We start from the raw sequence: 55469 nt of genomic DNA on the forward strand, positions 1-55469 counted from the left end.
TGTCGTGCGTCTCGGTGGCCGCCGCCTCGGTGATCGCCAAGGTCCGTCGCGACGCCCTCATGGCCTCGCTCGGCTTCGATGACTACGGCTTCGCGGACAACGCGGGCTATCCCTCCCCGGTCCACCAGAAGGCTCTGTCGTCCCTCGGCCCGACGCCGCATCACCGGTTGTCCTGGTCGTACATGGACGATCTGCCTGAATGGCGGCATCTCAAGAAGCACCGCAACATCCTGGCCGGCGAGGGCCAGTTGTCACTGTTCGGGTAAACCCGGGCGGCGCTTCGGGGCGTGCCGGTCGGAGTCCGGTCGAGCGTCAGGCGGTGGCCGAGGCGATACCGAGCCGGTCGAAGGCCGCGGCCACGCGCTCCGCCCGAGCGCGTCGCGTGACCGCATCCATGATCGCGCGTTCGCCACGACCGCCCGGGTGTGGGAAGACCTCACTCGGGCGGGGTCTGCCGAGGCGACTCAATGCGTTCCGGGGCAGGTGGTGCCGTTGGCGGGCACGGCTCCGTTCAGGAGGTAGCCGTCGACGGCCCGCTGGATGCAGGCATCCCCGGTGGGGTAGGCGCCGTGGCCCTCGCCCTTGAGCGTGAGCAGCACTCCGGAGCCGAGTTGCTTGGCCAGCGCGGGTGCCCAGGAGTAGGGCGTGGCGGGGTCGCCGGTGTTGCCGATCACGACGATCGGCGGCGCGCCGGGGGCGTCGACCCTGTGCGCGTTCTCATCGCCCTCGACCGGCCACCCCGTGCATGACATGGGACGCCAGGCCAGGGTCGGCCCGAAGACCGGGGAGGCTTTCTTGAACGCGGGCAGCGCCTTGGCGATGTCTCTCTCGGTGTAGCGCTGGGGGGTGCTGGCGCAGTAGATGGCACCGGAGACGTCGAGGTAGTTGGTGTAGTGCCCGTCGGGGCTCCGCTGGAAGAGGGCGTCAGCCAGGGCCAGCAGGATCGTGCCGTCACCGGCGGTCGCGCGCTCGATGGCCTGCGCGAGCAGGGGCCACGCCGCCTTGGAGTAGAGCGCCGCGAGGACTCCGGCTTCGCCGAGCCTCTGGGTCAGCTCGCGCCCGCTGTCGGTGGCGAGCGGCTTGCCGTCCAGACCGTCCAGCAACGCGGCGATCTTCGCGGTTACCGCATCCTTCGTCGTCTTGGCTCCCTGCTGCTGGGCGGCCCACCGGCTGTAATCGCCGAGCGCCCGCTGGAAGCCCGCCGCCTGCCCGAGGAAGAACGGCACCGGGTCCAGCTTCGTGTCGACGGCGCCGTCCAGGACGACGCGGCCGACATTGGCGGGGAAGAGGTGGGCGTAGCCGGCGCCCAGCCAGGTCCCGTACGAGAAACCGAAGTAGTTGAGCTTCCGCTCCCCGAGCGCGGCCCGCAGCACGTCCAGATCCCGCGCGGCGCTGACCGTCCCGACGTACGGCAGGACCTTGCCGGACCGTTTCTCACACCCCTCGATGAAAGCCTTGCTCGCGGCGCGGAAGGCCGCCCTTTCGCCGGCGTCGTCCGGGCTGGCGTCCATCGCTGTCAAGGCGTCCTTCGAGTTGTCGTCCACGCAGGTCACCGGGCTGCTCCGGCCGACGCCACGGGGGTCGAAGCTGACCAGGTCGTAGCGAGTGCCGAGCTTGGCGAACTGGGCCGCGGCGCCGCCGGTGAACGCGTCGACCCCGGATGCGCCGGGGCCGCCGAAGTTGAACACCAGCGACCCGAGGCGGTGGGGCTGGTCGGTGGCCCTGACCCGGACCAGGGCGACCTGGATGGTCTCGCCGTGGGGTTTGGCGTAGTCGAGCGGCACCATCAGCTTCGCGCACTCGAGACGTTGAGGCTGCGGTTCGCCCGGCCGGGCGACCGGCGGAGTGGGGCACGCGGCCCAGGTCAGCGGCACCGGGTGGTACGGCTCCGCCGTACCGGCGGCCGCCGCTCCGCCCTGCCCGGAGCCGGTGATCGCGCCGACCATGAGGACTATCGCTCCCGTCGTCACGATGGACGCGCTCACACGATTGATGATCGATTTGCCAGTGAACAGCACGAGCTGTTCTCCTTTCCGTTGGAGGCATGTGCGCGTAAGGACACGCCCGCGGGCGTGGTGTGCGGCTTCCATCTCGTGGGCTGCCGAGTTGCCGCTCGGCGGCCCACATCACGATGATCTTGGAGTGCGTTTCGGTGCTCCCCGCGTCTGAACGCGACGGCCTGTCTCAGGCCTATTCTTGGAGTTCCGGGAGTTCCGGGAGTTCCCGCAGGGATTTCTCCGAGAAGTTCCGCAAGCGTTCCAGCTGTTCCCAGTGATGAGCGATGCGCTCCTTGCCGATCGCTGTCAGTGTGACATTCGTGTTGGGCTTCCTGTTCACGAATCTCTTCTCGATCGTCACCAGGCCCGCCTCTTCGAGCTTGGTGAGGTGGCTGGAGAGATTTCCCTTGGTCAGCCTGGTGGCGCGCTGCAGGAAGACGAAGTCGGCGTCTTTCACCGAGGACAGCACCGTCAGGATCGCCAACCGGCCCGGCTCATGGATCAGCCGATCGAGGATCGGTTCCTCGTCGCTATTGCCCGGCATCGCTGTTCCCGTGGTCCAGATCGCCGGGGGCCCCGAAGGTGCGCCGGAGGGCGCCGTGGTCGAAGATCCCCGTCGCGATGGTGGCGATCCCCGCGAGGATGAGACCCACGTTGATCTTGGCGTCGGCTCCCACGGAACCCCAGATCGGCAGCAGGCCGGCCACTAACAGAGAACCCCAGATGATCACGTGGTGCGCTCTCAGCCGCACACTGACGGCGTAGGCAAACAGCATGATCAGGGCGAACGCGGCCGTGGTCCCGCTGACCGGCAGATCTGACGTCCAGTCCAACCGCACCCCGCCGACGACCACCGCCGCGCTGACGAGGGTGACGACGACGGCCCTCACCTGTGCCGTCGTTGACGGAGTGACGCGCCCGTAATTCTCGCTGTAGTAGCGCGTGATGAGCAGATATGTCGCCCCTGCCAGCACCATCGCGCCCACGAACACCCAGACGTGACGTAGCGGGCCCCATTGCAAATTGCTCAGCCCGGCGAGGACTAACAAGATCCCCGCCGGAACGGAGAGAAGACCTCGCATATAGGAGTAGATCGCCGCCGCGGACTCCAGGCTCTTGCGTTCCATGCTTTCCATCCTCCCCAAACTGGTTGGTGATGCCAACCACCATACCTCTAGGCGACATATCTGCCAACTGGTTTGCGCCACAAACATCGAAGCCCATCGAAGACATGGCCGCGGCTGCCCACGAACCACCGCCACCGGGCGCACCGCGCGACAGGCCGTACGGCCGGGGCATGGCCCGCCTCATGCCGCCCGGGTGTGAAGGATGCGGCATGATCGTCGGCATGCGTGATGACCTTGTGCTGGCCCAGCGAGCCGCTGTCGCCGGTGCGGCGGTGGGGCTGCGGTATTTCGCACGCGTTCAGGAGCTTGCCCGGCAGCACAAGGCCGATGGTTCGGTGGTGACCGAGGCGGACCTGGCCGTGGAGGAGGAGGTCCGCCGTGTGTTGCGTGCCGATCGACCGGCTGACGCCTTCATCGGGGAGGAGACCGGTGAGCTCGGCCAAGGGCGGCGCCGCTGGATCCTCGACGGCATCGACGGAACGCTCGTCTTCGTCCAGGCCGACGATCGCTGGCAGACGTTGATCGCCCTGGAGGAGGACGGGGAGGTGGTCATCGGGATCGCGGTCGTTCCGGCCCAGCGGAGGCTCTGGTACGCCGCGCGCGGCCAGGGCGCTTTCGTCGCCGACCTCATTGATGGACGGGTGAGCGGCGAACGGCGTCTACGGGTGGGGAAGCCGCCCGCAGCGCTGAGCTCGTGCCGGGTGGCGGTCCTCCCGCCGATCGACATGATCCCGGCACGGCATCGGCCCGAAGTGGACAGGCTGGCGGACGCCACCGTGGTGACGGGCTGGTCCGTGCACGGCGCGCTGCTGGTGGCTTCGGGGGAGCTGGACATGGCGGTGCAGGTGGGCGGCGAGCTCTGGGACTATGCCCCGCTGTCGCTGATCGTGACCGAGGCCGGAGGCCGGTTCAGCGGCGATCGCGGGCAGGCGCATCCCTTCACCGGCACAGCGGTCTTCTCCTGCGGTGACGCGGTTCACGAGGCCGCCTGTGCCCTCCTGGCCGGCGCCACAGGCGGAAAGTGATCACGCGTCCCGGGACCCGACCCGGCCCCCGCTGCCCCGGACCGGACGGGTCAGCGGGCGAGCAGAGTCGAGACCACTGCCACGACCATGAAGAGGGCGAGCAGGATGCCCAGCCCGATGAGAAGACCCGACCGGCCTGAAGGGCTCCTATGGGGATCCCGCAGGTCGATCACGACGGTCTTCGCGATCACATCGTGGAGGCAGCGCCTGTCGGAGTCCGCGAAGATCCACAGCGCGTCGGCGAGATAGAGAACCGGCCCGAGATACGGGATCGCCGTCAGCAAGGGGTGAACGAGGGCGCGGAGCCCGGAATCGCGGATGCCGGGCGCTTCCCCGGTCGCGCTGGACACGACTTTCAGGCGGCAGAGCCGCTTTCCGAGCGTCTGGCCCCACCGGGCATGCAGTAGCCAGAAATAGATGGTGAAAAGGATGGTCCCGGCGACCTCGACGGGCCACCTGGGGTTTCCTGTGTAGGGGTCCAGGAAAGTGGTCAGAACAGATCTTCCAGCGGCTGACGTCTCCCTGTGAAGGTGCAATGTCAATGGCGCGGTGGCGAGACCGTAAATCACTCCGTCAATGAAGTGAGCGGCGAAACGATGACGCCTGGCGGCGAGAGGCTTTGCCGCAAGAGGGAGGGAGGTGATCGTCACCCGGGCCAGTGTGCCGGAAGAGATCTGACACTGGAAGTGGCGCAGCGCCTTATCGGGCCGGCTTGGTGTCGTAGTCGTGCCGGGCCCGGTCGACTTTGCCGAGGTTCGTGGTGGCCCATTCCGCGAGATGGGCGAACAAAGGGGCGAGGCTGCGGCCCAACTCGCTGATCTCGTACTCCACCCGAGGGGGGATCTCTGGATGGTACGTGCGCACGATCAGGCCGTCGCGTTCCAGTTGGCGAAGCCTCTGGGTCAACACCTTCGGCGTGATCGTGGTGATCCGTCGTTCCAGCTCAACGAACCGCTGCCGGCCGTGCGCGTTGAGGGTCCACAGGATCGGCGTGGTCCACCGGCTGAACACGATGTCCACGACCGGGCTGATCGGACAGGCAAGCTCGGGATCGGTCGTCGCGGTCGTCGTCCAGGGTGCGCTGCCGTCCACGTGGGATCCCTCCGACATAGTCACTTTCCTCTAGGTACCTACGATATCGGTGGTGTTAGCGTCACGGGGTCGCGGCGAGGCCACCCCCGCCTCGCGACGTTCGCGCCCCACTCGGGGCGTGGACCACCACGATGAACGACCTGGGAGCTTTGCATGATCGTAGTGACGGGAGCGACCGGCAACGTAGGCCGATCGCTCGTGCGGGCCCTGGCGGCAGCCGGTGAAAACGTGACGGCGGTGTCCCGCCAGGTCTCCGGCGCGGACGTGCCGGAAGGCGTCCGGCACCGGCAGGCCGACCTGACCGCCCCCGAGAGCCTCCGGCCCGTCTTCGACGGCGCTGACGCGCTGTTCCTGCAGAACGGCGGCGCCACTGCGCATCTGCTGAGCCCGCCGGACATCCTCGACGCCGCCAAAGCCGGCGGAATCGGACGGGTCGTGTTGCTGTCCTCCCAGGGAGTCGCGACCCGGCCGCAGTCGGCCTCCCACGGGGACGTGGGACGGTCCATCGAGGACGCCGTCCGCCAGTCGGGCTTGGACTGGACGATCCTGCGGCCTGGCGGCTTCAACTCCAACACCTACGCCTGGGCCGAGTCGGTCCGTGCCCAACGGACCATCGCCGCGCCGTTCGGTGACGTCGGCCTGCCGACCATCGACCCGGCCGACATCGCGGAAGTCGCCGCCACCACCCTGCGCGAGGACGGCCACGCCGGGCGGATCTACGAGCTGACCGGGCCCGCCCTCACGACACCCCGGCAACAAGCCGAGGCGCTCGGCGACGCGCTCGGCGAGCCGATTCGGTTCGCCCAGCTGACCCGCGACGAGGCCCGCGCGCAGATGCTGCGGTTCATGCCGGAGCCCGTGGTAGAGACCACCCTCGCCATCCTCGGCGAGCCCACTCCCGCCGAGCAGCGTGTCAGCCCCGACGTCGAGCGGGTCCTCGGCCGCGCGCCCAGCACCTTCGCCGACTGGGCCCGGCGCAACATCGCCGCCTTCCGGTAGGACCTGAGCTGCCGGCCCGGGCCTGACCGCCGGAGAACACGCGAACGGAACCGGCGCCAAGGGCGCTCGATGACGGCGGCGCCACCCGTCGCCGCCGCCATCCGTCGTGTAGCCGTCCGTGACGGTCGCTACGCAAGAGGGTTTCCGGAGGGCAGGCTTGATCCATCAACGGTGGACCAGCGTTGCGACGTCGGCGAACAGCCGGTCATGGGCGGCGGCGGCCTCATGAGAGGTCAGGTCCATGTTCTGGATGAACCCGTGCACCAGTCCGGCCTCCTGCCGGTGCACCACGCGCGCACCTGCCTGGGTCAGCCGCCGGGCGTAGGCGTCGCCTTCGTCCCGCAGTGCGTCATGCTCGGCGGTCACGATGACCGCGTCCGGCATGCCGTACAGATCGGATGCCAGCAGAGGGCTCGCCTGAGCGCGCGCGGCGGGATCAGGTGTCCACTGCGCGACGGCCCAGGCGAGGAAGTCGGCGTCGAGCCCGTGGCCGGAGCCCTTCTCCTCGACACTGGGCTGCGACAACGTCAGGTCCGTGTTGGGACAAATAAGGATTTGTACGGCAGGCAGCGGCTCCCCGGCATCCCGCAGCCGCAAGCAGGCCATGGTCACCAGATAGCCGCCCGCGCTGTCGCCCGCGACCGCCGCCGGCCGAGCCCAGCACACCACCTCGGCCACGTCGTCGATGGCCGCGGGGTACGGATGCTCAGGCGCCAGCCGATAGTCCACCGCCAGGACCTCCATGTCGCAGGCGTCGGCGATGCGCCGGCAGGTCCTGTCATGGGTGTCCAGATCACCGATCACCCAGGCGCCGCCATGCGCGAACACCATCAGCGGCCGCTTCTCGCCCGAGGGCCGGTAGTGGCGCAACGGCAAGCCGTTCGGGCCCTCGATGTCGTCCACATGGGCCAGAGCGGGGCCGGGGGGACGGGCCCCGGCCCGCCGGCGTATTCCCTCGCGCAGCTCACCCAGGTTCGGAACGGTCATGGCGAGCGATCCTAGACCTGTCGCTTCTCGTGGCCTCGGCCGGTCATTCGAGTGATCGCTTCAGACGGCGAAGAGCAGGGCGGCGTTGATGAGCACCACCACGGCGGTGGCGAAGTGGATGCCGAACGCGGCGGCCTTGGTGCCGCCGTGGCGCAGCACGATGACGGTGTCGCCGAGCGGCAGGAGGGCGACCACCAGCATGAACCAGGCTTCGGCGCGGGCACCGGCGAAGGCGAGCAGGGCCAGGCCGAGGATGCCGTAAGTGGTGTCGCGCAGGCCCTTGACGGTCAGGTAGGCCGCGTCGCCGTCCTGCTTCGCGGGGACGCCGTAGCCGGCCGCCGCGGCCTGTGGCGTCAGGAGGAACCGGAGGCCGATGAAGACGACGAACAGGTTCAGCACGATGGCCAGGCCGTACGCGAGGGGGGTAAGCATGGTCTTCTCCGAGTGCTAGCAGTGCTAGGAACACGAGCGACACTAGCAGAGCGGTGACAGGAACGCTAGCAGTGCTAGAATCGGCTCATGTCGATACAGGCGCGCCGGGAGCGCGAGCGGGCGGAGCGGGAGCGCTTGATCATCGCGGCGGCCCGGGAGCTGGCCGAGGCCGAAGGATGGGAGGCGGTGACGACCCGCCGCCTCGCCGAACGGGTCGAGTACAGCCAGCCCGTCCTCTACAGCCATTTCAACGGCAAGGACGCCATCATGGCGGCGGTGGCGGTGGAGGGCTTCGCCGACCTCGCCGCCGAGCTGCGCGCGGCCCGCATGTCGGCGTCCGGCCCCCGGCAGTCCCTCGCCGACGTCAGCGCCGCCTACGCCGCGTTCGCCGAGCGGCGGCCCGCGCTGTACGACGCCATGTTCAACCAGACGGTGGACCTGCCGTTCGCCACCCCCGAAGCGCCGGCCGCCCTGCACGCGGCCTTCGACGAGCTGCGCGAAGCCGTACGGCCACTGGCCGCAGAGGACGACCTCGGCCTGCTCACCGAGACGTTCTGGGGCGGCCTGCACGGATTGATGACGCTCATGCGCGGCGGCAGGCTGCCTCGCGAGCACCACGAGCGGCGGCTGGCGCTGCTGCTCAGCCGCTTCTCACACTGACCCGCCGATCACACATGCCTTCCAAGGTCGCTGGGCGGCGGCGAGCCATAGGAGCCCCCGGCCGTATAGCGCAATCCGGACATCTTGACCATTCTCCTTGGAAGTTTTATACAAGTTTCAGGGGAGGTTTGACCGTACTCACAGGTCACAGCGCTGCCGCTGATGACGGTCCGCAGGAGGTGAGCGCGGTGGCCGCGCTCTATCCGGCGCCACGGGCGGCCCGCGAGGGAGACGGTCAGAGGGGAGTGACGAAGGAGGCCTGAGATGGCACGAGCGGTCGGTATCGATCTCGGCACGACGAACTCGGTGGTGTGCGTGCTGGAAGGCGGTGAGCCCACCGTGATCACCAACACCGAGGGATCGCGGACGACTCCTTCCGTAGTGGCGTTCGCGAAGAGCGGTGAGGTGCTGGTCGGCGAGGTCGCCAAGCGTCAGGCGGTGACCAACGTGGAGCGCACCGCGCGGTCGGTGAAGCGCCACATGGGGGAGACGACCTGGCGGTTCCCGGAGACCGGGACCGTGGACGGCAAGCGGTACACGGCGCAGGAGATCTCCGCCCGAGTGCTGCAGAAGCTGAAGCGTGAGGCCGAGGCCTACCTCGGAGAAGGCGTCCACGACGCCGTCATCACGGTTCCGGCGTACTTCGACGACGCGCAGCGCACCGCGACCAAGGAGGCGGGCGAGATCGCCGGCCTGAAGGTGTTGCGGATCATCAACGAGCCGACGGCCGCGGCCCTGGCGTACGGCCTGGACAAGGAGAACGACCAGACCATCCTGGTCTTCGACCTCGGCGGCGGAACGTTCGACGTGTCGCTGCTGGAGATCGGCCAGGGCGTTGTCGAGGTGAAGGCGACCGCCGGTGACACCCACCTCGGTGGGGACGACTGGGACCAGCGGATCGTCGATCAACTGGTCAAGCAGTTCAGGAACGGCTACAGCGTCGATCTGTCGAAGGACAAGATGGCGGTCCAGCGGCTGCGCGAAGCCGCCGAGCGGGCCAAGATCGAGCTGTCGGCCGCCACGGAGACCACGATCAACCTTCCCTACATCACGGCCTCCGCCGAGGGCCCGCTGCACATGGACGAGAAACTGACGCGCGCGCAGTTCCAGCAGCTCACCCACGACCTGCTGGACCGCTGCAAGGGTCCCTTCCACCAGACGGTGAAGGACGCCGGGATCACGGTCTCCGACATCGACCACGTCATCCTGGTCGGCGGCTCGACCCGGATGCCGGCCGTAGTGGACCTGGTCCGGGAGCTGACCGGCGGCAAGGAGCCGCACAAGGGCGTCAACCCCGATGAAGTGGTCGCGGTCGGCGCCGCGTTGCAGGCCGGGGTGCTCAAGGGCGAGGTCAAGGACGTTCTGCTGCTGGACGTCACCCCGCTGTCCCTCGGCATCGAGACCAAGGGCGGCATCATGACCCGGCTCATCGAGCGCAACACCACGATCCCGACCAAGCGCTCGGAGGTGTTCACCACGGCGGACGACAACCAGCCGTCCGTGGCCATCCAGGTCTACCAGGGCGAGCGCGAGATCGCGGCGTACAACAAGAAGCTCGGCATGTTCGAGCTGACCGGCCTGCCGCCCGCCCCGCGCGGAATCCCGCAGATCGACGTCACCTTCGACATCGACGCCAACGGCATCATGCACGTGTCCGCCAAGGATCTCGGCACCGGCAGGGAGCAGTCGATAGCCATCACCGCCGGCTCGGCGCTGCCGAAGGAGGACATCGAGCGGATGGTGCGCGATGCCGAGCAGCACGCCGACGAGGACCGCCGCAGGCGCGAGGCGGCCGAGACGCGAAACACCGCCGAGACGCTCGTCTACACCACCGAAAAGCTGTTGCGGGACAACCCGGAGAAGGTGCCGGCCGAGGTGAAGTCCGAAGTGGAGGCCGCGGTCGCCGACCTCAAGGAGAAGCTGAAGGGCGAGGACGTCATCGCCATCCGCGAAGCCACCGAGAAGGCCACCGCGGCCGCCCAGAAGGTGGGCCAGGCGATGTACGCGCAGGCGCGGGGAGCCGCCGCGGGCGAGGCGCGTGCGGATGAAGGTGCGCAGCAGGGGACCGGCGAACAGGACGTCGTGGACGCGGAGATCGTCGATGAGGACAAACGGCAGGGAGGCGCCGAATGAGCCGCCCGTCTGATTCCCGGCGCAAGGGCCGGCCACGTACCGACCTGCCCCGGCTCCCTGAGGGGATCCAGGGGTGCAAGGCCATCCTGGCCGGTGCGCCGGCGCGGACCGGCGGAGTGCCCGCCCCGGCGCCGCGGACCGCGACGGGCGACCCGCCCGCGCGGTCGCGGACAGCGAAGTTGCAGGCGGAACTCGCCGAGCGCACAGCGGACCTGCAGCGGGTCAAAGCGGAGTACGACAACTATCGCAAGCGGGTCCAGCGCGACCGTCTGGCGGTCCGCGAGATCGCGGTGGCGAACGTGCTCCGCGGCCTGCTGCCCGTGCTCGACGCCATCGCCCGGGCCCGCGAGCTCGGCCAGGTCCACGACGGCTTCCGGCAGGTCGCCGAGGTGCTGGAAGCCGAACTCGCGGCTCTCGGCCTGCAGTCCTTCGGCGAGCCCGGCGAGCTCTTCGACCCCGAACGCCACGAGGCGATCTTCCACGCGTACTCCACCGGGGTCGGCCAGGCGATATGCGGCGAGACCCTGGCCCGCGGCTACCGGGTCGGCGACCACCTTCTGCGCGCCGCCCAGGTGACGGTCATCGAGCCGCCCGCTCCCGCCGCCGGCGGCGGATGACACGTGGCCTCGCTTCCCGGCTTGCCGGACACGCTGTGGTGGGCGTCGGCGAGCCGGGTGCCCTCCTCGGCCAGCGCCAGTGCGGCCCGCTCGGCCTCGGTGAACACGGTGGACACGCGCCAGGCGGCGACCAGACCAGGTGGAGCCGGACCGAGGTCTCCCCGGCGGCCGAGGCCTCCTTGGTGTGGTGGTCGACGCAGAAACCGCAGCCGTTGATCTGGCTGGCGCGCAGCATCACCAGCTCCTGGGTGGCCCGGGACAATGTCACAAAGCGGCGGGAACGGGCGTCTTGTGCGTGTGGCACGGTTGAGAGCGAACAGGCAGGAGCCAGCTATGAGCGAGCGCAGTGAGCGACCAATGCCCGAGCCTCTGCGCCGTTGAGTCCGGGGCCCACCGAGAACGGCGTGAGACTCCCGAAGCGGATCCCAGGCGGGGGAGCCGGCCCCGACGAAAACAGGGATGATCGCTGACCTCGCCCGCTTCGCTGGTGCACGTGCAAGTGTGGGCGCGCCGGGGGCAGGACGGCTACCGCCAAGCCGCCGGAGCCGCCATCGAAATCCGCCAGCTCCGCCACGCCCACGCCACCGAACTCATTCGTCCGGCCTGCGTGACCGGGTGATCCTGACCGTTCAATCCTGGCCGGATCCCCCTCGCCCCCGATACCCACCAAGCCCCACCGCAGGCCCGAGGACCGGGTCGCCGTAGTCGGCCCCCCACTCGGGTGCGCGTCACCAGGGGCAAGTAGCTCTGTGGAACGGTGTGACCCCGCTTGACCTTGACACAGTGACAAGGTCTTCACTGTAGCCAAGGAGGTGGTCCCAATGACCATGCCGAAACAGGACACGGATACGATTCGAGCTTTCCAGGGCCTGGAGGACAGCCGCTCGTCAGTGCGGCTGCGGGCAGCGCTAGCGGTCGGCACGACCCCTGACCCGCGGTTCATCGACAAGCTCATCGAACGATGCGCGATCGAACCCGAATTCTTCGTGCGCGACATGCTTACGTGGGCACTCACCCGCCACTCATCATCAATGACGGTCCCAGAGCTTCTCAATGAAGTCCGCTCGGAGCGTGCGCAGGCACGAAGCCAGGCGTTGCACACGCTGTCCAAGATCGGGGATCGGCAAGCGTGGCCGGCGATCACACGGGCGCTTCTGTCCGACGCCGACGATGAGGTGGCGCGGAGCGCTTGGCGGGCAGCGGTCGTGCTCGTGCCCGAAGGTGAAGAGCCCGAGTTGGCCGCAGTGTTGTCGACACAGCTCGGGCGCGGTGAACGTGAGATGCAGCTGAGCCTCAGCCGGGCGCTGATCGCGCTCGGTGAGGTGATTTTGCCGACTCTGCGGGCTGCGATGACGGATCTCGACCCTCGCGTGCGTGCGCACGCGATCGCCACGGAACGGCTGTTGCGTAACCCGGATGCCGGATTCGAGTTCGCGATCGAGGAGGCGAAGCGCGTCGTAGCCCTCGGCAGGACCAGCCAGGAGGGGTGATAGGCAATGTTGATCGGTGATGTGGCACGACGGTCCGGGGTCAGCGCCCGCATGCTCAGGCATTACGACTCGCTCGGCCTGGTGCGGCCAACGGGTCGTACCGACGCCGGCTATCGAGAGTACTCCAGCGAGGACATCCGGCGGATCTTCCATATCGAGAGCCTGCGGTCATTGGGGCTGTCGCTGCGTGAAGTCAGGCGCGCGCTCGATGATCCCGGCTTCACGCCCTCAGAGCTCGTCGACGACCTCATCCGTCAGACGCGAGAACGCATTGCAGGTGAGACGGAGCTGCTCACGCGACTCCGTCGGATCGGTGCCGCGGAACCCGCCGGCTGGGAGGACGTCCTCCAGATCGTCGCACTCCTCCAGGCGTTAGGGTCAAAGAGCGCTGGGGAGCGCCAGCGCGCGGCCTTGTCCTCAGTTGAAGAGGTTCCGGTGCCGGTGGAAGCACTGGTCGAGGCAGCGCTGAGCGAGACGGACCCGAACGTCGCCGGAGCCCTTCGATGGGCTTTGGCGCAATCAGGCGATGGCGGATTGGCGCTGCTGGCGGAGGGCCTCCGCTCACCAGTAGCCGAGGTGCGGAAACGTGCCGTCCAGTCCATCGCTGAGATTCCGAGCGGTGAGGCGACCGCACTGCTGCAGGACGCCCTCGCGAACCCCGACATCGTGGTCCGCAGGTATGCGGCTCTGGCGCTCGGGGTACGTGGAGTAGCCGACGCGGTCCCGACCCTCATCGATATGGTCCTCGAGGGGACGAATGACGTCGATGCAGCCGATGCGCTGAGCGCGCTGGCGGGTCGTCCCGCGTTGGCGGATCAGATCGCTACCAGGCTCGTTGACTGCCTCGCCCACGGCACCGTTGAATCGTCTGCACGTCGACGGCTGGCACAGGCGCTTGCGGACATACCGGGAATCACAGCGTCACGTGCCCTCGCAGATCTGTCACATGACGAAGACCGTGCCGTTGCGCTTACTGCGGCGTACATTCTCGGGATACGCAACGCACGATAACGGATCTTTCCTGCGGTGCTGTGTGCGTGGGGCCCAGCTGTTGCTGGTCACCGCATGCCGCGGCCACGATCCTGTTCACAGCACGGCGCCGCAGACGCGATCGCCGCAGGCGAGCAACCACAGCGGTGGCGGGCGGCCGTACGCGACCTCACCCGCCACTGTCTCGCGGTCAAACGTCCCACGTGACCGGGAGGCTCTTCACCCCGTAGATGTCCGCGGTCTCCGGGCGCAGGTCAACCTCTTCAGCCGGTACGGCCAGCCGTAGCGTGGGGAAGCGGTTGACCAGCGCGGGGAGCGCGACGCGCATCTCGACGCGGGCCAGCTGCTGACCCAGGCACTGGTGGATGCCGTGGCCGAAGGCCAGGTGCCCGCCCTCCTGCCTCCGGAGGTCGAGCACGTGGGGATCGGTGAAGCGCTCGGGGTCGCGGTTGGCGGTGGCGTAAGACAGGATGACCGTCGAGCCGGCCTTGACGGTCTGGCCGCCCAGCTCGACGTCCTCCAGCGCGACCCTCGCGAACTGCTTGGCGACGCTCAGATACCGCAGCAGCTCCTCCACGGCCCCGTCGGTGAGCGCGGGATCGGCGCGCAGCGCGGCCAGCTGCGCCGGGTTCTGCAGCAGCGCGAAGGTGCCCAGCGCCAGCATGTTCGCGGTGGTGTCGAACCCGGCCGCCAGCAGGATCAGGGCGATCCCCCGCAGCTCCTCATCGGTCAGATCGCTGCCGGTCAGGTCGCTGAGCACGTCGTCGGTGGGGTTGGCGCGCTTGGCGGCCACCAGCTCCGCGAGGTACTGCTGGGTCGCGGTGTAGGCCGCGATCAGTTCCTCGTCGCTGACCTCCCCGCCGAGGAACTTGTCGATGTGCTCTTGGAAGGAGCCCCGGTCTTCGTACGGCACGCCCAGCAGCTCACAGATGATGATGGAGGGGATGGGCTTGGCGAACGCGGTCACCAGGTCCGCCGACGGCCCGGCCTTCTCCATCGCGTCCAGGTGCTCGGCGGTGATCTGCTCGACGCGCTCGGTGAGCTGTCGCATCCGCCGGACGGTGAACTTGCCCACCAGCGGTTTGCGGTAGCGGCTGTGCTGCGGCTCGTCCATGAGGAGGAACTCGCCGGGCGGCGCCGGGGGGACCTCGATCTCGCCGAGGTCGACCAACGGGTGGTGGCGCATGAGCTCCTTGCGTGAGCTGAACCGGGAGTCGGCCAGGACCGCCCGGACCAGGTCGTAGCCGGTGACCAGCCAGCCCTCGTGTCCGTCGGGGAAGGTGTAGCGGTTGATGGGGCCGTGCCGGCGGGCGTCGATCAGCTCTGCCGGCGGGTCGAAGGGGCAGCCGGGCTGACGCGCCGTCGGCAGCGTCGTGACGGTGTGGAGGGATTCACTCATGGCCATTCCTCATCTCACGATAGTACGTGTTTGGCGCTGCTCGAAAGCTACGTTGCATTCAGATGTATGTCAATCGACTGAAAGGTGTTTTCCCAGGTGTATGGCGACAAATTGAGGCAATGACGCTGGGGTCGAATGCAATGCTGCGTTGCAATGAATGGCGGCGAAGGCAATACTGGCGGCATGCCAGGAGGACGGTTGACCCAGCAGGACCGCCAGCGCATCGCGGCCGGACTCGCCGACGGGCTCTCCTACGCTGAGATCGCCAGGCGGCTCGACCGGCCGACCTCGACGATCAGCCGGGAGGTCGGACGCAACGGCGGCCCCGGCGGCTACCGGCCCCAGCAGGCGCACCAGGCGACGGTCCAGCGGGCGCGGCGTGGCACACCGGCACCCCCGCGCGCGGCCAGAGCGCCGGGCGGCACGATGGAAGAGGAGATCATCGAGATGGCGGTCAGGACGGGGCTGCCGAGGATGACAGCGCGCGTGCACCTCGACCTGTTGCTGTCCGAGGACGGCAGGCGCACCGCGGCCGAGCTGACCCGCAGGCTGAAGGTCAGCCCGGCCTCCGTCTCCGTGGCCGTGAACTACCTGGTCCAGCAGGGGTATGTCCGGCGCGAGCGCGATCCGCAGCGGCGTCGCGACATCTACGTGGTCGACGACGACGCCTGGTACCACTCGATCGTGATCAGCTCGCGGCAGACGCTCGAGGCGGCGCAGGCCGCGATGACGGCGGCGGAGACGTTCGGGCTCGACGGGCCCGTAGGGCAGCGGCTGGCCAGGGGAGGGGCGTTCCTGGAGCGGGTCAGCCTGGACATGATGGAGTCGGCCGACCGCTGTCGCGCCCTCCTGGCGTGATGGGTCTCAGCCGAACCACCTGGGGAGCCGGCGGTCCTGGCCTGAGCCGTCCCCCCGATCAGCGCCCCAGGACGGCTGACGGCGGGCGTCACACTAGTCGGCCGGGGCGGGGGCGGTGCTTTCGCGGATGACCAGTTTGGTGGCGAGTTCCACCCGGGTGGTGTCGAGGTCGTCGCCGTCGAGGAGCTGGAGCACCATGTGGGCGGCCAGCGCCGTCATCTCCGAGAGGGGCTGGCGGACCGTGGTCAGGCGAGGGGTGACCCAGTCGGCGAAGGGCAGGTCATCGAAGCCGACCACGCTCACGTCCTCCGGCACCCGCAGCCCCCGGTCGCGCAGAGCGCGGTAGGCGCCGAGGGACTGGTGGTCGCTCCCGGCGAAGATGGCGGTCGGCCGTTCGGGGAGGGCCAGCAGGTCCAGCGCGTGGCGGTGGGCCAGTTCATGCCCGAAGTCGCCGTGCCGTACCAGAGAGGGGTCGAAGGCGATCCCCGCCTCCTCCAGCGCGGCGCGGTAGCCGTCGAGCCGGGCGCGCGACGACAGGCGGCCGGGCGGGCCGCCGATCATGGCGATGCGGCGATGCCCCAGCTCGATGAGGTGCCGGGTCGCGGTGAAGCCGCCCGGCCAGTTGGTCGCCCCCACCGAGGGCACGTCGGGACTGGGGTCGGCGGCGGGATGCACGACGGCGAACGGGATGCCGAACCGCCTCAGCTCGCGTTCCTGTGACGGCGAGAGCTCGGAGATGACCAGGATCGCGCCGAGCGAACCCCGGGTGGCCAGCGCGTCCAGCCACTGCCTGGCCAGCCGCGAGCGGCCGTGCACGGCGGAGACCACCAGGCCCATCCCGGCCTTCTGCACGACCTCCTCCGCACCCCTGATCAGCTCGACCGCCCACGGGCTGTCCAGCTCGTTGACCACGAACTCGATCAGCCCCCCCGCCCGCTCCTGGCGGCCCGGCGCGGTGTAGCCGTGCTGGCCGAGCAGGCGCTGCACCTTCGCCCGCGTCTGCGCCGAGACATCGGATCTCCCGTTGAGCACCTTCGACACGGTCGAGATCGAGACCCCGGCCTGCGAAGCGATGTCCGCCATTGTGCTGCGGCGCGTCATGTCCGCGAAACCTCCCGAAAACCCCTGCAGGTCAGCGTGGCACGGGGCAACCTCCCAGCGCAACCGGGCCTTGACGGACATCCGATGTTTCGCCTACGTTACCGGCAACACTCAGAAGTTGCGAAAACTATCGCAACTCACCCCCCGCTCTGAGGTGTTCGATGAGACGTGTCATGGCCGGGATCGTCCTGCTGAGCCTGCTGATGAGCCTGGCGGCATGCGGCGGGACGCGGAAGGGTTCCGGAGAGCTCCTGGTCTGGGTGGACAACACCCGGACGGCGGCGGCCAAGCAGTACGCGGCCGCGCACAAGGACCTGAACATCAGGGTTGTCACGATGCCGCCCGACGCCGGATATGCCGCGACGAAGGTGTCGCTGGCCAACAAGACCGGTAAGGGCTGGCCGGATGTGGTGTTCCTCACGAACCCGGCCGAGGTGTCGACGTTGGCGGCGGCGCCCTTCGACTACGCCGCGGCGCTGGAGGTGCCGTCGAGCGTGCGCGACTCGTTCACGCCGGGCGCGCTCGACCCCTGCGTCCTCGGCGGCAGGCTCTACTGCCTGCGCAACGACCTGGCGCCGACCGTGCTGTGGTACGACGCCAAGCTCATGAAGGACTTCGGCTACGAGGTGCCGACGACGTGGGCGCAGTACAAGCGGATCGGCGAGAGGGTCGCCAAGGAACACCCCGGCTACCTCATCGGCACCATGAACGGCAAGTACGGCGCGGGCGTCTACTTCGCCAGCAGCGGCTGCCCGACCAGGCAGGCCGTCAGCCTGACCGAGGTGCACATCGACGCCGCCGACCAGGCCTGCACCCGCATGGCGGACCTGCTGCAGCCGCTGGCCGCCGACAAGACCGTCAGCACGGTGTCGCCCACCGACCCGGCGTTCGCCAAGCTCGGGCAGGACGGCAAGATACTCATGCTGCCGGGACCCGCCTGGTTCGGCGACTTCATCTTCAAGCCGTCGTTCAAGCTGCCGCCGGGACGGCTGGCCGCCGCGCCGATGCCCGCCTGGGACGGCGAGGACAAGCCCTACAGCGGGCAGGTCGGCGGGGGCGTGTTCGTGGTCTCCAAGCACGCGGGCCAGCGGACCAAGGCCGCGCTCGACATGATCACCTGGATGACGACCGACGTGGCGCTGCAGGCCAAGCAGCCGACCTTCCCCGCGCACCAGGCCTCGGCCGAGGCGTGGGGCAAGGCGAAAGCGTCCGACAGCTTCTACGCGGCCGACCCGGTGCCCGCGCTGAAGCAGGCGGCGGCGTCGCTGCGGCCCGGGTTCGGGTTCGTCCGTTATGAGGCGGTCTGGCAGAGCAGCTTCAATGAGACCGTGATCGCCGCCGTGACCGCGGGCAAGCCGATCGCGGGAGCCCTGCCGGACTGGCAGAGCCGGCTGACGCAGGCGGCCACCTCGGCGGGATACACGGTCAAGTGAGGAGAAGTCGGGGTAATGCGGCCAGGCCGCTCGCGGTCTGGGTCCTGGTCGGCCCGTATGTGGTCTTCCTGGTGGCGTTCGGGCTGGCCCCGGCCGCGTTCGGGCTGTGGTCCTCGCTGGGCTCCTGGGGGGAGGTGTTCAACGACTACCGGCTCGGCCCCGCCGTACGGAACGTCGGGCTCTATCTGGTGCTGTGGCTGCCCGTCCTGGTGCTGCTCGTGCTGTCGCTGGCGCTGACCCTGCACGCCCGGCCCGGCAGGTTCGCCGGGGTCATGCGTTTCGTGTACTACCTGCCGGGGGCGGTCACCGGCTCGGCCGCGGCCCTGCTGTGGCTGTTCATGGTGAGCCCGGACGTCAGCCCGTTCGGCCCGCTGCTCAGCGCCCTGGGCGTCGGCAGCGCGAGCCAGACGCTGCAGGGCGACGGGCTGATCGGGGTGCTGGTGGTGATGGGGCTCGCGATCCACGCCGGGGGCTGGATCGTGGTCCTGTACGGCGCGCTCACCGCCCTGCCGCGCGACGTGCTCGAGGCGGCGGCGGTGGACGGTGCGACGCCGTGGCACATCACCTGGCACGTCAAGCTCCCGCTGGTGCGGCGCTATGTCGCGTTCGTCGTGATCAGCAGCTTCGCCAGCGGGAGCCAGGTGTTCGTGGAGCCGACCGTGCTGGCGACCGGCGTGCCAGGGCAGATCAGCCCGACCTGGTCGGTCAACCAGCTCGCCTACTTCTACGCCGCGCAGGAGGGCGACTTCGGCAGGGCGGCGGCGCTGTCGCTGGCGATGCTCGCGGTGGGGCTCGTCGCGGCGCTGCTGGTGATCTACAAGACCCGCTTCTACCAGACGGACGCCGCATGACCCGGCGCGCCTTCCTTGCCCTGGCCGGGCTCTTCTTCGTGCTGCCGCTGGTCTGGATGGTGCTGGCGCCGACCAGGACGGCCGACTCGCTGATCGGCGGGCCGCCGCTGTCGTTCGGCTCGATCGCGAACGTCGTCTCCGCCTGGGGCAACCTCATGGCCTACAACGACGGCGAGCTGGTCGGCTGGATCGGCAACTCGGTCGGCTACGCCGCCGCCAGCGTCGCGCTGACGCTGCTGCTGTCGATCCCGGCCGGATACGCACTGGCCAAGCACGACTTCCCGGGCCGCAGGGCGGTGCTCACGCTCACGCTGATCGGCATGATCCTTCCGCAGACGGCGCTTGTGCTGCCGCTCTACCTGGAGATGACCGCGGCCGGGCTGACCGGCACGCCGTGGTCGGTGATCCTGCCCCTGGCGTTCTACCCGTTCGGCGTCTACCTGGCCTACCTGCACTTCGCGAGCGCGCTGCCCGGCGCCGTCCTGGACGCGGGCCGCGTCGACGGCGCGGGGGAGCTGCGCCTGTTCCTGACCATCGGCCTGCCGCTGGCCAGGCCCGCGATCGGGCTGATCGCCTTCTTCGGCTTCGTCAACGTGTGGACGAGCTTCTTCCTGCCGTTCGTGATGCTCGACGACGACCGCATGTTCACGCTGCAACTCGGGCTGATGAGCCTGCTGCAGTCGACCGGCGCGGTCAACGCCTCCAGCGGCTTCTCCAGCCTGAACATCCACCAGCCGGAGGCGGCGCTGGCCGGGCTCGTCGCGTGCGCGCCCATGCTCGCCGCCTTCCTCGTCGCGCAACGCGCCCTGCGCACGGGCATGCTCGCGGGCGCGGAGAAGGGGTGACCATGCGCGAGTGGCTTGCCGGGTGGGTCCGGGAGCTGGTCGATCCGCTGATCCCGCATTACTCACCGGGCGGCGCCCGGGTGCGGCTCGGCGCGAACGTGGCGCTGCACGACGACGCCGCGGCCGAGCTGGAGGCGTTCGCCCGGCCGCTGTGGGGCCTGGCGCCGCTCGCCGCCGGTGGCTCCTCGTTCGACCACTGGGACCTCGTACGGCGGGGCCTCGCGTCGGGCACCGATCCAGGGCACCCCGAATACTGGGGCGAACCGGGCGACGGAGACCAGCGCATCGTCGAGATGGCGGCCCTCGGCTTCGCCCTGGCCCTGGCGCCAGAGCGGCTGTGGGATCCGCTGACGGGCAAGGAACGCGACCGGCTCGCCGCCTGGCTGGCCACCGCACTGGAGCGGGAGACCACTGACAACAACTGGCGCTTCTTCGGTGTGCTCGTCTCGCTGGGCTTGGACAGGGTCGGGATAATTCATGACAAAGCGGGCGTCGAGGCTCGGCTGGATCGCCTGGAGACCTACGCGCTCGGCGACGGCTGGTACGCCGACGGCCCGACCGAGCGGCGCGACTACTACGTGCCGTGGGCGATGCACTTCTATGGCCTTATCTACGCGGCGCTTTCGGGCGACGGGCCGCGCTCGGCGAGGTTCACGGACCGGGCCGCGCGGTTCGCCACCGACTTCCAGCACTGGTTCGCCGGCACCGGGGCGGCCGTGCCCTATGGCCGCAGCCTCACCTACCGCTTCGCGCAGGCGGCCTTCTGGGGCGCGCTCGCCTTCGCCGGGGTCGACGCGCTGCCGTGGGGGGTGATCAAGGGACAGCTGCTGCGCAACCTGCGCTGGTGGCGCGACCGGCCGATCCTCGACAACGGGCTGCTCAGCATCGGGTACGCCTACGCGCAACCCACGCTGGCCGAGCAGTACAACGCGCCCGGCTCGCCGTACTGGGCGATGAAGGCGTTCCTGCCTCTCGCGCTGCCCGAGACCCACCCCTTCTGGACCGCCGCGGAGGCCCCCGCGCCCGCGCTGGCCGAGGTCTCGACGCAGCCGCACGCGGGGGCGGTGTTGATGAGGGCGGAGCGCGGGCGGCACGTGGTGGCGCTGGCCTCCCGGCAGCACCACTCCTGGGTACGGCACGGCGGGCAGAAGTACGCGAAGTTCGCCTACTCCTCCCACTTCGGCTTCAGCGTGCCCGCCGGGGGATCGGGGCTGGAGCACGGCGCGCACGACAGCATGCTGGCCCTGAGCGACGACGGCATCCACTACCGGGCGCGCGAGGCGCCGCTCGACCACTTCCTGACAGGCGGGCGGCTGTACTCCCGCTGGCAGGCCGCGCCCGACGTCGAGGTGGAGACCTGGCTGATCGCCCGGCCGCCGTGGCACGTCCGCGTCCACCGGCTGCGCACCGGGCGGCGCCTGCACTCCGCGGAGGGCGGCTTCGCCATCGACCGCGACCTGCCGCTTGACCGGCGCGCCGAGCTCGGGATGGCCGGCGCCAGGGGAGCGGCGGGTCTGTCGGCCGTCCACGACCTGGGCGCCGCACGCCCAGGGAACCTGGTCGAGGCCCTTCCCGGGACCAACGTGATGGCCCGGAGGACGTTCATCCCGACGCTCGTCGCCGAGCACCCGCCCGGGGAGCACCTGCTCCTCACCGCCGTGCTCGGGCTCGTCGACGACCCCTCGGGCGGGTGGCCGGATCCGCCCGCCGTGCCGGATCTGACAGGAGGTCTCCCATGAGACGGTTACTGCTCGCCGCGGCCCTGCTGCTGGCGGCGTTACCCGCGACCACACCCGCGACCACCGCACACGCAGACGCCCGGACGCACCTCTACGTCGCCCCCTACGGCAGCGACGAGGGCCGGGGGACGGCCGCCCGGCCGTTCAAGACCCTGCAGCGAGCCCGCGACGCCGTCCGCGCCGTCACCGCCGACACCGACGTGGTCGTGCACGTCAGGCGGGGCGACTACCACGTCGACGCGCCGATCGAGTTCACCGCGCAGGACTCGGGGCGCGCCGGGCACCAGGTCACCTACCGCGTGTGGGGGGGACCGCCCGGATCCGCCCGGTTCATCGGCGGGCAGCGGGTGACCGGCTGGACCCGGTACAAGGGCGACATCTGGCAGGCCAAGGTCGGCCACCACTTCGACACGCTCTATGAGGACGGCGTCCGCTCGATCAAGGCCCGCACCCCCAACCTCGACCCCGGCGACCTGGTCACCGCCCGCGCCCACTGGTGGGTGGGCGAGACCGGCGACCCGTCGTTCACCGTGCTGCACTACAAGCCCGGCGACTTCGACCCGACCGGCTGGGACCTGCGCGACGCGCAGCTGCGGATCTGGCCGCGCGCCAACTGGTTCGAGGAGCACCAGCCTATCGCCTCCGTCGACCCCGCCGCGCACACGATCACGCTGAAGAATGAGACGCGGCACCCCATCGGGCAGCCCAACTACCCCTCCCGCTTCTACGTGCAGGGCATGCTGAGTGCACTCGACCAGCCGGGCGAGTTCCACTACGACAGCACGGCCGGCGTCCTGTACTACTGGCCGCGCCACGGCCTCGGCGACGTGATCGCGCCGCGGACCAGGACGATCCTGAGCCTCAACGGCGTGCATGACGTGACCTTCGACGGGCTCGGGTTCGAGGACACCGACTTCACCGACTTCTACCGCCACGGCTACCCGGTCGAGAACGGCTCGGGGGAGAACCACCGGTACGCCATCTACGACCGGCAGATCGAGATGGCGCCCAACCGTACCGGCATGATCTTCATGACCGACACCGCCAACGTCACGATCACCCGCTCCCACCTGCGCAACTCCGGCCACTCGGCGATCTACGCGCTGTTCGCCAACCACGACGACAGGATCGAGTCCAACCTCATCGAGCACACCGGCTATGCGGGCGTGTTCTTCGAGGGCCGCTATCCGGGCGAGGGCGACGTGCTCACCCGCAACGTGCTCGCCAACAACCTGATCCACGACGTGGGCGAGCTGATCGGGCACGGCGCCGGATACATCCTCATGCAGTCTTCGCACAACGAGATCTCCAGCAGCGAGATCTACAACTCGCCACGCTTCGGCACCTATCTGGCCGGATATCGCGACATCCCCAACCAGGACTTGTACACCCGCGACAACACGGTCAGGAACCTCAACATCCACGACGTGATGCAGGACAGCCGCGACGGCGCCGCCGTCTACACCTTCGGCACCAGCACCTCCTCGACAGAGCCGTTTCAGGTCAACACCTACGACCAGATCGCGGTCAACTACGCCTACAGCCACCCCGAGGCCAGCAACTCCCAGGCCCAGGCCAGCTCCCACCCGGCCGCCGTCTACCTGGACGAGGGCACCTACGGCTCCCAGGTCAGCAACGTCAAGGCGGAGAACATCCAGCGCGACCCGGTCTTCAAGACCAACAAGAGCGCCGGTGTGGTCACCAACTCCAGCTGGCAGCCCGGCTTCGACGAGTCCAAGCTCGACTACCCGAACATCGGGCTGCGAGCCGACTTCCCGTACGGCGCGCTCAGGATCGACGCGGGAAGCAGCACGGACCAGCAGTTCCTGCACGGCGCCCGGGCCACCGCCCCCGGGATCGCGGCGCCGTACGGCACGTACCGGCACGGGGCGTTCTCCTACCGCCTGCCCGCGCCCAACGGCACCTACGCCGTCGGCCTCACGTTCCTCGACCCGCTCTCCGACGCGGCCGGGCAGCGCGTCTTCTCCGTCACCGCCGAGGGCCAGACCGTCATCCGCGACCTCGACGTCTACCAGGTGGCGGGCCACCACCCGGTGGACCGGTGGGTCCGGGTCACCGTGACCGACGGGCAGCTCGACCTGGCCTTCACCCCGACCACGGGAGAGGCGCTCGTCAGCGCCATCGCCGCCATCTCGCGGTGACCGATGTACGGCAGGCATCACCGCAGCGTATGCCTGCCGTACATCTCAGCACTCGATGACCTTGACCGCGACCGATCCAATCGTCCAGGGTTGGTCAATGGGGACCCTCATCAAGGAGCAGGTCGACGGCCTGGTGTCCGCCGTCCACAAGGGCACGGGCTTCGCCGGATGGCGCGGCGGGCCGATCGCTACGTTCGGCGACAGCCGCGACAGCGGTCCGCTCTGGGCGGTCCGATGAGGGCGGACGACCCCGGCGTGGTGCTGGCGATGTTCCCCAACCTGCCGGCGAAGCTCTTCCGAGGGGAGTGCGGAGATCGGCTTCGCGCGCTTGCCGGTGGCGATCCCGAACCGCCCCTCACCTCGTTCACCTCCGAAGCCGACCTCGAACGGCTGAGCCGGGCCCGGATCCTGCTGACCGGGTGGGGAAGCCCGGTGATCGACAAGACGGCGCTCGCCCATGCGCCCCATCTGGTGGCCGTCGTCCACACCGCCGGGACGGTCAAGAGCCATGTCACCCCGGCCGTCTTCGAGCGGGGCGTCGTGGTCAGCTCGGCGGCGGACGCGAACGCGATCCCCGTCGCCGAATACACCCTCGCGGTGATCCTGCTGGCCAACAAGGCCGTGCCGGCCCTCGCGAGGGAGTACCACGCACGCCGGGCGGCGATGAACCTGGTCGAGGAGTTCCCCGACATCGGCAACTACGGCAAGACCGTCGGCCTGATCGGGGCTTCGCGGATCGGCAGACGGGTGGCCGGGCTTCTCCGGCCGTTCGACCTCGATGTGCTGATCAGTGATCCGTACCTCGACGAGGAGGGTGCGGCGGCGCTGGGCGCGCGCAAGGCAGGCCTGGAGGACCTCTTCCGGGCGTCCGACATCGTCTCGCTGCACGCTCCGGCGACCGAGGAGACCCGGGGCATGGTCACCGCGTCGCTGCTCGCCGCCATGCGCCCGGGAGCCACGTTCATCAACACCGCCCGGGGGTCGCTCGTCGACCAGGACGCCCTCGTGGCAGAGTTGCGCCGGGGCCGGATATCGGCCGTTCTCGACGTCACCGCGCCGGACGTCACGCCGGCGGACTCGCCGCTGTGGGATCTTCCCAACGTCATCCTCACGCCGCACGTCGCCGGCTCCCTGGGCACCGAGCTGGCCCGGATGGGTTCGCAGGCCATGGACGAGGTGTCGCGGGTCATCGAGGGCAGGCCGCTGCACCACGCCGTTCACCTGGCCGCCCTGCCGGTAACGGCCTGAGGAACGAGCGCTCGGTGGTCACGACTGTGCCGGGCGGTCCATCCGCTCGCACAAGCTCAGCGGCTGCGTCGCCATGAAAGTCTCGCCTGCCCGCCGGGAGTTCGCCTCGTTCGATCCGCTCTCGCAGGATCGAGGCGAGCTCCTCGCGAAGGAACGGGTGTGGAACGTGGTGGAACGTGGTGGAACGCCCTGTCAGTGAGGAGGTGAGTGCCTCCGCCGAAGGGATGGGCGAGATGAGATTTCTGAACCATTGGAGTGCAGTGGTCCTGGGCGTGGCGACCGCCGGGGTCCTGCTGTTTCCGAGCGTCGCGCAGGCTGCCTCGGGAAGCGAGGTCGGGGTTGGGGTCGGGCCGACCGACACCTCACGAGGGCTGCCGCCGGGGATTACGTCGATATTGCCGTTCCCGTTCTCGGCCGGCGACTGCGAGCAGCTGGGGTTCGGTTCCAGCGATCCTGAGCGGTCGGAGGTCCGCCTGGACAGGCCAGACGCCAGCGGCAGGTCCCGCATCACGTGGGACGCCCACACCTACACGCGGCATACGAACAACGCCGATATCTGGCACGGGAAGTTCGTCTTCAGGACGGCGTTCGGCACTCCGGTGCTCACGGTCGGCCCCTTCGACTCGGTGGCGATGAGTGTGCCGTTCCGCACCTACTCGACCGTACGAAGCACGCCGGTCGTCATCGATCCCGCGCTGTTCGGCACCATCACGAAGGTCGACTGGCTCGGCGACTGCTAACAAATCGCCCCCGAGTTCCTCTGGGTTTCTTCGGCCTCTCTAGTTGCAGGACCTGGGCATTTCTGCTGGCGCTCGGGCTTCTTAAGGGTGTTGATGGGACTTCGGAATTCTGAAGTCCCATCGTCCTGGTTGTTCGGCTTGCTGTGATGGTGAAGGCGAGGTGGCCAGGGTGACCACGGCCTTGGGGAACATCGGTACAGCGGTTATCGGTGAGAACGATCATGGTCGGCTAGCACTGATCCACTTCGCCGCTGGGGTTCGTGATGACGACGACGGTCACGAGACCTGCATCGGACTGCCAGGTGGCGGTAACCCCGCCCACCCTGGCTCGCTAACGGCCACTGGCCGTTCGGTTGCTGCTCACCGCCCCGTGGCGGAGTTCGTATGGCGGGCGGTGGATCTGCCGGAAGGAACCGCGGCGATGCCGTGCTGTCCCGTGAAGCCGTGGCGAGTTGCTGGTGCTGGTGCTCTAGCGCTTGGCAGTCATGATGGCTGAACTTCGTCGAAGAGGGCGAGGGCTTCGGTGGGGTCCGGGCTTACGAGGCGTTCCAGACCGGCCGTCGTGATCTTCGCCCACCTGCCGGCCCGTGCCCACATCTGTTCCTCGAAGGCGCGGACGGCCTCGTCCAGATCGCCAGGGCCGGGGGCGGCGGCGACGGACTCGGCGAGTTCGGCGCCTTCCAGCATCGCGAGGTTCGCGCCCACCCCCAACGGGGGCATCAGGTGGGCGGCGTCGCCCAGTAGCGTCACCCCGGGGACGTGGGCCCAGGTGTGGGACACGGGCAGGACGTAGAGGGGGCGGTGGACGAAAGCGGTGCCGTGGCGGAGGAGGTCGAGGACGGGAGCGGCCCAGCCGTCGAACAGAGCCAGCAGGCTTGATCGCACGGCCTCGACGTCGGCCAGGTCCAGGCCCGCGCGCCGGTTCAGGCCCATATGCCGGTCCAGGTTCGTGTGCCAGTCCAGCGGCGCGCGGAACTGGGCGTACACCTTGACGTGGCCGCCGCTGTTGCGCTGGGCGACGAGGCCGCGGTTCACGCCGTACACAGCCATGGAACCGTCGCCGATCAGCCGGGCGAGGTCGGGGTGGCGGGTGTCGACGTCGTCCAGGGAGGTCTCGACCAAGGTGACGCCGGTGTAGTGCGGCGTCGCGGACGAGATTGCCGGGCGGACCCGGGACCAGGCGCCGTCCGCGCCGATCACGAGGTCGAACGTCTCCTGTCGCCCGTCCGCGAAACGGACCAGCACGCCGTCCCGGGTCCCCGGCACTATCTCCGTCACGCCCCGCCCCCACTGAACATCGAGGGGGCCGAGCAGCAGGTCACGGAGTTGCCCCCGGTCGATCTCGGGATTGGCCCGGTCACCCGGACGGGGTTGCCAGTCGCGGAGGACGGTCCCGTCCGCGTCCAGGATGCGCATGGCCTGCCCCTCGGGACGGGACAGCGCCTGGAACTCCGCCAGCAGCCCCGCCTTGCCCAGCGCGAGCTGGCCCATCCTTTCGTGCAGGTCGAGCGTGCCGCCCGGGGGACGGGCGTCGGGGGCGGGATCGCGTTCGAGGATGGTGACGGGGTGACCGTGGCGGTGCAGGACGCGGGCGAAGGTGAGGCCGGCGGGGCCGCCCCCAATCACGGCGATACGGTGTCTCATGACGATACAGTGTATTTAGTGATTACGATGTATCGCAACAGTACGATGTAACCATGACTGTGTGGGACCGGCCGGAGCCGCCGACTCGCCCCGTGCCGCTCGACCGGGAGCGAATCGTTGCCGCCGCCATCGCGCTGGCCGACGAGGGCGGGCTGGAGGCGGTGTCGTTGCGCAAGGTCGCCGCCCGGCTGGACGCCGGCCCGATGCGGCTGTACGGATACATCTCCACCAAGGAGGAGCTGTTCGACCTCATGGTGGACGAGGTCTACGCCGAGATCCTCCCCGAGGAGCAGCCCGGCGACTGGCGGGAGGTGCTGCGCATCCGCGCCCACCGCACCAGGCAGGCCACCCTCCGTCACGAATGGCTGGCCGACCTGCTCGGCGGCCGCCCGACCCTGGGCCCAAACGCCCTCGCCGTGACTGAGGCCACGCTGGCCGCCCTCGACGGCCTCGCCGCCCTCGACACCGTCCTGCGCGCCGTGGAGACCGTCAGCGCCTACTTCACTGGCGCGATCAGGCGCGAGATCGCGAACCTGCGGGCCGAGCGCGCCACGGGCCTGTCCAAGCGCGACTGGCAGCGCGCCTCCGGCCCGTATGTGAGGAGGATGCTGGCCACGGGCCGCTTCCCGGCGCTGGCCAAGGCCGTGCACGATGGCACGGAGGTGGACGCCGAGGCGTCCTTCGCGACCGGCCTGGACTGGGTCCTCGACGCCGTGGCCGCCAAACTCGCCCGGCCGCCGGCGTGACGCTCAGGATTTCCAGGTGACATCCGTGGCACCGCATGACGCCGCCAGACTGCGCACCTACCTGCTCGACTGGTTCAGAGGCAAGCTCTGACGCCGGACGACCGGGCGGCGCTGGAAGGGCTGCGCCATCTGCAGATTCCGGGCGATCGCCAGCAGCGTCGCCGTCCGGCGCGGCTCGACCAGCCGGTCCAGCGCCGGTGCCTTGCTGGCCGCCCCGTACTTGGCCAGGGTCTTCATCCGCCGCACCGGAACCTTCGACACCGTGACCCGGCCCAGAAGGCGGCCAGGTTGTCCACCCGCTGCAGCGCCCGCACCATCTCCGTCCCTGACGTGCGCTTGGTGCCTGCCGCAGCTTCTCCAGCTCCGAGATGCGCTCCAGGAGCACCGCGCTCAGGGTGAATTTCACGATTTCCCCGCCTTCGTCAGGGGGAAACGTCGTATCCAGGCTCGCGCGGGCGCTTTGGGGCTCGCCCGGGAGGCGCGTTCGACTGGACTATGAAAGGTTCTTTGGTGGTGATCAGCCACACCGCCGGGATGACGCCATGCTCGCCCACGTCGGTGGCAAGCTCACGGCTGTAGACGTTGAGCGCCGCCTTTTGCCGCCGCGTACGGGGCCTCGGACGGCTGCGGCACGCGGAAGCACTGAGGCGAGGACCGGATCCCCTGCCGGCCGTCGTGGTCACGACCGTCTCCTTGCAGGACCGCGAGGGTGTGTTCCGCATCAACGCCGCGCTGCCCGAGGCGTTCTCCACGATCACCCTGGTGTGGGCCGGCGACTCGCCGTAGCTTCGGGAGTTCCGGGCCTATCCGTGGTCTGGACTTGGTTGGGCGGTGTCGTTTGAGGTTGTTTCGGGTTTGGTGTGGAGGACTTCGCGGGCCTGTTCGGCGGCGCGGGTGATGCTTTCGCTGATGAAGTCGAGGAAGCGGGCGATGTTCTCCAGGCGGGTGGCGGCGGGGGTGTGGGGGCCGAGGATGGCGACGCCTTGGCGTGCGGTTTCGACGAGCTGGTCGTTGGATCGGGCGCCGGCGATCGTCGCCTGGTAGAAGAGTTCGTCGTCGACGACGTAGCGGTCGCGGCGGCGTTCGTCGCGTTCTCGGCGGACGAGGCTCTGGCTCTCCAGGAAGGCGATCGCTTTGGAGATGGACGCCGGGCTGACCTGGAGGCGCTGGGCGAGCTGGGACGCGGTGAGGCTGCCCGCGTCGGTGGTGAACAGGCAGGTCAGCACCCGGGCCGTCATCTTGGTCAGGCCCGAAGCCATGAGGACGGTGGTGAGCGTCTCCTCGTACTCGGCCACGGCCTCGGCGTCGCGTCCGTGCGGCTGGGGGACTGACCCCGCCCCTCGGGAGGGGGCGGGCCTGCGCCGGTGGGCGCGGCGTTCGGTGGCGCGGTGGGCCAGGTCGGCGCGGTAGGCGGTGGGGCCGCCGTTGCGCATCACCTCACGCGTGATGGTCGAGGTCGGACGGTCGAGGCGTCGGGCGATCTCGGCGTAGGGGAGGCTGTCGGCCAGCCCCAGCGCGATCTGCTGGCGTTCCTGCTGGGTGAGCCTGCCTCCCGGCATCGCGATCTCCTTGGTGATCCTTCATGGTGGTCCCTGATCCCCCCACTATAGCGTTCACTTCTCATCCATTGCAATGATCATAGCAGTTGTCGTTGCGTTACTTTCCACACCATTGCAACAGTTTCTGCCATCTACCTGCGTGGATATCGATTTTGTGCAACATGTGTGTTGCCACTATCTGGAAAGCAACGTAGCGTTTCCGGTGTCGGAAACAACGAACGAGCACGGGAGAGCACGATGCAGAAGTTCGACACCCCCGCCCCGATCTCCGCCGTCCTGGACATCCCCGCCGGACGCATCCAGTTCATCGCCGCAGACCGCGCTGACACCACCGTCGAGGTCCTGCCCGCCGACCCCTCCAAGAGCCGCGACACCAAGACCGCTGAGCAGACCACCGTCGCCTACGCCGACGGCGTCCTGCGGATCACGGCCTCGACCCCCAACAACCAGCTCTTGGGCCCCTCCGGATCCCTGGAGGTCACCGTCCAGCTGCCCGCCGGCTCCCGCATCGAGGCCAAGGCCGCCAGCGCCGAGCTCCGCGGCGTCGGACGCCTCGGAGACGTCGCCTTCGAAGGCGCGTACCGCCAGATCAAGATCGACGAGGCCGCGAGCGTCCGCCTCACTGCGATCGACGGCGACGTCGAGGTCGGCCGGCTCAACGGCCCCGCGGAGATCAGCACCGCAAGGGGCGACATCCGGATCACCGAGGCCGTGCGCGGCACGGTCGTGCTCCGCACCCAGTCCGGCGACATTTCGGTCGCCGCCGCCGCCGGCGTCTCGGCCGCCCTGGACGCCGGCACCGGCTACGGCCGCATCAGCAACGCCCTCAAGAACGATGGCACCGCCGAACTCGACATCCGCGCCACCACCTCCCACGGCGACATCACCGCCCGCAGCCTCTAAGGAGCAGAACCAGGACTATCCGGCCGGGCCCACCGCGATCGAGATCCTGTCGGTCGTCGCCGAGGACACGGCCGTCCGTCCCGAGGGGCCTGTGATCCACGTGCAGGGCCTGGAGAAGCCGTACAAGACACCTAACGTGACCAGGTGGAACACATGACGAAGAACAGCACTTCCTCGACCAGTTCGAAGTGGACCGGCATGATGCCGGTTGACGATACGGCCCTGGCCGTCACCGACACCGGCGGTCCCGGTATCCCTGTGGTCTACCTCAATGGCCAGTTCGCCACCCAGGGGTACTGGCGGCGGGTCATCGCTGAACTGGGGACGGGCTGGCGGCACATCACCTACGACGAGCGGGCCCGCGGCAAATCGAAGCGTTCGGCGGACTATTCCTTCGAGGCAGCCGTCCGGGATGTCGATGCCGTTCTCGCGGCCAGGAGTGTGGACCGAGCGCTGGTGGTGGGCTGGTCCTACGGGGCGTTCGTCGGGGCGCACTGGGCCAGCCGGAATCCGGACCGTGCCTTGGGCGCGGTCCTGGTCGACGGCGCGTTCCCGTACGACTGGCTCGACGAGGCCATGGAGCAGCGGATCCGGAAGCTGTTCCGGCGGTTGGGCTGGTTCCTGCCGCTGCTGCGCCCGACGGGCCTGGCCCCGCGGATGACCGCCGAACAGCAGGCGAACAGCAACATCGAGCTCGGCAGGCTCTCCCGCGAGCGCGAGCTGGGCCCCGTGCTGGACAACATCACCGTCCCGGTGCGGTATGTGGTCGCTTCGGGGACGTCCTTCGGAAGCCGCGGTGATGAGCAGGAACGGATACGCACCAGCCTCGATACGGTGACCGCCCACAACCCGAACATCCAGATCGGCGCGAAGGTCGCCAGCAACCACGGTGCGCTCCTCAAAAAGGACTTCCCGGCCATCGCCGAGGCCGTACGCGAGGTCGCCGCCCTCGACCGCGGGGGGCAATGAAGACACGACCAGCGGACTGACGACAACTACACGTCCTCGCCACCATGCCCTGGGCGCGGAGCTGGGCGACGGCGGCGTCGATTGTTCCCCAAGGCCGGCGTAGGCGTCGTCGTTCAGCGTCCGATGAGCTCGATGAGGTTTCCCTCGAGGTCCTTCACGTAGGCGTACCGGGTTCCCTGCCGGCTGGCGTTCGCCGGAGGGGACACCGGTTCCGCCCCCGCCGAGGTGATCGCGGCGAAGGCGGCGTCGAGATCGGCGGTGGCCAGGCCCCAGTGGCTGTAGCTCTGGACACCGGCGGCGTCGTAGGCGTCGGCGAAGCTTTGCGGCGAGGAACCGGCGCGTTCGGTGAGTTCGATCCGGGTGCCGCCGGGCCCGCTGAGAACCGCCAGGCGCATCCCGGACTCCGGCCACTCGACGTGGTACTCCTCGACCAGGCCGAACGCACGGCAGTAGAAGTCCCGCTGAGCGTCGAGGTCGGCCACGGAAAGACTGACGTGGTGGAACGTGAACGTTGCCATGGCGGTCCCTCCTCAGCGGGTGGTGTAGCCGCCGTCGACCGGCAGCGCGATCCCGGTGACATAGCTCGAGCGGTCCGAGCAGAGCCACACCACCGCGTCGGCGATCTCGCTCGCCTGGGCGATCCGGCCGATCGGGTGGGCCGCGATCCGGGCCGCCATCAGCTCGGGGCTGCGGCCCGTGGCGACCAGCGGGGTCTCGACGAGTCCCGGGGCGACCGCGTTGACGCGTATGCCGTCGGCGGCGTAGTCGAGTGCGGCGGCCCTGGTCAGGCCGACCGCGCCGTGCTTGGCCGCGACGTACCCGGCGACACCGGGCACGCCGACAAGGCCGGCGCCGGAACCCACGTTCACGATCGAGCCGAAGCCCTGCTCGCGCATCTGCCGCAGCTCGTACTTCATCGACAGGAAAAGGCCGCGCAGGTCGATGTCGACGAGCCGGTCGAACTTTTCGGTGGGGTAGTCCGCGAGTGGCTTGAGGTCGTCACCGCCACTGTCGCCCGCGCTGTTCACCCCGAAGTCCAGCCGGCCGGTGTCACCGACCGCCGCCCGGACCGATTCCTCGTCGGTCACGTCGGCCACGAACAGCCGGGCCCTGCCGCCGGCCGCCTCGATCTCGTCCACGGTCTCGCGGAGCGTGGCCTCGGTGCGGCCGGTGACCGTGACGAGACAGCCCAGCGCCGCCAGCGCCAGCGCGGTCGCCCGGCCGATCCCGGTGCCACCGCCGGTGATCAGCGCGGTGCGGCCATCGAACTCCGGGCTCAACGGACTTCCCCCGCCTGCGCGATCATGTCGAGTGAGAGCTGCCACAGCCGGGCGGCGTGGTCGGGGTCGAGCGCGTAGGCGGCGACGCCCCGGCGGACGCCGGGCCGGTGCGGCTCCGCCTCGTTGCAGTCTTCGAAGTAGCGGCCGGAGACGCCCTCGACCAGGGGGGAGGCGGCCAGCAGCACCGAGGTGGCCGCGCCCTGCTCGACGGTCTTCCAGGACACGTCCGTGCTCGTCGGGTCGAACGACGTCGGCGCGGCGGAGATGTCGCCGATGTAGCGGGACAGGTTGGTGGTGGTGATCCGGCCGGGGTTGAGCGCGTTCACCGCGATCCGGTCGGGGGCCCAGCGCTTGGCGGCCTCGACCGCGAACAGGACGTTCGCGGTCTTGGACTGGCCGTAGGCGAGCCACGGGTCGTAGGGGCGGTGGTCGAAGTGGATGTCGTCAAAGTCGACGTCGCTGTTCACGTGCCCGACCGAGCTGACCGCCACGACGCGGGCGCCGCCGGCCGCGGCGAGCGCGTCGCGCAGGCCGGTGGCGAGGGCGAAGTGGCCGAGGTGGTTGGTCGCGAACTGCAGTTCCCAGCCCTCCGGGGTACGGGTCTCGGGCGGGGCCATGATCCCGGCGTTGTTCACGAGGATGTGCAGCGGTCCGGTCCAGGCGGCGACGAACTCGGCGACCGACGACTGGTCGGCGAGGTCGAGCCGGGCGGCCAGCACCCGGTCGTTACCGGTGGTGGCGATGATGTCCTTGGCGGTCCGGCCCCCGGCCTCGGTGTCGCGGACGGCCAGGGTCACCTCGGCGCCCGCGCCGGCGAGGGCACGGGCGGTCTCGACACCGATCCCGGAGGCGCCGCCCGTGACAACGGCTCTCTTGCCGTTGAGGTCCACTCCGTGGATCACCTCGGCGGCGGTCGACTGGGCCCCGAACGGTGTGGTCACAAGGTCGTTCATGATCATCCTCCCTGGCGACGAGCGCGAAACGCTGCACGCGGCGCTGGTCGCCACAAGTATCCTGTTAACCGGAGACAGCTCCGCTAGTGCTGACAATAAGCGGACCCAGCTCCGCTTGGCAAGTCGCGTACGGAACCCGAGGAGGAACGGTGCCATCCCAGCAGGCCAGGCCGCTGCGGGCCGACGCCCAGCAGAACTACGAGCGGCTCCTGGCGGTGGCCGCGCGAGCGTTCGCCCGCGAAGGGGCGGGAGCCTCGCTCAAGGCCATCGCCCAGGAAGCGGGAGTCGGCATCGGCACGCTCTACCGCCGCTTTCCGACCCGCGAGACGCTCGTGGAGGCGGTGTACCGCAACGAGGTCACCCGGTTGTGCGCCGCCGCGCCGGCCCTGCTGGCACAACTGACCCCCGTGGATGCGCTGCGCACCTGGATGGAGCAGTTCGTCGACTTCATGGCCGCCAAACACGGCATGGCCGACGCCCTGCGGGTGGTCCTCACCTCTGAGGACGAGCGCATGCACACCCGCGCACTGCTCCGTGACGCGCTCGCGACCCTGCTCGACGCCGGCGTCGCCGACGGTGTGATCCGGCGGGGCCTCGATCCCTACGACGTGCTCATGGGTCTCGGCGGGATCACCCTTGTCGCCGAAGACCCCGGCCAGCGCGACCTCGCCCTGCGACTGGTGGGTCTGCTCATCAACGGCGTCCGCCCCTGACGCCCCCCGGTCGATTCTCGGTGGTCAGCGGGGTTCGCTTCGGGCCATGATCGAGACGCGCTCGCCCGAACGGCGGGAACAGGCCTTGGGGAGAATCGGATCGGACTGTGGCGCTACTGAGCTCAGATCTCCTGGGGTAAGCCGGATCGAACGGCAGACCTCCCCAGCGGAGAACCCGGTGATCGGATCGGGGCATCTCCGCACCCGAGAAAGGGGAGCACTCCGGGCGCCGTGAGCGAGCTTGATGAGCACACCGCCAAAGCATGGCTGAGCGCGGCCCTCGACGAGGTCATGCGGGCTACGGACCGAGGTCGTCGGCCACCCGCTTGCGTAGCCGCTTGAGTTCTTCGCGCTCCTGACCGGACAGCCCTCCCGCGTCGGCCTCAGCGGCCCATCACAGTTCAGCCGCGAGTACCGGCGCCAGTTCGGCGCCCGCCTGCGGGAGAACCACCGGAGGGGCGCACGGTGCTTGAGTCGGCGTACGCCGCTCGCCTCCCGTATGACACGCGGTCATGGGCGGAGTTCGGCTTGGCCAAGGAAGTCCCGGATGAGTGCGGTGACCTCGTCGAGCGCGCTTTCCAGGAGGAAGTGACCGCCGTCGAGGAGGTGGATGCGCGCGCTGGGCAGGTCGTCGGCGAAGGCGCGGGCACCCGCGGGCGCGAAGATCTGATCACCCGTGCCCCACACGGCCAGCAGGGGCGGCCGGTGGGCGCGCAGGTATTCGTGCAGGCGCGGGTAGAGCGGCAGGTTGGTGGCGTAGTCCAGGAACAGGTCGAGCTGGATGCGGTCGTTGCCGGGGCGGGAGACCAGGGCGAAGTCGTGGTGCCAGGTGTCGGGGCTGACGAGGGTCGGGTCGGGCACGCCGGTGAGATACTGCCACTTGATCGCATCCAGGGTGAGGGCCTGGCGGATGGCCGTCTCGGTCTCCGGGGTCTGCTCGCGCTGGTAGTCCCAGACGGTCTGCCAGAAGGCGTCGACGAAGCCGGCCTCGTAGGCGTTGCCGTTCTGGGTGATGATCGCGGTGATCACACCGGGATTGTTCAGGGCCAGCCGCCATCCGATCGGAGCGCCGTAATCCTGCACGTAGATGGCGTAGCGGGAGAGGCCGAGGTGGTCGAGCAGGGCGGCGGTCAGGTCGGCGAGCGCGTCGAAGGTGTAGTCGAACTCGTTGGTGGATGGGGCGTCGGACAGCCCGAAGCCCAGGTGGTCGGGGGCGATGACGTGGTAACGGTCGGCCAGCGCCGGGACGAGACCGCGGAACATGAACGAGCTGGTCGGAAAGCCGTGCAGGAGCACCAGAGCCGGCGCGCCGGCCGGCCCGGCCTCGCGGTAGAACAGCTGCCGGCCCTGCACACCGACGTAACGATGATGGACCGCCACCATGACCTACCCCTGAAGATGTCTGCCAGCACGGGCCGCCGTTCTGGCCCCGTCTCGACATGGCTCGGCTCCCTTTCTGACGATGTCGCAACAGTGGAGGGAAGGCAGGCTCGACACGCCGGTAAGGCGCGTCAGCGATTCATAACCGCTGCTCGGAGGGTGGACGCTGATCGGCGCAGCGTAATAAATGCGTCGGGCTGGTCAAAGCCTGCCCCGGCGGGGAGTTCCCGGTCGGCGCCAAGGTGGCGGCCCTGATGGGCGGGCTGGGAGACACCATCAACGGCAGCTACTACGGCGGCAAGGCCAAGTTGGCCGACGAGATCGCCCTCATGCTGCCCGAGCACACGCACTACGTGGAACCGTTCGCTGGGTCCTTGGCCGTGCTCCTGGCGAGGAAGCCGTCTCGGCTGGAGACGGTCAACGACCTGGACCGCGACCTGATGACCTTCTGGAAGGTTCTGCGCGAGCGCCCTACCGAGCTGGCCCGCGTGTGCGCGCTGACTCCGCATTCGCGCGCCGAGCAGGAGTCGGCCTACGGCGATCTGTCCGATCTCGACGAACATCGAACCGCCGCCGACCGTCTTCGCGACGGCTGGGTGCCGCGTGTCGGCGTCGAACAGGTAGGTCTCGACGAATGACGTCCCGACGTACTCGGGCACCGCATCCGACAGCAGCGGGCGGACCCGCGACCAGGCGCCGTCCGCACCGACCAGCAGGCTCGTAGTTACGCTGCTGCCGTCGGCGAAGATCACCTCGTGGCGGCCGCTGCCGAGGCTCCGGGCGCCGGTGACCTTGCGGCCCCACCGGACGGCGCCCTCCGGGAGCGCTTCCAGCAGCATCCGTCGCAGGTCCGCGCGCTGCGCCTCCGGACGGCCGCCCATGCCGTTGTCGGCTTTCTCGAACAGGACGGCGCCGTCCGGGCCCAGAGCACGTATCGCCTGGCGGCCCTCCAGAACGATGGCGCGGAACTCCTCCATCACATCGGCCGCCTCAAGGGCAAGTTGCCCGTTGTAGTCGTGGATGTCGAGCAGCCCACCCTGCGTCCGTGCCTCCGGGGAGGCCTCCGCCTCGTAGACCTCGGCCGGGATGCCATGGACGTGCAGGACGCGGGCCAGAGTGAGTCCGCCGAGCCCGGCGCCGATGATCGTGACGGGGTTCATGATGGCTCCTTCGTGCCAAGGCCGGCGACGCCGACACCCGGGACGAACTGCTGGATACCGCGACTGAAACCGTCATCGCCGCCGCCCTGGCCACCAAGCCTGCCCGGGCTCCGGCCACGCCCGAGGACGAGATCCGCGTCGTCGCACTGGGCCTGTTCGACGCGATCGCCGAACACCAGTGGCTCGCCACGCGGCTGGCCGTCCAGCTCACCCGGAACCCGTGGGGTCCGGTGACCGTGGGGATCTTCGAGAAGATCGGCCGGCAGGTGCGCGCCTTGGGCGTGCCACAAGCCATCTGGTTCGTCGCGGCCTCAACGCTCGTGCACTACATCCTCGGCGCCGTCAGCCAGACCCGCATCGACGGGGACACCTCAGGCGTCGAGACCGACGCGGACCGCGAGAAGTTCCTCGAGGCAGCGTCGATGGCGTGGCAGGAACTCGACCCCGCCGACTACCCGTTCATGCACGCCATCAGCGGCCAGATGCGCGAGCACGATGATCGCGAGCAGTTCCTCGCCAGCATCGCCCTCATCCTCGACGGCATTACCAACCTCCGCTAGCCCACCGAACTCAATGGTGATCGACTCATCGGCGGCCGCCATCGCTACTGCTCAACGGCCTGCCGGGGCCGCGCATCGGATAACGACACGATCGTGAACTACTCCGGTCCGCCAGGCTGCGCTCCACCTCCGCCCAGCGCCAGCCGCTTGGCGACGTCCAGCCGTACCTCAACGCCGTTTGGGGCTCATGACACGTTTTCTTACCGGCACCCCCTACGAGCACGCGTGGATGATCCGGGGACGACTATGGCATCTGTAGCTCGGTAAACGTGACGGTGTCAGTGGGCCTGTCCAGCATCAGGAACGCAGTTCCGGATGTGTAAAATGAGCGCCCTGACCGGTGTTCCGATACGTGCGGCGGCTAGCGCGGTAGGCGCAGTCCTGCGATGAGGAGTTCAACCAGTCGACGTGCGTCGTAGCGGGGATTGTTGTCCGCGCCGATGCAGAGGTTCCCGACGCCGCGCATGAGTTCGTAGGCATCCATGTCGGAGCGGATCTCGCCGGCGACGGCTGCGGCTTCGAGTAGCTGGGCGCACACGGGCACGAGCCGGTCGATGAAGTAGGCGTGCAGCGTGTCGAAGCCGGCGTCGTCCGACTGCAGCACGGCAGCGAGTCCGTGCTTGGTGACCAGGAAATCAACGAACAGGTTGATCCATCGCCCTAGTGCGGCGTGAGGAGTCGCGCTGCTCGCCAGCAGGGCTGGACCGGCCTCGGCGCAGGCCTCGACCTGGTGCCGGTAGACGGCAAGGATGAGATCCGCTCGCGTCGGGAAATGGCGGTAGATCGTGGCCACCCCGACTCCCGCCCTGGCCGCGATGTCGCGCACCGGCGCTTCGACGCCTGAGATCACGAAGACCGCGGCGGCGGCGTCGAGCAGCGTCCTCTCGTTGCGCCGGGCGTCGGCCCGCTTGCGCGGGGCTGCATGCCCTGCGCCCCCGTAGCTGTCGTTCACCGCGCCGCTCCCTCCGTTACTGAGCATTGCCAAACGGAACAACGTTCCCTATCGTTATCGGAACAAGGTTCCGTTTGCTCATGATGCCAGAGCAGGGGCCGACAACCAAGCCACGCATCGCTACCACGCTTCACCCGCAGTGGAGGACACACGGTCATGCAGTACCGCACCTTGGGCCGCACCGGTGTGCAGGTCAGCTCCCTCGTGCTCGGCGCGATGAACTTCGGCAAAATCGGACGCACCACCCAGGACGAGGCCACCGCTATCGTCGACGCCGCCCTTGAGGCCGGGATCAACCTCATCGACACCGCCGACAGGTACAGCGACGGCGAGTCGGAAGAGATGGTCGGCAAGGCCATCGCCGGCCGCCGCGAAGACATCGTGCTGGCCACGAAGGCGAGCATGCCGATGGGCGACGAGCGCAACCATCAGGGCAGTTCGCGCCGCTGGTTGGTCACCGAGTTGGACAACAGCCTGCGCCGCCTCGGCGTCGACCACGTCGATCTCTACCAGATCCACAGGTGGGACCCGACAACCAGCGACGAGGAGACGCTGTCGGCTCTGACCGACCTACAGCGCGCGGGAAAGATTCGCTACTTCGGCTCCTCGACCTTCCCGGCGTACCGTCTCGTGCAAGCCCAATGGGCCGCCCGAGACAACCATCTGAGTCGTTACGTCACCGAGCAGCCCAGCTACTCGATCCTGCAGCGCGGGATCGAGACCCACGTACTGCCCGTGACCGAGCAGTACGGGCTCGGTGTGCTGGTGTGGAGCCCGTTGGCCTCGGGCTGGCTGTCGGGCGCGATCCGCGAGGGCCAGGAAATCGCCACCAACCGCTCGACGTTCATGCCGCAGCGCTTCGACACCTCCATTCCGTCCAACCGCGCCAGGCTCGACGCAGTCGAGCAGCTGGCGAAGGTCGCCGACGAGGCCGGTCTGACGATGATCCAGCTCGCGCTCGGTTTCGTGACTGCGCACCCGGCCGTGACCAGCGCGATCATCGGCCCCCGCACGCTGGACCACCTGCACTCGCAGCTCGCCGCCGCAGACACGGTGCTCTCCGCCGACATCCTTGACGCCATCGACGCGATCGTCGCACCCGGCATCGACCTTGCCGCACAGGAAAAGTTTGATACTCCGCCCGCCCTGCTCGACCCATCGCTACGCCGCCGCCGGCGTTAGCGGCGTTCCCTCCGGGACCCCTGGCGCGGACGAACTCGCCGCTCGCCTCACCCCAAGCTGATCATTGCGATCAGGCGTATTCCGGGACGGCCCATGAGCGGCCTGGTCTTGTGCCGGCGGGCAGCCGGACCTGTCTCGGGTTCGTCCCAGGCGGCGCCGCCAACGATCTTCTCCCGACTGTCTTCCCTCCCATGTCACAGATGGCCGGGCTGTCTCGTCTCGGGTCTCAGAGACAGGTTCTGGAATCAGGAGGGTGATGGTCATGCGGGTGTTCGTGGCAGGTGGGAGCGGGGTCCTGGGGCGGCGGCTGGTGCCGCAGCTCGTGGCCCGGGGCCACCAGGTGACGGCTACGACGACGAGCGCGGCCAAGCTGGACTTGCTGGCGCGGCTGGGCGCCGAGGCGGTCGTGATGGACGGGCTGGACGGGCTGGACGCGGTGTCGGTCGGTGAGGCCGTGGCGGCCGCCCGGCCGGACGCGATCGTGCACCAGATGACCGCGATCTCCATGGCGCACGCCGGCAAGCCCGATATCAAACACCCGGACCGGTGGTTCGCCACCACCAACCGGCTGCGCACCGAGGGGACGGACCACCTGCTGGCCGCGGCCGAGGCGACCGGCGTATCCCATTTCGTCGCGCAGGGCTACGCCAGTTGGAACGGCATCCGCGAGGGCGGATGGGTCAAGACCGAGGAGGACCCGCTGGACCTGATGGAGGGGACGGCGGCACACGCGGGGATGGAGGCGATGCGCCACGTCGAGGACGTGGTCCTCAAGGCCGGCGGCGCAGTCCTGCGGTACGGCGCGTTCTACGGGCGACGATCCCGAGATCGAGACGGCTTTCCATATCCAAGCGGAACCGTCCGTACGGGTGGGCGTGCGCCCAGAACAGCGGCGGCAAGGCACGCCGGTCTTCGTCGGTGAGCTGTTCGTGCCGAGCGGGATCTTCTGGCGGCAGGATTACTTGCGAGAATTAGCAATCTCCCAAGTTATTCGTCATCTCAGAAGCGCAACAGATCTCTGTTTCCGGATTCCGATTTCCAGAAATCCAGAAAATGGCTACGATCATGGTGTGACGATGTCTGTGGGGACGACGGCGTGTAAGCACTGCGGCGGGGCGATCGAGCAGCGGACCGGGCGGGGGAGACCTAAGGAGTACTGCCCCGAGGGCGACTGCCAGGCGGCGGCGAAGCGGGAGCGCGAGATGCGCCGAGCCACCCCCGGCCTCGAGGGCGCGCTGGCCCGGGTCGAGGACCTCTACGAGCGCATGGAGAAGGGCCTCTCGGCGGCCATCGCGCCGCTGGCGCAGGTGCTGTCGGAGGAGCTGAGCCCGGCCGGCGTGGAGGCGAAGCTGAGCGCGATCCAGGCCGAGACGCACACCCGCGTCGCCATCGCCCGCACGGAGCGGGAGCAGGCCCTGGAGCAGGTACGGCTGGCCCGCGCGGCGACGGAGGAGGCCAGACGGGAGGCCGAGGACATGCGGCGCCTGGTCGAGGAGGCCAACGCCGAGCGGGACACGGCATTCGCCGACGCCGAGACGGCGCGCGAGCAGGCGCTCGCCGCGCTGCGGGAGGCGGCCACCACCGAACGGCGGGCCCGGCAGGAGGCCGAGGACGCCCACCGGAGGGCCGCTTCGGCCGAGGCGGCCCGAGACCAGGCCACACGTGAGCTCGCCGAGCGGATGGAGAAGGCCGCAGCCGAGGTCGGCGAGGCGACGGCGCAAGCCGTACAGGCAGGTCAGGAGCGGGACCAGGCACAGGCGGAGGCCGCGAGCGCCCGGGAGCAGGCCGAACTGGCCCGGCGGGCGCACCGCGAGGCGGAGCAGGCGAGCGCCGCCGCCGTCGCCCGCGCCCAGGCGGCCGAGGCGGAACGCGACCGCTCGGTGTCACGCGCGGAGGCCGAACGGGACCGCGCCGTCGCGCTCGCCGAGGCCGAGCGGGATCGGGCGCTCGCCCGCGCGGAGGCGGCTGAGGCGGGCCGCGCGGTGGCAGTCGCGGACGCGGCCCGGGCCACGGCCGAGGCGGCTCAGGCCGTGTCCCGGGAACAGGCCGCCGCCGATGAGGCGGAGCGCGCGGCAGGCGAGGCCCGTACGGCTGCCACGGACCGGGAGCGGATCCAGGCGGAGCTGGCCCTGGAGCGCGCTCGCCTCGCCGACCTGCGGGCCCAGCTCGATGTGGCCAGAGGCGAGGCGGCCCAGCTTCGCGAGCGCGCCGTCACCGCCGAGTTGCGCCTGAACGACCGTGTTTAGGCCGCCGACATCCGCCGCATCTACGGGCTCGAGAGGGAAGCCCTCGGCGTCCTGGCGATCGAATCCCCTTCGTGTAGATATGAGCGAGTCGAAGGACTATGACGTGGCCATGCCGTCTCAGGCGTGCGCGCGGGACATCTCCCATGGCACCTGCGGAAGGACCTCGCCGGTCTCAAGCAGCGACTTGAGGTTCGCCAACACGGCCGGCCATCCGTGCGAGATGCCGTTGAGCATCTCCTGGTTGGGCAGGTTCTCGTGGGTCACGGTGAGGCGGACGATGTCCTGGTGTGGTTCGACGAGAAACGTGACAACCGACGGTTCTCTTGGCGATTCGGCTCCAGGGGCGTCGTCGAAGGTGATGACCAGGCGTGTCGGGGGGGCGGCCTCGATCACTCGACCGACGCCATCGACGACGCCTGATCCGTCGACACGTCGGTGCTCCCAGGGCGAGCCCGGCTGCCAGTCCGAGACGTTGGCGTGTGCCCAGTAGCGCGCCGTCAGGTCCGCGTCCGTCAGGGCTTGCCACACCTGCTCGGCGCTTGCGCGGATGTAGGTCACATAGACGTAGGTCGGCACGGACGTGGATCCGTTGGTCATGGCGTACTCCTCCGCCTGGTTCTTGATGGCACTGATCGCTTGCAGACGGGGTTTGTCGAACCCCGAGATCCAGCGCTCCTCGATCTCATGGATCGGCGCCGGGTTGAGGTAATGAAGCCGTTCACGTCCGCGCCGTACGACGGTGACGAGGTTGGCCCGCTCGAGGATGTCGAGATGCTGTGTCGCCGACTGGCGCGCCATGTCCAGGTGTTCGCACAGTTCGCGCAGAGTCTGACCGTTGTGCTCGCGCAGACGGTCAAGCAGGAGTCGTCGGGTGGAGTCGGCCAGTGCCTTGAAGACCGAGTCCATCTCTCTCGCTTCGAACCTCACACTCAAATTATGCAGGCATTTGCCTGCATAACGCAATGATGGTTCGACTAATTCGCGATCGCCTGTTTCGTAGGTGGCCACCTACGAAACAGGCAGCGTGGCCATGGCGATCTAGCGCGTCTCTTGTTTCACCGGGTGACGGCCGCCCGGCGGGGCAGGCGGCGGGAAGGGCGTCCAGGCGGCGTCCGTCACGCAGGCGCAGAGCCACCCGGCCGTCACCGGCCTCCTTCGCGCCGATGACCGCCGGGTAGAAACCACCACCCCACCGCCCATGAGGGCCGGCGAGTCAGGAGTCAGCGCAGTGCGCCGTAGAAGGCGCGCAGGTCGTCGGCGAGGACCTCGGGGACGATGTGGGCGGCGTAGTGCCCGCCCCGTTCGTACGACTTCCAGTGCACGATGTTCTTGTGGTCGCGCTCGGCGAACGTCCGCATGGAGACGAAGTCGCCGCCGAACATCGCCAGGCCGATCGGGACGGTCGTGGGCTCCGTGGGGTGCTCGGCGTGCGCGTCCTCGTAGTAGAACCGGGTGGCCGACGTCGCGGTGCCGGTCAGCCAGTAGAGCATCGTGTTGGTCAGGATGAAGTCGTCGTCGATGTCGACGGTGTCGCCGAACAGCTGGGAGTTCCACCCCAGCAGCCCGGCGGGCGAGTCGTAGATCGCGTACGACAGGGTCTGCGGCTGCTGTGAGTGCAGGATGTTGAACGACATCTTGTTGTCGTAGAACCACTGCAGCACTTCCAGGCCCTTCTTCTCCTCCTCGGTGATCTTCTCGAACTCGGCGGGGTCTCCCGAGGGGAAGGAGAAGATTTGCGTGACGTGCACGCCCACGACGTGCTCGGGATCGACCCGGCCCACTTCCGGCGAGACGAACGAGCCGCCGTCGTTGCCGGCCGCGCCGTAGCGGTCGTAGCCGAGCCGCCGCATGAGCTCGGCCCACGCCCTGGCGGTGCGGTACCGGTTCCAGCCCTTGTCCCTGGTCGGGCCGGAGAAGCCGAAGCCGGGAAGCGACGGGATCACGAGGTGGAACGCCTGCGCCGGGTCCTCGGGGTCGGTCAACGTCTCGATGACCTTGAGGTACTCCACGATCGAGCCGGGCCACCCGTGGGTGAGGATCAGCGGGAGCGCGTCCTCATGCGGCGACCGGACGTGCAGGAAGTGGATGTTCTGCCCGTCGATCTCCGTGGTGTACTGCGGGTATCGGTTGAGCTCCGCCTCCTTGGACCGCCAGTCGTACCCGTCACGCCAATACTCGGCGAGCCTCTTCACGTACTCCACGGGAACCCCGTAGTCCCAGCCCGCGCCGGGGATCTCGTCCGGCCAGCGGGTACGGCCCAGCCGGTCGCGGAGGTCGTCGAGGTCGGCCTGCGGAACGGCGATGCGGAAGGGGGTGATTTCGGTGTTCTCGCTCATGACCACAACGTTACGGAGCCTTCCGGTCAGGTCCTGTCCTGAAGTCCGGGCAGACTTGAAGCCATGTTGGAGACCTCGGCGCGGTTGCTGCGTCTGCTGTCGCTGTTGCAGGCCAGGAGGGACTGGCCGGGCGCGGCCCTCGCGGAGCGGCTGGAGGTGAGCGAGCGGACCGTCCGCCGCGACGTCGAACGGCTTCGCGACCTCGGATATCCGGTGCACGCGACGAGGGGAACCGACGGCGGCTACCGCCTGGGCGCGGGCGCCGCGATGCCGCCGCTCCTGCTCGACGACGAGGAGGCGGTGGCCGTGGCGGTCGGGCTGCGGACCGCCGCCGGGGGGACCGTCGCCGGCATCGAGGAGACATCCGTGCGGGCGCTCGCCAAGCTCGAACAGGTCCTGCCGTCCCGGCTGCGGCATCGGGTCAACGCGTTGCAGACCTACACCGAGCCCGTGCCGGCGGACCGTCCGGGCCCGAAAGTGGACGCGGCCGTGCTCACCGCGCTCGCGGCCGCCTGCCGGGACTCGGAGCGGCTGCGGTTCGACTACCGGGGCCACGACGGGTCGGCCGGCCTCCGCACGGTAGAGCCGCACCGTCTCGTCTCCTGGGGCCGCCGGTGGTATCTCGTGGCCTGGGACGTCGACCGTCAGGACTGGCGAACCTTCCGGGTGGACCGCGTGGAGCCGCGCACGCCCACCGGCCCGCGCTTCCCGCCCCGCGAACCACCGGAGGGCGGCACCGCCGCGTACGTCGCGCGCGGGGTCTCGGCGGCGGCCTGGCGTCATCACGCGCGGGTCGTCGTGCACGCGCCCGCCGAGGTCGTGTCCGGGCGCGTCAACCCCGCGGTCGGCGTCGTCGAGGCGCTGGGCGGGCAGACCTGCGTCCTGGTCACGGGCGCGGACAGCGTGCACACGCTCGCCGTCCATCTCGGCCTGCTCGACCTCGACTTCGAGGTGACCGAACCCCCGGAGCTCGTGGAGCACATCCGCGCGCTGGCGGCTCGCTACGCCCGCGCGACCCCGGCGGCCGCGCCGGAGAAGGCCACCCCCGCTGCGCCGGAGAAGGCGAGTCCGGCGCCCTCAACGGGGCATGATGGTGGCCCTGAGGCCGCAGCCACCACCGGAACGAAGGAGTTTTGAGATGGGCCGCGCGTTCGAACTGCGCAAGGAAGTCGAGCTGGAGGCCACCCCTGGGCAGGTGTGGGAGGCGACCGCCACCGGCCCGGGAGTCGACTCCTGGTTCATGGGACGCAATGTGGTCGAGCCCGGCGAGGGCGGCATCGTACGGCTGACCCTGGGCGGCCAGAGCCAGGAGAACACCGTGACCGCCTGGGAACCCGGGAAACGACTCGCGCACCGCGGCGCCGAGCCCGACGACGGGAATTTCATGGCGTTCGAGTATCTCCTCGAGGGACGCGAAGGCGGCGGCACCGTGCTGCGGATGGTGCAGAGCGGCGTCCTCGGCGACGACTGGGAGACCGAGTACGAGGCCATAAAGACCGGCTGGGACACGTACCGCCAACGAAGCGCGCCCGGAACCGTTCGTCCGGGCGCGGTTCGGTGGGAGGGCAGAGGCGTGTGTCACGGTCCGGCCGTACCGCGGGGCCATGCGTCAGGCGCCGGCCGTACCGCGGAGATGAGGCGAGGTCAGGCCTTGTCGGTCGCGGTGTAGTACGGGTAGCCGTATCCGACGACGGAGCCGGCGGACCGGGTCCGGACCTCGACGGCGCCGTTGCCGGTGTTGCCCTCGACGGTCTGGATGGTGCCGTCACCGTTGTCGCGGACGACGAAGCCGACATGGTCGATGTCGTCGAAGGACTTGCCGCCGCTCCAGCCGAAGAAGACCACGGCGCCGGGCGTGGGAGCGGTGCCCCACCGGTTGTTGGCGGCGAACCACCGGGCGTGCTGCACGGTGTAGGAGTCGGAGCCCAGGACGGGCGTGATGCCGAGCCTGTCGCCGACCCAGGAGACGAACATGTCGCACCAGGCGGCGTTGGCGTAGCCGGCGAGGGTGCCGCCGTCGCGGGCGAGGGTCTGCCGGGCACGCGGGGTGGACATGTACCAGGCCTGGAACTTGGTGCCCCCGCCGAGGCTGTTCTCCCTGATGCCGACCTGGCTCTGAGCGAGGCTCAACAGCTGGGACGGGCTGACCTTGGGCAGTCCGGCGGCGGCCTGGGCGAGGGGGGTGACGTTCGAGTAGCCGACTTCGGTGACTTGCGGTGTGTCGGCGACGTCCGCGTGGGCCGCCGTGGTTCCTGCCAGCACCGCCGAAGCGAGTGCGCCGCTGACAAGGGCAGCACGAATACAGGTGTTGAGGGCTCGCATGGTGGGGTCTACTCCCTTGCTTCCATGCCGCCTACCGGGTTAGCTGACGGGTTCGGGCTGGAAGACGCCCTACGGCACTACGTGCCGATTCACCCCAGGAGAGGTGGGTCCCCGGCTCCGCGCGGACGCGGACTCGGCGGCCGGGCGGCCATCCGGCTGGATGACCGCGTCGGTCTGAGGCTTGGCACCCTTGACCAGAGATTTGGACAGGTATGCCCGAGTTGCCTAAAAGGTAATAGACCGACCGAAACCGGTCAAGTAAGGACAAGTCAGGTTTTACTTGTCACGTCCTCGGTGTACCTGCTGGTGATCGAGGGTGGGGAGGCCCCTTTCGCGGGCCCGGGCCGTACGGCGTCGCCCGCCGGTGACGCCCGGCCCGGCGGCCCCGGCAGGCCGTGCGGAAGCGCCTCAGGTCGTGGACCCCGAGACACGGCCGCGCCGCCTCCAATCCCCGCGCGGAGCGGCGATTCAGCGTGGCTCGGCGGCGGTGACGTCCCACCGCCGATCACCGGAGCGCGATCTCGCAGGTCACCGCGCCGAGTGGGAGCCGTACGGCGACATCACCGGCCGCGAGCGAGCGCCGGAAGGTCCGGATCGGGACGCGTCCGGGGCGTCGGGCCAGGGGCCTCGTTTCGCTGACAGCGAACTCCGATCGGCCTCACATGGGCCCCAGAGGCCAGCGCGACCCCCCTGGAGGGGCGGCGAACACCACCCCTCCGGCGAGGCTCTGCCTTAAGGCGCCCTGAGGTCCGCGTTAAAGGTAAGGAAACCTTCCTCACCCCGTTGACGGGCATTTCGAGAGATCGCTTGGATTGGGACATTTACGGTTCCCCCAAAAGGAGTTGTCTCTCGTGCCCCGATCGGTACGTGGATCCTTGACCGCCGTGGCCTTGACCGTCCTCACCGGCCTCACTCTGCTGCCCGGCATCGCGTCGGCCTCCGGCACCCAGGCCGCCCCCAGGGCGCACGCCCCTAGAGCACACGCCCTCAGGGCGCCGGCCGCGTTCACGCATCCGGGCGTGCTGGTCAGCAGGGCGCAACTCGACTTCGTCCGCACCAAGCTGACGGCCGAGCCGTGGAAGACGGCGTTCGCGCAGGTCAAGGCCAGCCCGCTGGCCTCGCTGTCCTACAAGGCCAAGCCGCGGGCCGTCGTCGAGTGCGGGCCGAGCTCCAACCCCAACTACGGCTGCTCCGACGAGCGGGGCGACGCCCTGGCCGCCTACACCGACGCCCTGCTGTGGTACCTGACCAGGAACGCGGCATACGCCAAGAAGGCGATCGAGATCATGGACGCGTGGTCGGCCGTGATCACCAGCCACACGAACTCGAACGCGCCGCTGCAGACCGGCTGGGCGGGGGCGTCGTTCTCCCGGGCCGCGGAGCTGATCAAGCACACGTATTCGAGCTGGCCCAACGCCGCGAGGTTCGCGACGAAGCTGCGCACGGTCTACCTGCCAGTGGTCGGCGGCACGGCCGCGCGGAACAAGAACGGCAACTGGGAGCTCATCATGACGGACGCGGCGATCGGCATCGCCGTGTTCCTCGACGACAAGACGGCCTTCGACAAGGCGGTCGCCACGTGGCGGGGCCGCCTGCCCGCCTACATCTACCTCAAGTCGGACGGGCCGCTGCCCAAGCAGGCGCCGGGCAGCAAGTACGACACGTCAGCGGAGATCATCGACTACTGGGAGGGTCAGACGACCTTCGTCGACGGTCTGGCGCAGGAGACCTGCCGCGACTTCGGCCACACCGGCTGGGGCATCGAGGCGGCCATCCACGTCGCCGAGACGGCCCGCATCCAGGGCCTCGACCTGTACGCCGAGGGCAAGGAGCGGCTCAGGCTGGCCATGGGCTTCCACTCGCAGTACGAGCTGGGCGCGGCCGTCCCCTCGTGGCTGTGCGGAGGGAAGCTGAACACGGGCATCGGCCCGGTGTTCGAGGTGGGCTACAACGCCCTGGCGGGCCGGCTCGGCTACAGCATGCCGCGCACCCTGCAGGTCGTGCAGAAGCACCGGCCCGCCGGGGCGAACTACTTCCTGGCCTGGGAGACCCTCACCCACGCCGGCAACCCCAGCTGACGAGCGGGGCTACCGCCATCCCTCCGAGTCGACGCCGCCCGGCACGGCGGCCGCCGTGCCGTACGGCTCCCGCGTGAAGACGAACGTGTTGACGTCGAGGTGCACGCCCGCCGGGGAGCGGACGACCTGGAAGGTCTCGCCGGCGTAGTAGCCGTCGAGGCCGAGCCAGGTGCCGTCGGCCTGGGCGGCGAAGCGGGAGGCCCGGCCGTGGCCGTTGACGGGGGTGAGCGACAGCCCCCGCCTCGGCAGGACCCGCAGCACGTACGCGGTGGGCCCCCAGTACCACGGCCCGGTCAGCGCCAGCAGGTCCTCGTCGACGGAGGAGGGCGCCCACTCGGCGGGCAGCGGCGGCTCGTGCTGGGCGAGGATGTCGAGCAGGTCGGTGTCGAGCCGGCCGCGGATCCCGGACGTCGCGTTGGCCAGCCACAGCACGGCGACGCCGTCGGCCGGGTCGGCCCAGAACGTGGCCAGGAAGCCGGGCATCGACCCGGTGTGCCCGGCCAGCCGGCGGGCGCCGGCCGGGCCGCTGTGCCGTACGAGCTGGAGGCCGAGGCCGTAGCCGCGCGTCCAGGCGTCGCCGTCCTCGACGACGGCGGGCTCACGCATCTCGGCGACGGTCTCGGGCCGCAGGACACCGCGGGTCTCCCCGGCGACGAAGGCCGCCCAGCGGGCGAGATCGGCGGCGGTCGACCACAGCTGCCCGGCCGGGGCCATCGCCCCGTGGTCGTTCTCCGGCTCGGGGAGCAGCACGTCGGCCCAGGGATGCACGGCGTAGCCGGTCGCGTGCGGCGCTCGCGGGCGCGGCGTGGTGTCCCGCATGCCGAGCGGCTGGAGGATCTCCTCCCGCACGGCCTCCTCCCAGGGCGCCGACCGCTTGCGCGCGACGAGCTCGCCGAGCAGGGCGAAGCCGACGTTAGAGTAGTGGTAGCGGCGGCCCGGGCGGTGCCTGGCCGACTCCGGCCCGAGGGCGGCCAGCAGCGCGGGCACGGAGACGCCGGGCGTGCGCTCCCACCAGTCGCCGGGCGACTCGGCGGTCAGCCCGCCGGTGTGGGAGAGGACCTGCGCGATCGTCACATCGCCGACCGGGGTGCCGGGCACGTGCTTGTCGAGGGGGTCGAGCAGGTCGAGCTGGCCCTCGTCACGCAGCCGCATCACCATGGTCGCCACCATGGTCTTGGTGAGGGACCCGATGCGGTACTGGGTGGTCTCCTCCGGCGGCTTGGCGCCGACCCGCCCGCGGGCGCCGAACCAGGTGATCTCGCCGCCCCGGACCAGCGCCGCGACGAGCGAGGGCACCCTCGCGTCCGCCTGCTCGATCGCCAGCCTGCGCAGCAGCGCGCGGGCCGTCCCTTCCAGCACCATTACCCCTCCAGAACCATTGCCGCGTCCCTCCGCGTCGCGATCGCACCAGGCTAGCGCCCGATCATGGGTGAGTTCGCTGATGCCGGGGATGGCGCGGCGCCGCATGGGCTGGGGCAGAATGCCACCCATGACCACCCCTCCCGGCGGCCCTTCAGGCGATCCCGCGGGCAGGCCGCCCGGTGCCCTCCTCGACTGCGTGCTCGAACGGATCACGTACGCCAACGAGGAGACCGGCTACACGATCGCGCGGGTGGCGACCGAGCGCGGCGGCAACGAGCTGCTGACCGTCGTCGGGCCGCTGCTCGGGGCGCAGGTGGGCGAGTCGCTGCGGCTCACCGGCCGGTGGGGGTCTCATCCCCGGTACGGCAGGCAGTTCGAGGTGTGGTCCTACACCACCGTTCTCCCGGCCACCATCCAGGGCATCCAGCGCTACCTCGGCTCGGGGCTCATCAAGGGCATCGGCCCGAAGATGGCCGAGCGGATCGTGGACCACTTCGGCGTCGACACGCTGCGGGTGATCGAGGAGGAGCCCGCCCGGCTGGTGGAGGTGCCGGGCCTCGGCCCCAAGCGCACGAAGATGATCGCGGCGGCCTGGGAGGAACAGAAGATCATCAAAGAGGTGATGATCTTCCTGCAGGGCGTCGGGGTGTCCACGTCGATCGCCGTGCGGATCTTCAAGCAGTACGGCGAGGAGTCGATCGACGTCGTCCGCAAGGAGCCCTACCGGCTGGCCGACGACGTCTGGGGCATCGGCTTCAAGACCGCCGACACCATCGCCCAGGCGGTCGGCATCCCGCACGACAGCCCCGAGCGGGTGAAGGCCGGCCTGCGCTACACCCTGTCGCAGGCGGCCGACGACGGCCACTGCTACCTCCCGGCGCCCAACCTCGTCGCCGACGCGGTCAAGATCCTGGAGGTGTCCGCCGAGCTGACCGCCGCCTGCCTGGAGGAGCTCGTCGCCGAGGAAGGGGTGGTCCGGGAGGAGGTTCCGGCGGGGGAGAGCACGGTCCCGGCCATCTATCTCGTGCCGTTCCACCGAGCCGAGCGGTCCCTGGCGGGCACCCTGCTCGGGCTGCTGGGCTCCGGGCACGACCGGCTCAAGGTCTTCACCGACGTCGACTGGCCCACCGCCCTCGACTGGCTGCGCGGCCGGACCGGCGCCGACCTCGCGCCCGAGCAGGCCCAGGCCGTACGGCTCGCGCTGACCGAGAAGGTCGCCGTCCTCACCGGCGGGCCGGGCTGCGGCAAGAGCTTCACCGTCCGCTCCGTCGTGACGCTGGCCAGGGCGAAGCGGGCCAAGGTCATCCTGGCCGCGCCGACCGGCCGGGCCGCCAAGCGGCTCGCGGAGCTGACCGGCCACGAGGCGACGACCGTGCACCGGTTGCTGCAACTGCGGCCCGGCGGCGACGCGACCTTCGACCGGGACAACCCCCTCGACGCCGACCTGGTCGTGGTCGACGAGGCGTCGATGCTCGACCTGCTGCTGGCCAACAAGCTGGCCAAGGCCGTCGCCCCCGGCGCTCATCTGCTGTTCGTGGGCGACGTCGACCAGCTTCCCTCGGTCGGCGCCGGCGAGGTCCTGCGCGACCTGCTCGCCGCCCCCGAGATCCCGCGCGTACGGCTGACGCAGATCTTCCGCCAGGCCCAGGAGTCCGGGGTGGTGGTCAACGCCCACCGCGTCAACACCGGGCAGCAGCCCCTGGTGCGGGACTTCCCCGACTTCTTCCTGTTCCCGTGCGAGGAGCCGGAGGAGATCGCCGCGCTCACGGTCGACGTGGTGGCCCGGCGGATCCCGGCCAAGTTCGGGCTCAACCCCCGGCGCGACGTGCAGGTGCTGGCCCCGATGCACCGCGGGGCCGCCGGGGCGGGCGCGCTCAACATCGCCCTGCAGGAGGCTCTGACGCCGTCCCGGGAGGGCATGCCCGAGCGCCGCTACGGCGGGCGGGTCTTCCGCGTGGGCGACAAGGTCACCCAGCTCCGCAACAACTACGACAAGGGCGCGGCGGGGGTCTTCAACGGCACGGTCGGCGTGGTCACCGGCCTGTCCCTGGAGGAGAGCAAACTGACCGTGCTCACCGACGAGGACGAGAACGTCGACTACTCCTTCGACGAGCTCGACGAGCTGGCCCACGCCTACGCGGTGAGCATCCACCGCTCCCAGGGCAGCGAATATCCCGCCGTCGTCATCCCCCTGGCCACCAGCGCGTGGATGATGCTGCAGCGCAACCTGCTCTACACCGCCATCACCCGGGCCAAGAAACTCGTGGTGATCGTCGGGTCCCGGCGCGCGCTCGCGCAGGCCGTACGCACCAGGGGTGCGGGCCGCCGCCACACGGGCCTCACGCACCGGCTCCACGTGTCCTGAGGCGGCCGTGTGCTCACGTGTCTGAGGCCGCCGGGCTCACATGCCCTGACGAACCGGCTTCCCGCGTCCTGACGGCGCGGAATAAATGGCTGACTGCGGCGATTGATCCTTTTTGACGCGGACCTTACCGTGTCTAAACGGGATCACACCTGTTCGCAACTGAACTGTGATCTAACTCATGAGGAAATAGCGCATATAACAGGCATCCCCTAATAAGGTCTTGGGGTGCCCTTTGCGCCCATGGGGGAGAGGTTGTGCTGAGCACTCACGCTGGTTCGAGGTTGCCGATCGCCGGAGTCGCCGTGGCCATGGCCGCGGTTCTGACGGCATGTTCCGGCGGGTCCACCACGCCAGGGTCGCCGGGGGGCGGCTCGGGTGACACCGCGGCCCCGACCCCGGCCGGGCCGTCCATAAAGATCAGCCCCGTCAAGGGCAGCGCCAAGGTCCGCCCGGACAAGTCCGTGGTGGTCACGGCGGCCAACGGTTCGCTGGAAGAGGTGACCGTGCAGGCCGGGGGCGAGCCGGTCGAGGGCGAGTTCGACTCCGCCCACTCCAAGTGGACCTCCAAGCAGCCGCTAAAGCCGTCGACCACCTACACGGTGTCGGCCAAGGCCAGCGGCGCGGGCGGCCCCACCACGGCGACCAGCCAGTTCAGCACGCTCAAGCCCAAATACGAGCTGGCCGTCGCCGATGTGACCCCCGGCGTCAAGGGGGAGACCGTCGGCGTCGGCATGCCGATCATGGTGACGTTCAACCAGGCGGTCACCGACAAGGCAGCGGTCGAGCAGGCCCTCGAGATCGAGGCCGAAAAGCCCGTCACCGGCGCATGGCGGTGGATCAACGACCGGCTGGTCATGTACCGGACCGCCAAGTACTGGCCGGCGCACCAGAAGGTCACCTTCACCGCGCACCTCGCCGGCGTCCACGGTGGCAAGGACATGTACGGCACCGAGGACCACACCACGACGATGAAGATCGGCGCGGCGTGGATCAGCACGGTCAACACCAAGACCCACATGATGGTCGTCAAGCGCGACGGCAAGACCGTGCGGACCATGAAGATCAGTGCGGGCAAGGCGACGACCCGTGAGTACACCACGACCAGCGGCGTTCATCTCACGATGGAACGCGGCAACCCCGTGACGATGATCTCCCCCGGTAAGAAGGAGGGCGACCCCGGGTACTACAAGGAGATCGTCAACTACGCCGTGCGCATCTCCAACAGCGGCGAGTACGTCCACAGCGCCCCGTGGTCGGTCGGCTCGCAGGGCCGCGCCAACGTCAGCCACGGCTGCGTGAACGCCCGGCCCGACCAGGCCAAGTGGTTCTACGACAACTTCCACCGCGGCGACGTCGTCAAGATCGTCGGCACGACCCGCATCCTGGAGTGGAACAACGGCTGGGGCTTCTGGCAGATGCCGTTCAAGCAGTGGAAGAAGGGCAGCGCCCTGGAGTCGTAGGCGCCCCGGACCGGACCGCGTGGCCGGACGCCCGATGATGTGAGCGTCAGCCCAGGGCCAGCCGTACGGCCCGGCCGAGCGGCGTGGGAGCGTCCGGGCGCAGCGGCTCGGCCAGGAAGAACGGCACCTGGGACATGAACCGCGGCCGGGCGCCCCGGTGCGGCTGCGCGGCGTGGACGAGGAACGGGTGGCACAGGTACACGTCGCCGGGAAGCCCGGTGGCGTACGCCAGGGGCCGGTCTGCGCTCGCCTCGTCCAGGATCGGCCCCGAGGTGAAGAACGGCAGCCCCTCCTCACCGTACGGCTCCAGCACCCGCGCGGCGTCGAAATGCGACCCGACCCGGATCCGCGTCGGCGCGTCGTCCTGGCCGACCTCGGAGAACAACAGCAACGCCAGCATGGTGCGCGGCCTGCTGGTGACCACTCCCCAGGCGCCTTTCGGGCCGGGGTCGTTCTGGTCGATGTGCCAGCCGGTGTCCCCGGCGTCCGACGGGTGCGGGAAGCGGATCGGCGCGTTGCCCACGCTGCCGCGCGGCGCCCAGCCACCCCGCCCGGTGAGCTGGTCCAGCGCGGCCGCGAGCCGGGGGCTGCGGATCGCCTCGCCGAACGGGCCCCCACCGGTGTGGTCGGTGGCCCAGATCACGGGCTTGGTCCACTCCGACGGCCTGTCCGGTGACAGCCCGATCATGTCCCACATGAGAGCGCGGGCGCGATCGCCGGCCTCCCGGGGGAACGCCTCCTCGATCTTGACGAATCCGTCTGTGACGAAGCGGTCGAGATCCGCGTCGCTGAAGAGCGCCATGCCGCCGACGCTAGCGATCTCCCGTCGTCCCGGTCGACTGGTTTTCACCGCCGCCCGGAGGCTGGCGAACGGGGTCACCGGCCGTCGGCGAAGCGATGGCGGGGGAGACCCCGGTCAGTCGCCCGACTCGGCGAGGCGGCGGCGCGTCGCGTCCAGCTCGGCGTTGAGCCTTCTGACCTCGTGTTCGAGCTCCAGGATGCGGCGGATGGCCGTGAGCGTCATCCCCTCGCCGGCGAGCTCGGCGACGTACCGCACCTGGCCGATGTCATGGCGGGAGTAGCGCCGCTGGCCACCCGCGGACCGGTACGGGCGGACGACCTCGAACTCGTCCAGCCGCCGCAGGAACGCCTGCTGCACCTCCAGCATGTCGGCGACCTGGCCGACGCTGTACAGCGGCGCGTGCTCGTCGTCGATGGGGAGCATCATCACCTCCGATATGGCGGGGGGCCGGCGCCCCGCGAGAGGACTCCTCGATGCGAGAGTCGTTGGAGGAAACCTGCTACCACGTTTATAAGTTAGCTGCGGGCAGCTGCGCAAGCCGGCGAACGCCGCATTGAAACAGCAGGCCGGAC

55 protein-coding genes and 1 riboswitch (1 of these 56 running past the window's edge) are annotated in these 55469 nt (G+C 69.5%); of the genes, 31 read left to right on the top strand and 24 right to left on the bottom strand.

Features of this window, described 5'->3' with window-relative positions:
- A protein-coding gene (locus ABH927_RS01100) for a ribonuclease HII (RefSeq protein WP_370017834.1) crosses the window boundary here: on the top strand, positions 1-266 show its 3' portion. Its footprint begins 448 nt before the window's first position; the window shows 266 of its 714 coding nt (coding positions 449-714); its start codon lies off the left edge, out of view; the stop codon is at positions 264-266.
- A gap of 198 nt (positions 267-464) precedes the next feature.
- Here ABH927_RS01100 and ABH927_RS01105 read toward each other — a convergent pair whose 3' ends face one another.
- From ABH927_RS01105 to ABH927_RS01115, 3 genes are all read right to left on the bottom strand, one after another.
- Positions 465-1985 carry an alpha/beta hydrolase gene (locus ABH927_RS01105; protein ID WP_370017504.1) on the bottom strand — a complete coding sequence of 507 codons (1521 nt, stop codon included), beginning with the start codon at positions 1983-1985 and terminating at the stop codon, positions 465-467.
- Between the two features lie 205 nt (positions 1986-2190).
- Positions 2191-2541: a winged helix-turn-helix domain-containing protein gene (locus ABH927_RS01110; RefSeq protein ID WP_370017505.1), complete on the bottom strand. Its 351-nt coding sequence runs from the start codon at positions 2539-2541 to the stop codon at positions 2191-2193.
- Positions 2528-3124, bottom strand: coding sequence for a hypothetical protein (locus ABH927_RS01115; RefSeq protein WP_370017506.1), 597 nt, complete (start codon positions 3122-3124; stop codon positions 2528-2530). Before ABH927_RS01115 ends, ABH927_RS01110 begins: the two co-directional genes overlap by 14 nt.
- Positions 3125-3345: 221 nt before the next feature.
- Between ABH927_RS01115 and ABH927_RS01120 the strand changes: the two genes are divergently transcribed.
- Positions 3346-4149, top strand: coding sequence for an inositol monophosphatase (locus ABH927_RS01120; RefSeq protein WP_370017507.1), 804 nt, complete (start codon positions 3346-3348; stop codon positions 4147-4149).
- A 50-nt stretch (positions 4150-4199) separates the two neighbouring features.
- On the opposite strand, the gene ABH927_RS01125 is transcribed toward ABH927_RS01120, so the two are convergent.
- Entirely contained in the window at positions 4200-4799 is a 600-nt protein-coding gene (locus ABH927_RS01125) for an RDD family protein (RefSeq protein WP_370017508.1), read from the bottom strand.
- A gap of 49 nt (positions 4800-4848) precedes the next feature.
- On the bottom strand, positions 4849-5259 hold the full coding sequence (locus tag ABH927_RS01130) for a winged helix-turn-helix transcriptional regulator (RefSeq protein WP_370017509.1): 411 nt from the start codon (positions 5257-5259) through the stop codon (positions 4849-4851).
- Between the two features lie 135 nt (positions 5260-5394).
- Between ABH927_RS01130 and ABH927_RS01135 the strand changes: the two genes are divergently transcribed.
- Complete coding sequence (locus ABH927_RS01135; protein ID WP_370017510.1) at positions 5395-6240, top strand: NAD(P)H-binding protein; 846 nt, start codon at positions 5395-5397, stop codon at positions 6238-6240.
- Positions 6241-6405: 165 nt separating this feature from the next.
- Here the strand turns inward: ABH927_RS01135 and ABH927_RS01140 are convergent, their stop codons facing one another.
- Both ABH927_RS01140 and ABH927_RS01145 read right to left on the bottom strand, forming a co-directional pair.
- Positions 6406-7227: an alpha/beta hydrolase gene (locus ABH927_RS01140; protein ID WP_370017511.1), complete on the bottom strand. Its 822-nt coding sequence runs from the start codon at positions 7225-7227 to the stop codon at positions 6406-6408.
- Positions 7228-7287: 60 nt separating this feature from the next.
- A complete protein-coding gene (locus tag ABH927_RS01145; RefSeq protein ID WP_370017512.1) occupies positions 7288-7659 on the bottom strand; it encodes a DUF4267 domain-containing protein in 372 nt (123 codons plus the stop codon).
- Between the two features lie 87 nt (positions 7660-7746).
- Here ABH927_RS01145 and ABH927_RS01150 point away from each other — a divergent pair, with 87 nt between their 5' ends.
- The 3 genes from ABH927_RS01150 (at position 7747) to grpE (ending at position 11069) form a co-directional block, all read left to right on the top strand.
- Positions 7747-8319: a TetR/AcrR family transcriptional regulator gene (locus ABH927_RS01150; RefSeq protein ID WP_370017513.1), complete on the top strand. Its 573-nt coding sequence runs from the start codon at positions 7747-7749 to the stop codon at positions 8317-8319.
- A gap of 264 nt (positions 8320-8583) precedes the next feature.
- Positions 8584-10452 (top strand): molecular chaperone DnaK, encoded by a 1869-nt coding sequence (gene dnaK, locus ABH927_RS01155; protein WP_370017514.1) that lies wholly within the window; start codon positions 8584-8586, stop codon positions 10450-10452.
- Positions 10449-11069 (top strand): nucleotide exchange factor GrpE, encoded by a 621-nt coding sequence (gene grpE / locus ABH927_RS01160; RefSeq protein ID WP_370017515.1) that lies wholly within the window; start codon positions 10449-10451, stop codon positions 11067-11069. The genes dnaK and grpE overlap by 4 nt, the downstream gene beginning before the upstream one ends.
- On the opposite strand, the gene ABH927_RS01165 is transcribed toward grpE, so the two are convergent.
- Complete coding sequence (locus ABH927_RS01165; protein ID WP_370017516.1) at positions 11032-11304, bottom strand: carboxymuconolactone decarboxylase family protein; 273 nt, start codon at positions 11302-11304, stop codon at positions 11032-11034. The genes grpE and ABH927_RS01165 overlap by 38 nt on opposite strands.
- Before the next feature lie 586 nt (positions 11305-11890).
- Between ABH927_RS01165 and ABH927_RS01170 the strand changes: the two genes are divergently transcribed.
- Together ABH927_RS01170 and ABH927_RS01175 are read left to right on the top strand one after the other, a co-directional pair.
- Positions 11891-12559 carry a HEAT repeat domain-containing protein gene (locus tag ABH927_RS01170; protein WP_370017517.1) on the top strand — a complete coding sequence of 223 codons (669 nt, stop codon included), beginning with the start codon at positions 11891-11893 and terminating at the stop codon, positions 12557-12559.
- 6 nt (positions 12560-12565) lie between these two features.
- Entirely contained in the window at positions 12566-13570 is a 1005-nt protein-coding gene (locus ABH927_RS01175; protein WP_370017518.1) for a HEAT repeat domain-containing protein, read from the top strand.
- Positions 13571-13739: 169 nt separating this feature from the next.
- Here ABH927_RS01175 and ABH927_RS01180 read toward each other — a convergent pair whose 3' ends face one another.
- Positions 13740-14948: a cytochrome P450 gene (locus tag ABH927_RS01180; protein ID WP_370017519.1), complete on the bottom strand. Its 1209-nt coding sequence runs from the start codon at positions 14946-14948 to the stop codon at positions 13740-13742.
- Positions 14949-15146: 198 nt separating this feature from the next.
- Here ABH927_RS01180 and ABH927_RS01185 point away from each other — a divergent pair, with 198 nt between their 5' ends.
- A complete protein-coding gene (locus ABH927_RS01185) occupies positions 15147-15806 on the top strand; it encodes a helix-turn-helix domain-containing protein (protein WP_370017520.1) in 660 nt (219 codons plus the stop codon).
- A gap of 93 nt (positions 15807-15899) precedes the next feature.
- On the opposite strand, the gene ABH927_RS01190 is transcribed toward ABH927_RS01185, so the two are convergent.
- On the bottom strand, positions 15900-16907 hold the full coding sequence (locus ABH927_RS01190) for a LacI family DNA-binding transcriptional regulator (protein ID WP_370017521.1): 1008 nt from the start codon (positions 16905-16907) through the stop codon (positions 15900-15902).
- A 161-nt stretch (positions 16908-17068) separates the two neighbouring features.
- Here ABH927_RS01190 and ABH927_RS01195 point away from each other — a divergent pair, with 161 nt between their 5' ends.
- The 8 genes from ABH927_RS01195 to ABH927_RS01230 all read left to right on the top strand — a co-directional run bounded on the left by ABH927_RS01195 (position 17069) and on the right by ABH927_RS01230 (position 25925).
- Complete coding sequence (locus tag ABH927_RS01195; protein WP_370017522.1) at positions 17069-18340, top strand: extracellular solute-binding protein; 1272 nt, start codon at positions 17069-17071, stop codon at positions 18338-18340.
- Entirely contained in the window at positions 18337-19191 is an 855-nt protein-coding gene (locus ABH927_RS01200) for a carbohydrate ABC transporter permease (RefSeq protein ID WP_370017523.1), read from the top strand. Before ABH927_RS01195 ends, ABH927_RS01200 begins: the two co-directional genes overlap by 4 nt.
- A complete protein-coding gene (locus ABH927_RS01205; protein ID WP_370017524.1) occupies positions 19188-20036 on the top strand; it encodes a carbohydrate ABC transporter permease in 849 nt (282 codons plus the stop codon). The genes ABH927_RS01200 and ABH927_RS01205 overlap by 4 nt, the downstream gene beginning before the upstream one ends.
- Positions 20037-20038: 2 nt before the next feature.
- Positions 20039-21775 carry a DUF2264 domain-containing protein gene (locus tag ABH927_RS01210; RefSeq protein ID WP_370017525.1) on the top strand — a complete coding sequence of 579 codons (1737 nt, stop codon included), beginning with the start codon at positions 20039-20041 and terminating at the stop codon, positions 21773-21775.
- Positions 21772-23937: a malectin domain-containing carbohydrate-binding protein gene (locus ABH927_RS01215; RefSeq protein WP_370017526.1), complete on the top strand. Its 2166-nt coding sequence runs from the start codon at positions 21772-21774 to the stop codon at positions 23935-23937. The genes ABH927_RS01210 and ABH927_RS01215 overlap by 4 nt, the downstream gene beginning before the upstream one ends.
- A gap of 97 nt (positions 23938-24034) precedes the next feature.
- Entirely contained in the window at positions 24035-24175 is a 141-nt protein-coding gene (locus ABH927_RS01220) for a hypothetical protein (protein WP_370017527.1), read from the top strand.
- Entirely contained in the window at positions 24172-25185 is a 1014-nt protein-coding gene (locus tag ABH927_RS01225) for a hydroxyacid dehydrogenase (RefSeq protein WP_370017528.1), read from the top strand. Before ABH927_RS01220 ends, ABH927_RS01225 begins: the two co-directional genes overlap by 4 nt.
- 233 nt (positions 25186-25418) lie before the next feature.
- Positions 25419-25925 (top strand): hypothetical protein, encoded by a 507-nt coding sequence (locus ABH927_RS01230; protein ID WP_370017529.1) that lies wholly within the window; start codon positions 25419-25421, stop codon positions 25923-25925.
- A gap of 483 nt (positions 25926-26408) precedes the next feature.
- Here the strand turns inward: ABH927_RS01230 and ABH927_RS01235 are convergent, their stop codons facing one another.
- A complete protein-coding gene (locus ABH927_RS01235) occupies positions 26409-27569 on the bottom strand; it encodes an FAD-dependent oxidoreductase (RefSeq protein ID WP_370017530.1) in 1161 nt (386 codons plus the stop codon).
- Between the two features lie 53 nt (positions 27570-27622).
- On the opposite strand from ABH927_RS01235, the gene ABH927_RS01240 reads away from it, so the two are divergent.
- Positions 27623-28315 (top strand): TetR/AcrR family transcriptional regulator, encoded by a 693-nt coding sequence (locus ABH927_RS01240; protein WP_370017531.1) that lies wholly within the window; start codon positions 27623-27625, stop codon positions 28313-28315.
- A 57-nt stretch (positions 28316-28372) separates the two neighbouring features.
- Here ABH927_RS01240 and ABH927_RS01245 read toward each other — a convergent pair whose 3' ends face one another.
- Together ABH927_RS01245 and ABH927_RS01250 are read right to left on the bottom strand one after the other, a co-directional pair.
- Positions 28373-28576 carry a hypothetical protein gene (locus ABH927_RS01245; protein ID WP_370017532.1) on the bottom strand — a complete coding sequence of 68 codons (204 nt, stop codon included), beginning with the start codon at positions 28574-28576 and terminating at the stop codon, positions 28373-28375.
- Positions 28577-29118: 542 nt separating this feature from the next.
- Positions 29119-29874: a helix-turn-helix domain-containing protein gene (locus ABH927_RS01250; protein WP_370017533.1), complete on the bottom strand. Its 756-nt coding sequence runs from the start codon at positions 29872-29874 to the stop codon at positions 29119-29121.
- Between the two features lie 237 nt (positions 29875-30111).
- Between ABH927_RS01250 and ABH927_RS01255 the strand changes: the two genes are divergently transcribed.
- Together ABH927_RS01255 and ABH927_RS01260 are read left to right on the top strand one after the other, a co-directional pair.
- Positions 30112-30777 (top strand): DUF4097 family beta strand repeat-containing protein, encoded by a 666-nt coding sequence (locus ABH927_RS01255; protein ID WP_370017534.1) that lies wholly within the window; start codon positions 30112-30114, stop codon positions 30775-30777.
- A gap of 153 nt (positions 30778-30930) precedes the next feature.
- Positions 30931-31746 carry an alpha/beta fold hydrolase gene (locus ABH927_RS01260; protein ID WP_370017535.1) on the top strand — a complete coding sequence of 272 codons (816 nt, stop codon included), beginning with the start codon at positions 30931-30933 and terminating at the stop codon, positions 31744-31746.
- A gap of 113 nt (positions 31747-31859) precedes the next feature.
- Here ABH927_RS01260 and ABH927_RS01265 read toward each other — a convergent pair whose 3' ends face one another.
- From ABH927_RS01265 to ABH927_RS01275, 3 genes are read right to left on the bottom strand one after another with little or no spacing between them, the layout of a single operon-like run.
- Complete coding sequence (locus ABH927_RS01265) at positions 31860-32264, bottom strand: VOC family protein (protein ID WP_370017536.1); 405 nt, start codon at positions 32262-32264, stop codon at positions 31860-31862.
- A 12-nt stretch (positions 32265-32276) separates the two neighbouring features.
- Complete coding sequence (locus ABH927_RS01270; RefSeq protein ID WP_370017537.1) at positions 32277-33026, bottom strand: SDR family NAD(P)-dependent oxidoreductase; 750 nt, start codon at positions 33024-33026, stop codon at positions 32277-32279.
- A complete protein-coding gene (locus tag ABH927_RS01275; RefSeq protein ID WP_370017538.1) occupies positions 33023-33979 on the bottom strand; it encodes an SDR family NAD(P)-dependent oxidoreductase in 957 nt (318 codons plus the stop codon). Before ABH927_RS01275 ends, ABH927_RS01270 begins: the two co-directional genes overlap by 4 nt.
- A gap of 149 nt (positions 33980-34128) precedes the next feature.
- Between ABH927_RS01275 and ABH927_RS01280 the strand changes: the two genes are divergently transcribed.
- Entirely contained in the window at positions 34129-34692 is a 564-nt protein-coding gene (locus tag ABH927_RS01280) for a TetR/AcrR family transcriptional regulator (RefSeq protein WP_370017539.1), read from the top strand.
- Between the two features lie 510 nt (positions 34693-35202).
- On the opposite strand, the gene ABH927_RS01285 is transcribed toward ABH927_RS01280, so the two are convergent.
- Positions 35203-36075 carry an alpha/beta fold hydrolase gene (locus ABH927_RS01285; protein WP_370017540.1) on the bottom strand — a complete coding sequence of 291 codons (873 nt, stop codon included), beginning with the start codon at positions 36073-36075 and terminating at the stop codon, positions 35203-35205.
- 326 nt (positions 36076-36401) lie between these two features.
- On the opposite strand from ABH927_RS01285, the gene ABH927_RS01290 reads away from it, so the two are divergent.
- Complete coding sequence (locus tag ABH927_RS01290) at positions 36402-36710, top strand: DNA adenine methylase (protein WP_370017835.1); 309 nt, start codon at positions 36402-36404, stop codon at positions 36708-36710.
- 653 nt (positions 36711-37363) lie between these two features.
- Complete coding sequence (locus tag ABH927_RS01295; RefSeq protein ID WP_370017836.1) at positions 37364-37792, top strand: TetR/AcrR family transcriptional regulator C-terminal domain-containing protein; 429 nt, start codon at positions 37364-37366, stop codon at positions 37790-37792.
- 361 nt (positions 37793-38153) lie between these two features.
- Here the strand turns inward: ABH927_RS01295 and ABH927_RS01300 are convergent, their stop codons facing one another.
- A complete protein-coding gene (locus ABH927_RS01300) occupies positions 38154-38771 on the bottom strand; it encodes a TetR/AcrR family transcriptional regulator (protein ID WP_370017541.1) in 618 nt (205 codons plus the stop codon).
- Between the two features lie 129 nt (positions 38772-38900).
- On the opposite strand from ABH927_RS01300, the gene ABH927_RS01305 reads away from it, so the two are divergent.
- The 3 genes from ABH927_RS01305 (at position 38901) to ABH927_RS01315 (ending at position 42172) form a co-directional block, all read left to right on the top strand.
- Positions 38901-39926 (top strand): aldo/keto reductase, encoded by a 1026-nt coding sequence (locus ABH927_RS01305; protein WP_370017542.1) that lies wholly within the window; start codon positions 38901-38903, stop codon positions 39924-39926.
- A 262-nt stretch (positions 39927-40188) separates the two neighbouring features.
- Entirely contained in the window at positions 40189-40848 is a 660-nt protein-coding gene (locus ABH927_RS01310) for an NAD-dependent epimerase/dehydratase family protein (RefSeq protein ID WP_370017543.1), read from the top strand.
- Positions 40849-41002: 154 nt separating this feature from the next.
- A complete protein-coding gene (locus ABH927_RS01315; protein WP_370017837.1) occupies positions 41003-42172 on the top strand; it encodes a hypothetical protein in 1170 nt (389 codons plus the stop codon).
- Positions 42173-42289: 117 nt separating this feature from the next.
- Here ABH927_RS01315 and ABH927_RS01320 read toward each other — a convergent pair whose 3' ends face one another.
- Positions 42290-43180 (bottom strand): ArsR/SmtB family transcription factor, encoded by an 891-nt coding sequence (locus ABH927_RS01320; RefSeq protein ID WP_370017544.1) that lies wholly within the window; start codon positions 43178-43180, stop codon positions 42290-42292.
- A gap of 212 nt (positions 43181-43392) precedes the next feature.
- The gene (locus ABH927_RS01325) at positions 43393-44508 is read right to left on the bottom strand and encodes an epoxide hydrolase family protein (RefSeq protein WP_370017545.1); all 1116 of its coding nucleotides are present in this window, start codon (positions 44506-44508) and stop codon (positions 43393-43395) included.
- Positions 44509-44571: 63 nt separating this feature from the next.
- Between ABH927_RS01325 and ABH927_RS01330 the strand changes: the two genes are divergently transcribed.
- Positions 44572-45645 carry a helix-turn-helix transcriptional regulator gene (locus ABH927_RS01330; protein WP_370017546.1) on the top strand — a complete coding sequence of 358 codons (1074 nt, stop codon included), beginning with the start codon at positions 44572-44574 and terminating at the stop codon, positions 45643-45645.
- A gap of 1 nt (position 45646) precedes the next feature.
- A complete protein-coding gene (locus ABH927_RS01335) occupies positions 45647-46177 on the top strand; it encodes an SRPBCC domain-containing protein (protein ID WP_370017547.1) in 531 nt (176 codons plus the stop codon).
- Here ABH927_RS01335 and ABH927_RS01340 read toward each other — a convergent pair.
- A complete protein-coding gene (locus ABH927_RS01340; protein WP_370017548.1) occupies positions 46153-46770 on the bottom strand; it encodes a CHAP domain-containing protein in 618 nt (205 codons plus the stop codon). The two genes, ABH927_RS01335 and ABH927_RS01340, sit on opposite strands and share 25 nt — an antisense overlap.
- Before the next feature lie 74 nt (positions 46771-46844).
- Positions 46845-46979: riboswitch (cyclic di-AMP (ydaO/yuaA leader) on the bottom strand.
- Between the two features lie 735 nt (positions 46980-47714).
- Between ABH927_RS01340 and ABH927_RS01345 the strand changes: the two genes are divergently transcribed.
- On the top strand, positions 47715-48908 hold the full coding sequence (locus ABH927_RS01345) for an alginate lyase family protein (protein WP_370017549.1): 1194 nt from the start codon (positions 47715-47717) through the stop codon (positions 48906-48908).
- 9 nt (positions 48909-48917) lie between these two features.
- Here ABH927_RS01345 and ABH927_RS01350 read toward each other — a convergent pair whose 3' ends face one another.
- Positions 48918-50399 (bottom strand): serine hydrolase domain-containing protein, encoded by a 1482-nt coding sequence (locus tag ABH927_RS01350; protein WP_370017550.1) that lies wholly within the window; start codon positions 50397-50399, stop codon positions 48918-48920.
- On the opposite strand from ABH927_RS01350, the gene ABH927_RS01355 reads away from it, so the two are divergent.
- Together ABH927_RS01355 and ABH927_RS01360 are read left to right on the top strand one after the other, a co-directional pair.
- Positions 50398-52635 (top strand): ATP-dependent RecD-like DNA helicase, encoded by a 2238-nt coding sequence (locus ABH927_RS01355; protein ID WP_370017551.1) that lies wholly within the window; start codon positions 50398-50400, stop codon positions 52633-52635. The two genes, ABH927_RS01350 and ABH927_RS01355, sit on opposite strands and share 2 nt — an antisense overlap.
- Positions 52636-52889: 254 nt before the next feature.
- Positions 52890-54095 (top strand): Ig-like domain-containing protein, encoded by a 1206-nt coding sequence (locus ABH927_RS01360; RefSeq protein ID WP_370017552.1) that lies wholly within the window; start codon positions 52890-52892, stop codon positions 54093-54095.
- Positions 54096-54141: 46 nt separating this feature from the next.
- Here the strand turns inward: ABH927_RS01360 and ABH927_RS01365 are convergent, their stop codons facing one another.
- Both ABH927_RS01365 and ABH927_RS01370 read right to left on the bottom strand, forming a co-directional pair.
- Positions 54142-54897, bottom strand: coding sequence for a phytanoyl-CoA dioxygenase (locus ABH927_RS01365; protein ID WP_370017553.1), 756 nt, complete (start codon positions 54895-54897; stop codon positions 54142-54144).
- A gap of 114 nt (positions 54898-55011) precedes the next feature.
- Entirely contained in the window at positions 55012-55323 is a 312-nt protein-coding gene (locus tag ABH927_RS01370) for a MerR family transcriptional regulator (protein ID WP_370017554.1), read from the bottom strand.
- Between the last annotated feature and the right edge of the window lie 146 nt (positions 55324-55469).

This window comes from Planotetraspora sp. GP83 (genome assembly GCF_041262585.1).
Taxonomy (GTDB): Bacteria; Actinomycetota; Actinomycetes; order Streptosporangiales; family Streptosporangiaceae; genus JAOEGB01.

Bases quoted from the DNA above. Each gene is read 5' to 3' on its own strand.
- ABH927_RS01110 (WP_370017505.1), bottom strand. From the start codon at position 2,541: ATGCCGGGCAATAGCGACGAGGAACCGATCCTCGATCGGCTGATCCAT.
- ABH927_RS01115 (WP_370017506.1), bottom strand. From the start codon at position 3,124: ATGGAACGCAAGAGCCTGGAGTCCGCGGCGGCGATCTACTCCTATATG.
- ABH927_RS01120 (WP_370017507.1), top strand. From the start codon at position 3,346: ATGCGTGATGACCTTGTGCTGGCCCAGCGAGCCGCTGTCGCCGGTGCG.
- ABH927_RS01130 (WP_370017509.1), bottom strand. From the start codon at position 5,259: ATGTCGGAGGGATCCCACGTGGACGGCAGCGCACCCTGGACGACGACC.
- ABH927_RS01135 (WP_370017510.1), top strand. From the start codon at position 5,395: ATGATCGTAGTGACGGGAGCGACCGGCAACGTAGGCCGATCGCTCGTG.
- ABH927_RS01140 (WP_370017511.1), bottom strand. From the start codon at position 7,227: ATGACCGTTCCGAACCTGGGTGAGCTGCGCGAGGGAATACGCCGGCGG.
- ABH927_RS01145 (WP_370017512.1), bottom strand. From the start codon at position 7,659: ATGCTTACCCCCCTCGCGTACGGCCTGGCCATCGTGCTGAACCTGTTC.
- ABH927_RS01150 (WP_370017513.1), top strand. From the start codon at position 7,747: ATGTCGATACAGGCGCGCCGGGAGCGCGAGCGGGCGGAGCGGGAGCGC.
- dnaK (WP_370017514.1), top strand. From the start codon at position 8,584: ATGGCACGAGCGGTCGGTATCGATCTCGGCACGACGAACTCGGTGGTG.
- grpE (WP_370017515.1), top strand. From the start codon at position 10,449: ATGAGCCGCCCGTCTGATTCCCGGCGCAAGGGCCGGCCACGTACCGAC.
- ABH927_RS01165 (WP_370017516.1), bottom strand. From the start codon at position 11,304: ATGCTGCGCGCCAGCCAGATCAACGGCTGCGGTTTCTGCGTCGACCAC.
- ABH927_RS01170 (WP_370017517.1), top strand. From the start codon at position 11,891: ATGACCATGCCGAAACAGGACACGGATACGATTCGAGCTTTCCAGGGC.
- ABH927_RS01175 (WP_370017518.1), top strand. From the start codon at position 12,566: ATGTTGATCGGTGATGTGGCACGACGGTCCGGGGTCAGCGCCCGCATG.
- ABH927_RS01180 (WP_370017519.1), bottom strand. From the start codon at position 14,948: ATGAGTGAATCCCTCCACACCGTCACGACGCTGCCGACGGCGCGTCAG.
- ABH927_RS01190 (WP_370017521.1), bottom strand. From the start codon at position 16,907: ATGACGCGCCGCAGCACAATGGCGGACATCGCTTCGCAGGCCGGGGTC.
- ABH927_RS01195 (WP_370017522.1), top strand. From the start codon at position 17,069: ATGAGACGTGTCATGGCCGGGATCGTCCTGCTGAGCCTGCTGATGAGC.
- ABH927_RS01205 (WP_370017524.1), top strand. From the start codon at position 19,188: ATGACCCGGCGCGCCTTCCTTGCCCTGGCCGGGCTCTTCTTCGTGCTG.
- ABH927_RS01210 (WP_370017525.1), top strand. From the start codon at position 20,039: ATGCGCGAGTGGCTTGCCGGGTGGGTCCGGGAGCTGGTCGATCCGCTG.
- ABH927_RS01215 (WP_370017526.1), top strand. From the start codon at position 21,772: ATGAGACGGTTACTGCTCGCCGCGGCCCTGCTGCTGGCGGCGTTACCC.
- ABH927_RS01220 (WP_370017527.1), top strand. From the start codon at position 24,035: ATGGGGACCCTCATCAAGGAGCAGGTCGACGGCCTGGTGTCCGCCGTC.
- ABH927_RS01225 (WP_370017528.1), top strand. From the start codon at position 24,172: ATGAGGGCGGACGACCCCGGCGTGGTGCTGGCGATGTTCCCCAACCTG.
- ABH927_RS01230 (WP_370017529.1), top strand. From the start codon at position 25,419: ATGAGATTTCTGAACCATTGGAGTGCAGTGGTCCTGGGCGTGGCGACC.
- ABH927_RS01235 (WP_370017530.1), bottom strand. From the start codon at position 27,569: ATGAGACACCGTATCGCCGTGATTGGGGGCGGCCCCGCCGGCCTCACC.
- ABH927_RS01240 (WP_370017531.1), top strand. From the start codon at position 27,623: ATGACTGTGTGGGACCGGCCGGAGCCGCCGACTCGCCCCGTGCCGCTC.
- ABH927_RS01250 (WP_370017533.1), bottom strand. From the start codon at position 29,874: ATGCCGGGAGGCAGGCTCACCCAGCAGGAACGCCAGCAGATCGCGCTG.
- ABH927_RS01255 (WP_370017534.1), top strand. From the start codon at position 30,112: ATGCAGAAGTTCGACACCCCCGCCCCGATCTCCGCCGTCCTGGACATC.
- ABH927_RS01260 (WP_370017535.1), top strand. From the start codon at position 30,931: ATGACGAAGAACAGCACTTCCTCGACCAGTTCGAAGTGGACCGGCATG.
- ABH927_RS01265 (WP_370017536.1), bottom strand. From the start codon at position 32,264: ATGGCAACGTTCACGTTCCACCACGTCAGTCTTTCCGTGGCCGACCTC.
- ABH927_RS01275 (WP_370017538.1), bottom strand. From the start codon at position 33,979: ATGAACGACCTTGTGACCACACCGTTCGGGGCCCAGTCGACCGCCGCC.
- ABH927_RS01285 (WP_370017540.1), bottom strand. From the start codon at position 36,075: ATGGTGGCGGTCCATCATCGTTACGTCGGTGTGCAGGGCCGGCAGCTG.
- ABH927_RS01290 (WP_370017835.1), top strand. From the start codon at position 36,402: ATGCTGCCCGAGCACACGCACTACGTGGAACCGTTCGCTGGGTCCTTG.
- ABH927_RS01300 (WP_370017541.1), bottom strand. From the start codon at position 38,771: ATGCTCAGTAACGGAGGGAGCGGCGCGGTGAACGACAGCTACGGGGGC.
- ABH927_RS01305 (WP_370017542.1), top strand. From the start codon at position 38,901: ATGCAGTACCGCACCTTGGGCCGCACCGGTGTGCAGGTCAGCTCCCTC.
- ABH927_RS01310 (WP_370017543.1), top strand. From the start codon at position 40,189: ATGCGGGTGTTCGTGGCAGGTGGGAGCGGGGTCCTGGGGCGGCGGCTG.
- ABH927_RS01315 (WP_370017837.1), top strand. From the start codon at position 41,003: ATGTCTGTGGGGACGACGGCGTGTAAGCACTGCGGCGGGGCGATCGAG.
- ABH927_RS01325 (WP_370017545.1), bottom strand. From the start codon at position 44,508: ATGAGCGAGAACACCGAAATCACCCCCTTCCGCATCGCCGTTCCGCAG.
- ABH927_RS01330 (WP_370017546.1), top strand. From the start codon at position 44,572: ATGTTGGAGACCTCGGCGCGGTTGCTGCGTCTGCTGTCGCTGTTGCAG.
- ABH927_RS01335 (WP_370017547.1), top strand. From the start codon at position 45,647: ATGGGCCGCGCGTTCGAACTGCGCAAGGAAGTCGAGCTGGAGGCCACC.
- ABH927_RS01355 (WP_370017551.1), top strand. From the start codon at position 50,398: ATGACCACCCCTCCCGGCGGCCCTTCAGGCGATCCCGCGGGCAGGCCG.
- ABH927_RS01350 (WP_370017550.1), bottom strand. From the start codon at position 50,399: ATGGGTGGCATTCTGCCCCAGCCCATGCGGCGCCGCGCCATCCCCGGC.
- ABH927_RS01365 (WP_370017553.1), bottom strand. From the start codon at position 54,897: ATGGCGCTCTTCAGCGACGCGGATCTCGACCGCTTCGTCACAGACGGA.
- ABH927_RS01370 (WP_370017554.1), bottom strand. From the start codon at position 55,323: ATGATGCTCCCCATCGACGACGAGCACGCGCCGCTGTACAGCGTCGGC.